Source organism: Desulfofalx alkaliphila DSM 12257 (assembly GCF_000711975.1).
Lineage (GTDB): Bacteria > Bacillota > Desulfotomaculia > Desulfotomaculales > Desulfohalotomaculaceae > Desulfofalx > Desulfofalx alkaliphila.
On the sequence record NZ_JONT01000001.1, the window covers coordinates 1 to 57671 of the forward strand.

The 57671-nt window shown below is 47.2% G+C and carries 51 protein-coding genes, 1 tRNA gene and 3 riboswitches (1 of these 55 running past the window's edge); of the genes, 39 read left to right on the forward strand and 13 right to left on the reverse strand.

The features are described 5' to 3' along the window. From BR02_RS0100005 to BR02_RS0100015, 3 genes are all read left to right on the forward strand, one after another. Window positions 1–262 (forward strand): integrase core domain-containing protein (locus BR02_RS0100005; RefSeq protein WP_031512995.1); only part of this gene is annotated, 262 nt, incomplete at its 5' end. Window positions 263–285: 23 nt separating this feature from the next. Next, window positions 286–1482, forward strand: coding sequence for a vWA domain-containing protein (locus BR02_RS0100010; RefSeq protein WP_157834901.1), 1197 nt, complete (start codon window positions 286–288; stop codon window positions 1480–1482). Continuing rightward, the gene (locus BR02_RS0100015) at window positions 1475–2413 is read left to right on the forward strand and encodes a hypothetical protein (protein ID WP_031512999.1); all 939 of its coding nucleotides are present in this window, start codon (window positions 1475–1477) and stop codon (window positions 2411–2413) included. Before BR02_RS0100010 ends, BR02_RS0100015 begins: the two co-directional genes overlap by 8 nt. A gap of 62 nt (window positions 2414–2475) precedes the next feature. Here the strand turns inward: BR02_RS0100015 and mntR are convergent, their stop codons facing one another. Further along, window positions 2476–2949, reverse strand: a complete 474-nt coding sequence (gene mntR, locus BR02_RS0100020) for a transcriptional regulator MntR (protein ID WP_031513001.1) — start codon at window positions 2947–2949, stop codon at window positions 2476–2478. Window positions 2950–3140: 191 nt separating this feature from the next. Between mntR and BR02_RS0100025 the strand changes: the two genes are divergently transcribed. From BR02_RS0100025 to BR02_RS0100045, 4 genes are all read left to right on the forward strand, one after another. Beyond that, complete coding sequence (locus BR02_RS0100025) at window positions 3141–3881, forward strand: metal ABC transporter ATP-binding protein (protein ID WP_034638582.1); 741 nt, start codon at window positions 3141–3143, stop codon at window positions 3879–3881. After that, window positions 3881–4741 carry a metal ABC transporter permease gene (locus BR02_RS0100030; RefSeq protein ID WP_031513005.1) on the forward strand — a complete coding sequence of 287 codons (861 nt, stop codon included), beginning with the start codon at window positions 3881–3883 and terminating at the stop codon, window positions 4739–4741. Before BR02_RS0100025 ends, BR02_RS0100030 begins: the two co-directional genes overlap by 1 nt. 15 nt (window positions 4742–4756) lie before the next feature. Then, window positions 4757–5665 carry a metal ABC transporter solute-binding protein, Zn/Mn family gene (locus BR02_RS0100035; RefSeq protein ID WP_031513007.1) on the forward strand — a complete coding sequence of 303 codons (909 nt, stop codon included), beginning with the start codon at window positions 4757–4759 and terminating at the stop codon, window positions 5663–5665. A gap of 281 nt (window positions 5666–5946) precedes the next feature. Beyond that, entirely contained in the window at window positions 5947–10371 is a 4425-nt protein-coding gene (locus BR02_RS0100045; protein ID WP_031513011.1) for an NAD(P)-binding protein, read from the forward strand. 133 nt (window positions 10372–10504) lie between these two features. Here BR02_RS0100045 and BR02_RS0100050 read toward each other — a convergent pair whose 3' ends face one another. From BR02_RS0100050 to BR02_RS0100060, 3 genes are read right to left on the reverse strand one after another with little or no spacing between them, the layout of a single operon-like run. Further along, window positions 10505–10966 (reverse strand): transposase, encoded by a 462-nt coding sequence (locus BR02_RS0100050; RefSeq protein ID WP_031513013.1) that lies wholly within the window; start codon window positions 10964–10966, stop codon window positions 10505–10507. Between the two features lie 49 nt (window positions 10967–11015). Further along, window positions 11016–12203, reverse strand: a complete 1188-nt coding sequence (locus BR02_RS0100055; RefSeq protein WP_031513015.1) for an anti-sigma factor — start codon at window positions 12201–12203, stop codon at window positions 11016–11018. Next, window positions 12200–12700, reverse strand: coding sequence for a sigma-70 family RNA polymerase sigma factor (locus BR02_RS0100060; protein ID WP_031513017.1), 501 nt, complete (start codon window positions 12698–12700; stop codon window positions 12200–12202). Before BR02_RS0100060 ends, BR02_RS0100055 begins: the two co-directional genes overlap by 4 nt. A 470-nt stretch (window positions 12701–13170) precedes the next feature. Between BR02_RS0100060 and BR02_RS0100065 the strand changes: the two genes are divergently transcribed. Further along, window positions 13171–17622: an NAD(P)-binding protein gene (locus BR02_RS0100065; RefSeq protein ID WP_031513019.1), complete on the forward strand. Its 4452-nt coding sequence runs from the start codon at window positions 13171–13173 to the stop codon at window positions 17620–17622. A gap of 64 nt (window positions 17623–17686) precedes the next feature. On the opposite strand, the gene BR02_RS0100070 is transcribed toward BR02_RS0100065, so the two are convergent. From BR02_RS0100070 to BR02_RS0100080, 3 genes are all read right to left on the reverse strand, one after another. Further along, window positions 17687–20062, reverse strand: coding sequence for a homocysteine S-methyltransferase family protein (locus BR02_RS0100070; RefSeq protein WP_031513021.1), 2376 nt, complete (start codon window positions 20060–20062; stop codon window positions 17687–17689). After that, a complete protein-coding gene (locus BR02_RS0100075; RefSeq protein WP_031513023.1) occupies window positions 20049–20747 on the reverse strand; it encodes a vitamin B12 dependent-methionine synthase activation domain-containing protein in 699 nt (232 codons plus the stop codon). The genes BR02_RS0100070 and BR02_RS0100075 overlap by 14 nt, the downstream gene beginning before the upstream one ends. 154 nt (window positions 20748–20901) lie before the next feature. Then, window positions 20902–22119 (reverse strand): LysM peptidoglycan-binding domain-containing protein, encoded by a 1218-nt coding sequence (locus BR02_RS0100080; protein WP_031513025.1) that lies wholly within the window; start codon window positions 22117–22119, stop codon window positions 20902–20904. 210 nt (window positions 22120–22329) lie between these two features. On the opposite strand from BR02_RS0100080, the gene BR02_RS0100085 reads away from it, so the two are divergent. The 3 genes from BR02_RS0100085 to BR02_RS0100095 all read left to right on the forward strand — a co-directional run bounded on the left by BR02_RS0100085 (window position 22330) and on the right by BR02_RS0100095 (window position 24015). Then, window positions 22330–22722, forward strand: coding sequence for a hypothetical protein (locus BR02_RS0100085; RefSeq protein WP_031513027.1), 393 nt, complete (start codon window positions 22330–22332; stop codon window positions 22720–22722). Between the two features lie 33 nt (window positions 22723–22755). Continuing rightward, a complete protein-coding gene (locus BR02_RS0100090) occupies window positions 22756–22956 on the forward strand; it encodes a hypothetical protein (protein ID WP_031513029.1) in 201 nt (66 codons plus the stop codon). A 153-nt stretch (window positions 22957–23109) separates the two neighbouring features. Next, window positions 23110–24015, forward strand: coding sequence for a hypothetical protein (locus BR02_RS0100095; RefSeq protein WP_031513031.1), 906 nt, complete (start codon window positions 23110–23112; stop codon window positions 24013–24015). Window positions 24016–24024: 9 nt separating this feature from the next. Here the strand turns inward: BR02_RS0100095 and BR02_RS0100100 are convergent, their stop codons facing one another. Continuing rightward, complete coding sequence (locus BR02_RS0100100) at window positions 24025–24975, reverse strand: L,D-transpeptidase family protein (RefSeq protein ID WP_031513033.1); 951 nt, start codon at window positions 24973–24975, stop codon at window positions 24025–24027. A 130-nt stretch (window positions 24976–25105) separates the two neighbouring features. Between BR02_RS0100100 and BR02_RS0100105 the strand changes: the two genes are divergently transcribed. Next, the gene (locus tag BR02_RS0100105; RefSeq protein ID WP_051688030.1) at window positions 25106–25708 is read left to right on the forward strand and encodes a GerMN domain-containing protein; all 603 of its coding nucleotides are present in this window, start codon (window positions 25106–25108) and stop codon (window positions 25706–25708) included. A 77-nt stretch (window positions 25709–25785) separates the two neighbouring features. Here BR02_RS0100105 and BR02_RS0100110 read toward each other — a convergent pair whose 3' ends face one another. Beyond that, window positions 25786–25983 (reverse strand): cold shock domain-containing protein, encoded by a 198-nt coding sequence (locus tag BR02_RS0100110; protein ID WP_031513037.1) that lies wholly within the window; start codon window positions 25981–25983, stop codon window positions 25786–25788. Between the two features lie 298 nt (window positions 25984–26281). Between BR02_RS0100110 and BR02_RS14605 the strand changes: the two genes are divergently transcribed. The 14 genes from BR02_RS14605 to BR02_RS0100180 all read left to right on the forward strand — a co-directional run bounded on the left by BR02_RS14605 (window position 26282) and on the right by BR02_RS0100180 (window position 39195). Beyond that, window positions 26282–28111, forward strand: a complete 1830-nt coding sequence (locus tag BR02_RS14605; RefSeq protein WP_051688031.1) for an N-acetylmuramoyl-L-alanine amidase — start codon at window positions 26282–26284, stop codon at window positions 28109–28111. A gap of 203 nt (window positions 28112–28314) precedes the next feature. Beyond that, entirely contained in the window at window positions 28315–28734 is a 420-nt protein-coding gene (gene glmS / locus BR02_RS0100120; protein WP_031513041.1) for a methylaspartate mutase subunit S, read from the forward strand. A 13-nt stretch (window positions 28735–28747) separates the two neighbouring features. Continuing rightward, complete coding sequence (gene glmL, locus BR02_RS0100125) at window positions 28748–30142, forward strand: methylaspartate mutase accessory protein GlmL (RefSeq protein ID WP_031513043.1); 1395 nt, start codon at window positions 28748–28750, stop codon at window positions 30140–30142. A gap of 14 nt (window positions 30143–30156) precedes the next feature. Continuing rightward, window positions 30157–31608, forward strand: coding sequence for a methylaspartate mutase subunit E (locus BR02_RS0100130; RefSeq protein WP_031513045.1), 1452 nt, complete (start codon window positions 30157–30159; stop codon window positions 31606–31608). A 75-nt stretch (window positions 31609–31683) separates the two neighbouring features. Continuing rightward, window positions 31684–32928 (forward strand): methylaspartate ammonia-lyase, encoded by a 1245-nt coding sequence (locus BR02_RS0100135; protein ID WP_031513047.1) that lies wholly within the window; start codon window positions 31684–31686, stop codon window positions 32926–32928. 5 nt (window positions 32929–32933) lie between these two features. Next, entirely contained in the window at window positions 32934–33911 is a 978-nt protein-coding gene (locus BR02_RS0100140; protein ID WP_031513049.1) for a 2-hydroxyacyl-CoA dehydratase family protein, read from the forward strand. Between the two features lie 4 nt (window positions 33912–33915). After that, window positions 33916–34683 carry an acyl-CoA dehydratase activase gene (locus BR02_RS0100145; RefSeq protein WP_031513051.1) on the forward strand — a complete coding sequence of 256 codons (768 nt, stop codon included), beginning with the start codon at window positions 33916–33918 and terminating at the stop codon, window positions 34681–34683. 23 nt (window positions 34684–34706) lie between these two features. Continuing rightward, window positions 34707–35480: an MBL fold metallo-hydrolase gene (locus tag BR02_RS0100150; protein ID WP_031513053.1), complete on the forward strand. Its 774-nt coding sequence runs from the start codon at window positions 34707–34709 to the stop codon at window positions 35478–35480. A gap of 75 nt (window positions 35481–35555) precedes the next feature. Continuing rightward, a complete protein-coding gene (locus tag BR02_RS0100155; protein WP_031513055.1) occupies window positions 35556–36527 on the forward strand; it encodes a hypothetical protein in 972 nt (323 codons plus the stop codon). Window positions 36528–36531: 4 nt separating this feature from the next. Then, window positions 36532–37272 carry a ribonuclease PH gene (gene rph, locus BR02_RS0100160; RefSeq protein ID WP_031513057.1) on the forward strand — a complete coding sequence of 247 codons (741 nt, stop codon included), beginning with the start codon at window positions 36532–36534 and terminating at the stop codon, window positions 37270–37272. 13 nt (window positions 37273–37285) lie between these two features. After that, a complete protein-coding gene (locus BR02_RS0100165) occupies window positions 37286–37891 on the forward strand; it encodes an XTP/dITP diphosphatase (protein WP_031513059.1) in 606 nt (201 codons plus the stop codon). After that, window positions 37892–38362, forward strand: coding sequence for a metallophosphoesterase (locus BR02_RS0100170; protein WP_031513061.1), 471 nt, complete (start codon window positions 37892–37894; stop codon window positions 38360–38362). 134 nt (window positions 38363–38496) lie between these two features. Further along, window positions 38497–38570 (forward strand) — tRNA-Gly (locus tag BR02_RS0100175). 184 nt (window positions 38571–38754) lie between these two features. Continuing rightward, on the forward strand, window positions 38755–39195 hold the full coding sequence (locus BR02_RS0100180) for a hypothetical protein (protein WP_031513062.1): 441 nt from the start codon (window positions 38755–38757) through the stop codon (window positions 39193–39195). 123 nt (window positions 39196–39318) lie between these two features. Here BR02_RS0100180 and BR02_RS0100185 read toward each other — a convergent pair whose 3' ends face one another. Beyond that, window positions 39319–40656: an NAD(P)-dependent oxidoreductase gene (locus BR02_RS0100185; protein WP_031513064.1), complete on the reverse strand. Its 1338-nt coding sequence runs from the start codon at window positions 40654–40656 to the stop codon at window positions 39319–39321. Window positions 40657–40901: 245 nt separating this feature from the next. Here BR02_RS0100185 and BR02_RS0100190 point away from each other — a divergent pair, with 245 nt between their 5' ends. Beyond that, on the forward strand, window positions 40902–41111 hold the full coding sequence (locus tag BR02_RS0100190) for a DUF378 domain-containing protein (protein ID WP_031513066.1): 210 nt from the start codon (window positions 40902–40904) through the stop codon (window positions 41109–41111). Between the two features lie 153 nt (window positions 41112–41264). Further along, window positions 41265–42854, forward strand: a complete 1590-nt coding sequence (locus BR02_RS14610; protein WP_051688032.1) for a methyl-accepting chemotaxis protein — start codon at window positions 41265–41267, stop codon at window positions 42852–42854. Window positions 42855–43110: 256 nt separating this feature from the next. On the opposite strand, the gene BR02_RS0100200 is transcribed toward BR02_RS14610, so the two are convergent. Further along, on the reverse strand, window positions 43111–43851 hold the full coding sequence (locus BR02_RS0100200) for an ATP-binding protein (RefSeq protein WP_031513070.1): 741 nt from the start codon (window positions 43849–43851) through the stop codon (window positions 43111–43113). Between the two features lie 147 nt (window positions 43852–43998). Continuing rightward, window positions 43999–45363, reverse strand: coding sequence for a magnesium transporter (gene mgtE, locus BR02_RS0100205; RefSeq protein ID WP_031513072.1), 1365 nt, complete (start codon window positions 45361–45363; stop codon window positions 43999–44001). A 228-nt stretch (window positions 45364–45591) separates the two neighbouring features. After that, a riboswitch (M-box (ykoK) riboswitch) is annotated at window positions 45592–45756 on the reverse strand. Window positions 45757–45938: 182 nt separating this feature from the next. On the opposite strand from mgtE, the gene BR02_RS0100210 reads away from it, so the two are divergent. From BR02_RS0100210 to BR02_RS0100225, 4 genes are all read left to right on the forward strand, one after another. Continuing rightward, complete coding sequence (locus BR02_RS0100210) at window positions 45939–46589, forward strand: Crp/Fnr family transcriptional regulator (RefSeq protein WP_031513074.1); 651 nt, start codon at window positions 45939–45941, stop codon at window positions 46587–46589. A 333-nt stretch (window positions 46590–46922) separates the two neighbouring features. Next, window positions 46923–48413 (forward strand): SLC13 family permease, encoded by a 1491-nt coding sequence (locus BR02_RS0100215; protein ID WP_031513076.1) that lies wholly within the window; start codon window positions 46923–46925, stop codon window positions 48411–48413. Between the two features lie 23 nt (window positions 48414–48436). After that, the gene (locus BR02_RS0100220; protein WP_031513078.1) at window positions 48437–50197 is read left to right on the forward strand and encodes an adenylyl-sulfate reductase subunit alpha; all 1761 of its coding nucleotides are present in this window, start codon (window positions 48437–48439) and stop codon (window positions 50195–50197) included. Between the two features lie 19 nt (window positions 50198–50216). Beyond that, the gene (locus BR02_RS0100225; protein WP_031513080.1) at window positions 50217–50525 is read left to right on the forward strand and encodes a 4Fe-4S binding protein; all 309 of its coding nucleotides are present in this window, start codon (window positions 50217–50219) and stop codon (window positions 50523–50525) included. A gap of 56 nt (window positions 50526–50581) precedes the next feature. Here the strand turns inward: BR02_RS0100225 and thiD are convergent, their stop codons facing one another. Continuing rightward, complete coding sequence (gene thiD, locus BR02_RS0100230; protein ID WP_031513082.1) at window positions 50582–51379, reverse strand: bifunctional hydroxymethylpyrimidine kinase/phosphomethylpyrimidine kinase; 798 nt, start codon at window positions 51377–51379, stop codon at window positions 50582–50584. A 71-nt stretch (window positions 51380–51450) separates the two neighbouring features. Then, window positions 51451–51550: riboswitch (TPP riboswitch) on the reverse strand. Between the two features lie 103 nt (window positions 51551–51653). Next, window positions 51654–51752, forward strand: a riboswitch (TPP riboswitch). 57 nt (window positions 51753–51809) lie between these two features. Between thiD and thiS the strand changes: the two genes are divergently transcribed. The 7 genes from thiS to BR02_RS14225 form a co-directional block, all read left to right on the forward strand. Beyond that, window positions 51810–52010, forward strand: coding sequence for a sulfur carrier protein ThiS (gene thiS / locus BR02_RS0100235; RefSeq protein ID WP_031513084.1), 201 nt, complete (start codon window positions 51810–51812; stop codon window positions 52008–52010). Window positions 52011–52013: 3 nt separating this feature from the next. Then, window positions 52014–52787: a thiazole synthase gene (locus BR02_RS0100240; protein ID WP_031513086.1), complete on the forward strand. Its 774-nt coding sequence runs from the start codon at window positions 52014–52016 to the stop codon at window positions 52785–52787. A gap of 13 nt (window positions 52788–52800) precedes the next feature. Next, entirely contained in the window at window positions 52801–53937 is a 1137-nt protein-coding gene (thiH, locus tag BR02_RS0100245) for a 2-iminoacetate synthase ThiH (RefSeq protein WP_031513088.1), read from the forward strand. After that, window positions 53924–54595 carry a sulfur carrier protein ThiS adenylyltransferase ThiF gene (gene thiF, locus BR02_RS0100250; RefSeq protein WP_051688033.1) on the forward strand — a complete coding sequence of 224 codons (672 nt, stop codon included), beginning with the start codon at window positions 53924–53926 and terminating at the stop codon, window positions 54593–54595. The genes thiH and thiF overlap by 14 nt, the downstream gene beginning before the upstream one ends. Next, window positions 54561–55178, forward strand: a complete 618-nt coding sequence (gene thiE / locus BR02_RS0100255; RefSeq protein WP_031513092.1) for a thiamine phosphate synthase — start codon at window positions 54561–54563, stop codon at window positions 55176–55178. The genes thiF and thiE overlap by 35 nt, the downstream gene beginning before the upstream one ends. A 351-nt stretch (window positions 55179–55529) precedes the next feature. Further along, the gene (locus tag BR02_RS14220) at window positions 55530–55835 is read left to right on the forward strand and encodes a hypothetical protein (protein WP_034638590.1); all 306 of its coding nucleotides are present in this window, start codon (window positions 55530–55532) and stop codon (window positions 55833–55835) included. Beyond that, window positions 55804–57671, forward strand: partial view of an ATP-binding protein gene (locus BR02_RS14225; protein WP_084170864.1) — the 5' portion only. 541 nt of this gene lie beyond the right edge of the window; only the first 1868 of its 2409 coding nucleotides appear in the window; the start codon lies at window positions 55804–55806; its stop codon lies off the right edge, out of view. Before BR02_RS14220 ends, BR02_RS14225 begins: the two co-directional genes overlap by 32 nt.

The following is a 57671-nucleotide window of genomic DNA, read 5'->3' on the forward strand; positions in this document are numbered from 1 at the left end:
ATTTACTTCGAAGGAATTTGTTCGCTCATGCGAAGCCCTGTTCATCCAGCAAAGCATGAGCCGAACAGGCTGTCCCTATGACAATGCACCGATCGAGCGCTACTTTAACACCTTGAAACATGAGCTGATCTATCTTTTCGAGTATAGAACTGAACGTGAATTGGATGCTGCAGTAGCGGAATTTGCCTACGCTTGGTATAACCGAGTACGGCCTCACACGTTCAATGGTGGTCTAACACCGGCTGCTGCCAGAGTGGCTTGATACTATGTGCTGGTGTTACAATTTTGCTTGACCACGTCAATGTAATTGCAGATACAATAGACCTGGTTGTTTGGGGGAGAACGGTTTCAGGTATATTGCAAATGAAAGATCCTGAGAATATAGTTGATAAAATTGATAATTTGACAACAATAGTATTAACGATAGATTCTACAATTAGCGATGTTAATAAACTGACAACTAAACACCCTGAAATAAAAGATATATTAAACTCCAAAATATTTAACCCATTAACTGACCGACAAAAAAATGATATTTTCTTAATGAGTAAACAAAATGTTGTTTATGAATTAAACGAACGCAGTAAGCTTCTAAATTTATTAATCGATTATTTAAACAAAAAGCTTTTGCAAGTTAATATCCGCCAAATTAATAGCGATTATTTCCCTACAGTAGTTGCATATGCAGATATAGTGGATTTTGACGGCATGCCTGTTGAGGTGAAAAAAGAAGATATATATATTCAAGATAACGGCAAAGCAGTAGACAAAGCTTCTGTCACTATAATACCTAGAAGAGAAGAACGGGTTAGAACACCTGTAAATATTCACTTGGTCTTTGATATTAGCAGTAGCATGAAGGGGAGCCCAATGGTTGGGGCAAAGGAAGCAGGTATACACTTTTTAGATTTAATAAATGATGAAAAGGTGGCTGTTAGTGCTTTCAATAATAACTATCAATCACTGGTAAGCATGACAAATGACAAGGAGCTTTTAACAGAGGCAATAAATGGATTACAATCAAGTGGAGGCACAGCTCTTTATGATGCAATATTAACAGCCACAGAAAGCACAGCTGATGCCATCGGAAGAAAAGCTATAATAGTGCTTTCGGACGGTGCAGACACCAATAGTTCTGCAAGTATAGAAGAAGCCATAACAGCGGCTAGAAATTCCGGTGTTACTATTTTTGCTATAGCCCTAGGAAGCTTTGATGCCCTGCCTTTAGAGACCTTAGCACTTGGAACCGGTGGTATGGTCTTATATACTCATGACCCTTCTGAGTTAAAAACGATCTATGAAAGGTTTAACAAGATGGTTCAAGGTGAGTATAAAATAACTTACAATGCTATAAGTGATGGGTTTAATGAAAGAGAACTGTTTTTACAAGTAAACTATGCAGGTATAATCGAAAAAGATAAGTCAAGATACACAGTTGCCCAAATCCCTACGAAAGAAGAGAGGGATATGAATAATGAATAACAATGATTTCTTGAAAGAACTTTTAGACAAAGAAAAATTAAATAAGGAGAATAGTGAAGAGCAGGAAAAGGAAAAAAAACCCACGGAGCAAAAGGTTAAGTCAGAAATTAACTTTAAAGGATTGGCTTTAAAGACTATAAGCCATGTGTTTGCTTGGATTAATCTTGAGGCATTAATACTGGGGGCAGGATTGGGAGTTCTAAACTATTTTTTTACGATATCTCCCTTGTTTCTTTTGCCCTTTATCTTAACTTGCTGGGTGCTCATAAGAATTAATTCTGATAGAAAGTTCAAATGGCTTATAAGCAGCGCTTTTTATAGTCTATTATTTTATATGGGGTGGGGAGCGGTAACCTTTATATTAAACATCAATCTTATTTCGGATGATTTTAAGAATTATACTTATATGCTGTCATATTTGTATGAATCGCTGGTGGTTATTGGAAATATAATAGCCTGTTATTTCTTTTATTTATTAAGAAACAGAAATCTTGGAAGTATTAAATATAAAAGGGTGCTTGACTTTTTACAACCACAAAAACCTTTGTCAATGGTAGTTGTTGCTTTAGCGTTAGGTGTTTTACTGGGAGTGTTGTTAGGTAAGCTAATCCCCGGTTTAATTGCAATACCGATTTTAATTTCATTTGGAGCCATACTATTAAGCCCTATAGTAAAAACCTTTAAATATTGGGTGTTAGGGTTTATGGTTTACTCAATTGTTGTTACTGCTGCCGTGTATCTAGCTCATTTTAATGCCATTGGATTCATACGATACAGTTGGTATGATTTTATAATGGCACATAGAACAGTTTTCTATCAATTAGGACTGCAGTTTTTTGTATTAAGTTATCTAAAAATTTTTGCATTTAATGAAGAGCAGGATGTTGGTGTAGGTGAGATTCCTGAAGATTCAAAAATAGCAGCGCACTAAGCGCATTAAAGGTATATAAAGATCAACAATAAACCCCTTGAAATTTTCAAGGGGTTTATTTATTATACCGATCTTTCCCTAAACTGTTTAAACTGCTTAAGAATTTCGGGGTTTTGCTGTAAAAAACTAACAAAGGCATCGATAACCTGAAAGGTGTCCCAGTTAATGTAGTGCTCCATTTGCTCAACATTTTTTTGCAGGTTCTTTACTATTCCCAGTAAGCTTAAAAACTTTTTTAAAGTATTATGCCTTTGTAAAAAGTAATTACCCAGGGCTTTTCCTTCTTCGGTCAAGTGAATCATGCCGTACCTTTCATAATTTAGCAGCGACCTGTCGTGCAGCCTTTGCATCATTTTTGTTACTGATGGGGGCTGTACATTTAGTTTTTCAGCCAAATCATTGACCCTTGTATATCCCGTTCCTTGACTTAAACGATAAATCATTTCTATATAGTCTTCCATGCTGGGAGTAAGGGCATCTTCACCGGCGGCAATTTCATAACCGCGAGCGGTATAAAACTCTTCACTGTTACCCATAGTCCTCCCCCCATAGTACTTAAATAATACCTGATAACTATAGATATGCAAGAAAAATTTAACCATGACTAATTTTTGAGATAAGACAAACACCAAATGTTGTTTCAAAAAATATAATACAGCGGTTGCAGTTTTAGACGAAGTTAACTTAGTTAATCGCTGCTAGCAGCATGTTAGGGGGTATTTATATTGTGTGTGCAGATGTCATTGTAGAGGTAAGTAATTTATCTGTTTCCTACGAAGGTAACAGGGTTTTTAAAAACATTTCCCTATCTGTAAAGGCAAAGCAGTTGGTGGGAATTATAGGGCCCAACGGCGGGGGAAAATCAACGCTGATGAAAGCAATTATGGGCCTTGTAAATGTGGATACCGGCAAGGTAAGGGTGATGAATCAAAATGTAAATAAAATCCGCAAAAAAATTGCCTACGTGCCCCAAAGAAGTGACATTGATATGAATTTTCCGGTCTTGGTGGAAGATGTGGTGCTGATGGGTCGCTACCCCCATATTAAATGGTGGGGACTGCCTACAAAAAAGGACCGGCAGATTGTAGAAGAGTGTTTGCAACAAGTGGGGATGTGGGATCACCGCAAAAGACAAATTGGCCAACTGTCAGGGGGGCAGCAGCAGCGGGTTTTTCTGGCCCGGGCCCTGGCCCAGCAAGCAGAGTTGTTTTTTTTGGATGAGCCCTTTACCGGCATTGACATTGCTTCGGAAAAGGTGATCATGGAGCTGCTAAAAGAATTAAGGGATGCAGGCAAAACGCTCTTTGTTGTTCACCACGATTTAAGTAAGGCAGAGTCTTATTTTGACACCATCATTCTGTTAAAGAAAAAGTTAATAGCCTATGGTAAAAGGGAAGAGGTCTTTCGGACAGATTGCCTGCGGGAAGCCTATGGTGGGGCCGATGGCCTAATGGTGGTGAATGCCTGATGGCTAATCTGGCCTTCTTTCTTGATTCCCTGTCCAGGTATCAATACCTGCAAAATGCCATGATTGCCGGTGTTTTAGTGGGCATTATCTGCGGTGCCATTGGCTGCTTTATTATTTTAAGGGGTATGGCCCTGATGGGCGATGCCATCTCCCATGCGGTGCTGCCGGGGGTAGCCCTTGCCTACATGTTTGGCTTTAGTTTTTTTATTGGAGCGGTTGTCACCGGGGTAGTCACAGCCTTGGGCATTGGCTATGTAACACAGCACAGCAGAATAAAAGATGACTCGGCCATTGGCATTATGTTTACCGCAGCCTTTGCACTGGGTGTGGTATTAATTAGTATGCGTCGGGGTACCGGGGTAGATTTATGGCACATTTTATTTGGCAATGTACTGGCGGTATCCCGGGCGGATTTGTGGATGACGCTGGCAATTGGTGTGGTGGTACTTGCCTGCCTAATACTTTTTTACAAGCAGCTGGTGCTCAGCACCTTTGACCCGGTGATGGCCCAGGCGGTGGGCCTGCCCATCAAATTAATTCACTACTTACTGATGGTGCTGCTGTCCTTGGTTACCGTTGCTTCACTGAAAACAGTGGGCATTGTACTGGTGGTGGCAATGCTTATTACACCGGGGGCCACCGCTTACTTACTAACTGATCGATTGCCGATAATGATCGGCCTGTCCTCTGTTTTTGGGGTCTTTTCAGCTGTGGTGGGAGTATATTTTTCCTATCTATATGATGTATCAACCGGGGCATCCATTGTTCTGGTGGCCTCAACGCTTTTTGCCCTGTCTTTCTTCTTATCACCAAAGCAGGGCTACATCTTTGGCAGACTGCGGGCGCGGGCAGTCCACTGACTGAGGAGGAGGAAAATGAAAAAAATACTTTTACCGGTATTAGCCCTAATCCTGATAACGGTTTTATCCTTAGCAGGCTGCGGGGGGGCAGACACACCCCGGCAGCAGGCTGAGGATGAGGGTTTAAAGATTGTAACCAGCCTATCTATACTGGCGGATCTTACCGAAAACATAGTGGGGTGGCGGGGTGATGTACATTATATAGTTCCCATCGGTGAAAATCCCGAGGATTACGAATTGCTGCCCAGTGAATTTCAGCGAGCCACCGATGCCGATGTGATCTTTATTAACGGACTTAACTTGGAGGCAATGATTGAGCGAGTGCTGAAAAGCGCCACTGAAACAAAAATAGTGCATTTAACAGAGGGCATTACCCCTATCCCGCTGGTGGGTGAAGAAGCGGCAGACCCACACGCCTGGCTTGATGCCCAACTGGCTGTCACCTATGTGGATAATATCCTGGACACCCTTGTGGAATTGGATCCGGCCGGCGAAGAATATTACCGGGCAAATGCAGCGGCCTATAAAGAGCAGTTATTGGAATTGGATGCCTGGATTAAGGAGCAGGTCGAACAGGTGCCTGAAGAAAACCGGGTGATAGTGGTCAGTGAGAATGCCTTAAAGTATTACGGCCGGGCCTATGGCTTTCAAACCGAAGGCATTTGGGAGCTAAATGCCCATGAAGAAGGTACACCTCAACAAATTTCCAGAATTGTTGACTTGGTGAAAAACAGAGGAATACCGGCCTTGTTTGCCGAGACAACGCTGGATAAAAGATATATAAAAATGATAAGCAAGGAGACCGGGGTACCAATCGCAGGGGAGGTTTACACCGATGCCTTGGGTAAGCCGGGCAGTGGTGCAGAAACGTACATTGGCATGATGAGGCACAACACCCAGGTGTTTATAGAGGGGTTAAGATAAATAGCTTTAAGTTTAAGGGGCCAAGGCCCCCTTTTTTATTTTTGCAAAAACCTATTAAATTTTTAGCAAAAATGTTAATAATAACGCAATTAATAATAATCAAACAAAATAGCCAAAAAACATAAATAATATTACCATAAAGCTTCAAAATGAGGTTTGAAAGTTTGCTATATACGGTGTTAGAATATTTTAAAAATAGCCTAATAAAAGCGAGGGGGGTATTTTTTTCTCGGGGTTTGTGCATTTAGTAACAAGTGTTACCTTGAAGGGGGTAGTTAAGAATGAGTGATAAGATCACCGGTGCTGTAATGGTTGTAGGCGGCGGAATATCAGGTATGCAATCATCGCTGGATTTAGCTGAAGCCGGCTATCGGGTCTACCTGGTAGAGAAAAAGGCCGCCATTGGTGGCACCATGGCTCGTTTAGATAAAACTTTTCCCACCAACGACTGTGCCATGTGTATTATGTCGCCTAAATTGGTAGATACCGGTAGGCATAAGGATATTGACATTATTCCCGGCACAGAGGTAATTGATGTGACCGGTGAACCGGGAAAATTTAAGGTTAAACTCCATAAAAAGGCACGTTATGTTGATTTGGCTAAATGTACCGGCTGTGGTGAATGTGCAACCGTATGTCCTGTTAGCTTAAAGGATCACTTTAACGGTGAGCTGGCTGACCGCAAGGCCATTTATAAACTTTATGCCCAGGCAACTCCAAACGCCTTCGCGGTGGAAAAGAATGGAGTTGCCCCTTGTCAAGGAGCCTGCCCGGCGGGTATTAACGTTCAAGGTTATGTGCAGTTAATTAAATCCGGTAAATTCATTGACGCCTGGAAGATGATTTACCGGGACAACCCGCTGCCCGCCATATGCGGACGCGTGTGTGCCCACCCCTGTGAATCAGCCTGTAACCGCAAAGAAATTGATCAACCGGTACAAATACAAAAATTAAAAAGGCTGGCGGCCGATGTGGCCTATGAAAATATAGAATCACTGCCGCTGCCGGAAAAAGAAGGCCGGCGGGAAGAAAAGGTAGCGGTGATTGGTTCCGGGCCGGCCGGCTTAACTGCTGCCCACTATCTGGCCCTAAAGGGTTATCAAGTAACCATATTTGAGGCACTGCCTGTTAGCGGCGGTATGATGCGGGTTGGTATTCCGGAGTACCGCCTGCCCAAAAAGTGGGTTGATTTAGAGATTGATTTAATTAAAAAACTTGGGGTAGAAATCAAGTTGAACACTGCCTTAGGTAAAGATATTACAATCAAGGGTTTAATGGATGAAGGATATAAATCGGTCTTCTTAGCGGTGGGTGCCCATAAGGGTTTAAGTTTACGGGTGCCCGGCGAAGATCTAAAGGGCGTGGTCAGTGCAGTGCAAATGTTGAAGCAGGTGGGCCTGGGTGAAAAGGTAAAGCTGGGCAAAAAGACCTTGGTTATCGGTGGCGGTAACGTGGCCATGGATGCGGCCCGGGTATCCCGCCGCTTGGGCAGTGAAGTGCACCTGCTATGTTTAGAATCGGAGGGTAGCTTACCCGCCTCTAAAGAAGAAATTGAAGAGGCCATGGAAGAGGGAGTGGTTTTCCACTATCAAACCGGTGTGCAAGAAATTATTGGCAAGGACGGCAGGGTAACCGGATTAAAGGCGGTTAACGTCACTTCATTATTTGATGAAGAAGGGCGTTTTGCCCCCCAATACGGAGACCAGTTAACCAGTTACCAAGATGTGGACAGTGTGGTGGTGGCCATTGGTCAAACCCCGGACCTATCCTTTGTGGGTGATCTGCCGCTGGTTAACGAAAGGGGTAACAGGCTGCAGGCCGATGCTGAAACCTTGGCAACCAATGTACCGGGAGTATTTGCCGGGGGGGACGCACAAAGTGGGCCCCGCTTATTGATTGATGCCATTGGTGCCGGTAAGCGGGCAGCTGAAAGTATTCATCGCTATATCCAGGGAGAGGATTTAAAGGCCAACCGCCGGTTCAGTATCCCCGAAGAGGATCTTGCGCCCCTAAGACAAGAGCTCGGAGAAGTGACCACACAAAAGGCGGTGGCCATGAATTATGCTCCTGCTGAAACCCGGATGAAAAACTTTGATGAGGTGGCGCTGGGTTACACTAAGGAACAGGCCCAACAGGAAGCAGAACGCTGTCTTAATTGCGCAGTGTGTTCTGAATGTTTACAATGCGTGGATGCTTGTGTGGCCAAGGCCATTGACCATACCATGGAGGATGAACAGTTAGAAGTGGATGTGGGGGCATTGATATTAAGCCCCGGCTTTGAGGTTTACGATGCCAAAAACCTGTCTTATTATGGTTTTGGCCGTTTCGCAAACGTCTTGACCAGTATGCAGTTTGAGCGGGTGCTGTCTGCCTCCGGTCCTTATTCGGGCCATATGGTAAGGCCCTCTGATCATAAGGAGCCGAAAAAGATTGCCTGGATTCAATGTGTGGGCTCCCGTAATACCAGAGAAAACAAAGGATACTGCTCTTCGGTATGCTGTATGTACGCCATCAAGCAGTGTGTAATTGCCAAAGAACACAGCCGGCAGCCCTTGGATACCACAATATTCTTTATGGATATGCGGACCCACGGCAAGGATTTTGAGCACTACTATCGGCGGGCGCAAAAAGAACATGGGGTAAATTTTGTCCGTTCCCGCATCTACGAAGTAAAAGAAGCTGATGACGGCAGTGAAGATTTAATTATCCGCTACTCCCACGAAGACGGGACCATCGCCACCGAACGTTACGATATGGTGATATTGTCGGTGGGATTAAGCCCCAACAGCGATGCCGCCAAACTGGCCCAAGCAGCGGGCATAGAGTTAAATGAATATGGTTTCTGCCTATCCGATGAATTTAATCCCGGCTGCACCTCCCGTCCGGGCATTTATGTGAGCGGTGCCTTTTGTGAGCCCAAAGACATTCCCGAAACGGCGGTGGATGCCAGCTCTGCGGCAGCCTATGCCTCCCGTACCCTGGCCCCTGCTAGGGGTTCAATGATTCGTGCCAAGGAATACCCACCGGAGCGGGATGTATCCAATGAAAAGCCCCGGGTGGGGGTATTTGTATGCAATTGCGGCATTAACATCGGTGGTGTGGTAGATGTGCCCCGGGTGGTGGAATTTGCCAAGACCTTGGATAAGGTGGTTTATTCCCAGGAGTTTTTATTTACTTGCTCCCAGGATAACATTATCAAGATCAAAGAAGCCATTATAGAGCACAAATTAAACAGAGTGGTGGTGTCATCCTGTACCCCGCGCACCCACGCGCCCTTGTTCCAGGCCAGTTTAAAAGAAGCGGGCTTAAACCCATATTTATATGAACATGCCAATATTAGAGAACACGTTTCCTGGGTACACCGGGAACAGCCGGAAGAGGCCACCGAGAAGGCAATGGATTTGGTGAAAATGGCGGTGGCCAAGGTGAAAATGCTAAAGCCGGTGCACACCTCGGTAATTGACATCAATCGCCGGGCCCTGGTGGTGGGCGGCGGTGTGGCAGGCATGACCAATGCCCTGTCCCTGGCAGAACAAGGATTTGAGGTTAGCTTAGTGGAAAAAACCGGTGAACTGGGCGGCCATGCAAGACACATTCACTATACTTTAAGGGGTAACAGCCCCATGGCCTTGGTGGAGGAGCTAATATCGAAGGTTAATGCCAACGACAAAATAGAAGTGATACTCAACGGTCAGGTTGCCGAGGTAAGCGGCTATCTGGGCAACTACCGCACAGTGATAAAAAAGGATGACGGTAGCAGGCTGGAAGTGGAGCACGGTGCGGTGATATTGGCCACCGGAGCCGAAGGGGCGGTCCCCGATGAATACCTCTACGGTGAACACCCGGCTGTGCTCACCCAGCAGCAGTTAGAAGAAAAGGTGGTAAATTCCCGGTTAGATGCTAAAACCCTTGTTATGATCCAATGTGTGGGCTCCCGCCAGGATAATCGGCCTTACTGCAGCAGGATATGCTGCACCCAGGCCATAAAAAATGCCTTAAAAATAAAAGAGCAAAACCCAAATACAAATATTTTTGTACTCTACCGGGACATGAGAACCTATGGTTTTAAAGAAGAATACTATACCAAGGCAAGGCAGCAGGGGGTTATCTTTATCCGCTACAGCCTAGATGATAAGCCCCGGGTAACTGCCAAGGGCGATCAGGTGTCTGTGCTGGTAACCGATCCGGTGTTGGGCCAGCCCATAAGCATCGATGCGGATTTACTGGTCTTGTCCAGCGGCATTGAACCCGGAAAAGATAATGAGGTGTTGAGCCAACACTTCAAAGTACCCTTAAATGCAGATGGCTTTTTCTCTGAAGCCCATATGAAACTGCGCCCGGTGGACTTTGCCGCCGACGGATTGTACCTTTGCGGTCTGGCCCATGGGCCTAAGAATATTGAAGAAAGTATAGCCCAGGCCAATGCCGCAGCAGTGCGGGCGGTAACCCTGCTGTCTAAGCCCGGTTTGGAATCCCTGGGCATCACCGCCACGGTGGATGAAGAATTATGTAAAGGCTGCGGCCTGTGCGTTCAGGCTTGCCCATACGGCGCCAGGGTGCTGGATGAGCGTAACAAGGTAGCCTGGGTGCGAGAGGTACTTTGTCAAGGCTGCGGCGCCTGCGCCGCCGTTTGCCCCAGCGGTGCCACCCAACAAAACGGCTACGAGAAAGACCAACTGCTAAATATGATAGACGCGGTACTCTAAAAGCAAAACTGCCACAGGGAGTAGGGGCGGTCTTGGACCGCCCCTTTTTCCTTACAACAATTCAATTTTCCTTATTTTTGATAACCTTATTTTTAAACACTGGCGACCACAGGTCGCCCCTACTTTTATATAGTTATATATAATATTTATCCTCTTCCCATTTTAATGGGTTTGTGTCAATATAATCCCATATTTTTAAGTATTCCTGTTTATTCCTTATGATGTGGTCATAAAATGATTTCTGCCATAATGAAAAGCCGACTTTTTTAGAAATAGAACCTTTGAATTGTTGAATAATGCGAGATATTGTAGGGGCGGTCTTTGACCGCCCGTTACCGGGATACAATATTATAATCATATGTATATGATTTGGCATGATAACGTATTTGTCAACTTTGACATTTTCATAAACAGAATTAATTTTACTTATTTCTAAATCAACAATTTCCCCAATTTTAGATAACTGTGGTATTGAACACTGGCGACCAGAGGTCGCCTTTTTATCCTGGGTACATATGGTAATGAAATAATAACCGGCTTGCGAATAATCATATCCTTTCAATCTGATCTTTTTCCTTCTAGGTAATTTCTCCATGGGCCACCACCCCTAATACTACTAAAATAGACAAATTTACCCCCACCCATTAATTGTAAATGGTGCCGCGGAAGTATCGGGTTTCCCAGTTCCATAGGGCCACTTCGCCCAGTGCAGAGAACTTAACTTCATCAACTTCTTTTAATTTCAACAACTCTTTGGTGGGGCCGGTTACCACTGCGCCGTATACCCTTAGGCCGTTTTCTTGCACATAATCCAGCCGCTTCTTTAATTGCAGATCATAACCCCAGCGGCGGTGTGCCCTGGCGGCCCATTTTTCGTGCTCAATTAAAAACTCCATCGCCTCTATAAAGGCGGCAGTTTTTTTAGCGCTGTCCCCGTCCAGTATTAGCGAATAGTTGCCCGGGCTATCCGGTTCATAGATAAGTGAATTGCTGTGGTTAGGAAAACCCCACAAAATACCGTCCCCTGCACTTACATAACCTCTGCTCTCATTTCTTAATTCAGCCTCCACCCCGGTGTCGACGGCAAACCATAGTAATTGAAGGTCATAACCGGATAAGATTTGATAAAGCTCATCTAAGCTATAGCTGGTATCAAAGGAAACTGCCAGCTCGGCCACTGTTCCCTCGGGTAATATGTCTAAAGTCTTCCATGCCCCGGCATCCGGCTGAAGCGATTTTTTTACAGGGCTTTCCTCATTGTTACCGGTCAATTTATCTTTATCATTCGGGTAAAGAAAGTGCATTTTTACGTCTAAGGCTTCGTCAGTCCAGTTTCTTTGAACACTCAAACGGTTAAAGAACATATTGATTTGCAGGTTTCCAATGGTGATACTGTCCCGGCCAAGGTCCTTATATAGTCTATAGTTGCCTTCCATTCCAAATAAGGGTTTCACCTGTGTACTGCCACCAAGGGTGTAAATATTAGGCATGGTAAACTCGGTGATCAGCTGTGAAGTCCGTGTGGCATTTTCACCCCGGTCACCTAGGGAATAAAACAGCCAAGATAATAAGGTGCCGGCCATGGTCACTGCCAATAGCACAGAAATTACATAGACCACATTGGAAATTCTGTTTTTCCATTTGGCCCTTTTAAGTATTTTAATTTGTTTTTCTTCGTTAACGGTTTGTATATCTTTATTAAGTTCCCTGTTAAGTTTGTTACTGCAGGCTGCACAGGCATTAATGTGGGCTTCCATTTCTTCTTCCTCTGCAGCGGTTAACTCACCTTTTAAATACTGCTGCCACTTTTTTTCTGCCTCTGAACAGTTCACTTTTTTACCCCCTTAAGTAACTCTTTGGTTTTGTTGCGCCCTCTGTACAAACTGACCTTTAAGTTGGCCGGTGTTATATTTAGCAGCTCTGCCGCTTCTTGATATGAAAATCCGTAGTAATCACAGAGTATTACAGCCTGTTTTTGCTTGGTAGGCAGTGTTGCCAGGGCCTGTGCCCACCGGTTTATTTCTTCAATCAGCAGATATCTTTCCTCCGGGCCCTTCTGCCCCATATCGGGGCAGTTTGCCACCAAGGGCTCAAGGGCTATCTGGCCTTTTTCTTTGCGATACCAGTCGATAAAGGCGTTTCTGGCTACCCGCAAGAGCCATGGTTTAACCTTTTCGCCTTGGTAGCTATCAAGATATAAATAGGCCCGGTAAAAGGTTTCCTGGGTGAGGTCCTCGGCGGTTTGAGGATGTTTACACAGTTGAAGCAGGTAGCGATAGACATCGTTTAGGTAGTACTTATAAATGGATTCTAAGTTGCCCTGCTCCATATTTCACCCTCCTTACCATATACACGAATTAATTAAAGAAAAGTTACAGCAATTATACAATAAAATAGAAATAGAACCCTATCGGCTGCGGTGCGAAAATACCAGCGTAAAAAACGCTTGACCACATTCAACAAAAAACGACAAATAACATGGGATTGTTAAAAATATCATTTGCAAGTAAAATAGGTTATAAAATTGAGCATCCAGATAAAAAGCAAGTATTTCTTGATAATTGCTTGATATATATCTAACTAATTAAATTTTATCTTTTCGACAAAATACACCATTTATCGCTTTTGATTTTCGCTGATACATATGGTAAACTAAATTTATATATAAAATAGTTGAAATGTCACTTGTGAAAGGCGGGTGGTGCATATATCAATTGCACGGCATGTGCAATTAATAACAATCCGTGGCGTATATCTGGCTGAACTACTTATACGGAAGGGAAGGAGGTCAGTTAGCTGATGAATGAACAGCAAACGACCGATAAAAAAATGACCGGTGCTGTAATGGTTGTAGGCGGCGGAATATCCGGTATGCAATCTTCGTTGGATTTAGCTGAAGCTGGTTACAGTGTGTACTTGGTGGAGAAAAAACCGGCCATTGGGGGCACAATGGCCCGTTTAGATAAAACTTTCCCCACCAACGACTGTGCCATGTGTATTATGTCTCCCAAGTTGGTGGATACCGGCAGGCATAAAGATATAAATATTATTGCTGGGGCAGAAGTGCTGGATGTGACCGGTGAACCGGGCAATTTTAAAGTTAAACTACATAAAAAGGCCCGCTATGTAGAACTGGCCAAGTGTACCGGATGCGGTGAGTGTGCCACCGTTTGTCCGGTGGAGTTAAAAGACCAATTTAACGGTGAACTGGCCAGCCGCAAAGCAATTTATAAACTGTATGCCCAAGCTACCCCCAATGCTTTTGCAGTGGAAAAGCGTGGGGTTGCCCCATGTACTGCTGCGTGTCCGGCGGGTATTAACGTTCAGGGTTATGTACAGTTAATAAAGTCAGGCAAGTTTATAGAAGCCTGGAAAATGATTTACCGTGACAACCCCCTGCCGGCAATATGTGGACGGGTTTGTGCCCACCCCTGTGAGTCTGCATGTAACCGTAAAGATATAGACCAAACGGTGCAGATACAAAAATTAAAGCGCCTGGCTTCTGACATAGCCTATGAAAACATGGACTCACTGCCCTTGCCGGAAAAAGAGGGTGAACGGGAAGAAAGAGTAGCCGTTATCGGCTCCGGCCCTGCCGGTTTAACAGCGGCCCACTACCTGGCCCTAAAGGGCTATAAGGTAACCATATTTGAAGCGCTACCGGTGTCGGGCGGTATGATGAGAGTGGGTATTCCGGAATACCGCCTGCCTAAAAAATGGGTAGACTTAGAAGTGCAGTTAATAGAAAGATTAGGGGTAGAAATTAAGTACAACACTGCCCTCGGTAAAGATATTACCATAGATCAACTGTTTAGTGACGGTTATAAGGCAATCTTCTTGGCCGTCGGTGCCCATAAAGGTATTAAAATGCGCACCCCCGGCGATGATTTAGACGGCGTTGTGGAAGCGGTTTCCATGCTGCGCAAGTTTAATTTAGGCGAAAAGGTAAATCTGGGTCGCAAGGTGCTGGTGGTGGGCGGCGGTAACGTGGCCATGGACGCAGCCCGTTCAGCTGTGCGACTGGGAGCGGAAGAGGTACATGTTCTCTACCGCCGTACCCGGGAAGAAATGCCGGCAGCCGATGAAGAAGTGGAAGAAGCCATGGAAGAGGGCGTAAAGTTTCACTTCAGAACGGTTATTAAGGAGATTAAGGGCAAAAACGGCAAGGTAAATGAAGTGGTTACCCAAAGTGTAGTGGCCATGGTGAAAAATGAGCAGGGTAGATGGGTGCCTCAATTCGGCGATGAAGTTACTAAGTGGGATAATGTTGATACAGTAATTGCAGCCATCGGCCAGTCCCCTGACTTATCCTTTGTGGGTGACAAACCCCTGGCCAACCAGTGGGGCAACCGCATTGAAGCGGATCCGGATACACTGGCCACCAACGTGCCCGGCATCTTTGCCGGCGGTGACGTGCAAACCGGTCCGGCTTTGCTGATAGATGCCATTGGTGCCGGTAAGCGGGCGGCTGAAAGTATTCACCGCTACATCCAGGGTGAAGATCTGCGCGCCAATCGCCAGTTTAAAGTTCCTGAAGAAAAGATTTCCCCGCTGCGCCAAAAGGCAGACGAGGTAGAGGTGCAAGCTGCCGTGCCCATGAACTATGCTGACCCGGCAGAACGGGCTAAAGACCTGCGCGAGGTGGCCCTGGGATATACTGCAGAACAGGCCCAGCAGGAGGCAGAACGCTGCCTTAACTGTGCTGTCTGTTCCGACTGCTTACAGTGTGTTGACGTGTGTGTGGCCAAAGCCATCGACCACAGCATGGTGGATGAAGAGGTTGAAATTGATGTGGGCGCCGTGATTTTAAGTCCCGGATTTGAAACCTTTGATGCTGCTAATTTGGAATACTATCGCTATAATGAATACCCCAACGTGATCACCAGTATACAATTTGAGCGGATACTTTCGGCCTCCGGGCCCTATGAGGGCCATATGGTGCGCCCCTCTGACAGTAAAGAACCAAAGAAAATTGCCTGGATTCAATGTGTGGGCTCCCGGAATGAAAAACAGTGTAAGGGATACTGTTCTTCGGTTTGTTGCATGTATGCCATAAAGCAGTGTGTGATAGCCAAAGAGCACAGCCGTGACCCACTGGAAACAGATATTTTCTTTATGGATATGCGTACCCATGGTAAAGATTTTGAGCGCTACTATGATCGGGCCCGCAACGAACACGGTGTTAACTTTATCCGTTCCAGAATTTATGAGATACAGGAGGCAAATGACGGCAGCAACGACTTGATCATTCGTTACTCCAACGAAGACGGCTCCATCACTACCCAGCGCTATGACCTGGTGGTGCTGTCGGTGGGTCTCAGCCCCAACAGCGATGCCGTTAAACTGGCAGAAGCGGCAGGTATTGAGTTAAACGATTATGGTTTTTGTTTAACCGATGAGTTTACACCGGGCTGCACATCCCGACCCGGAATCTATGTGGGCGGAGCTTTTTGTGAGCCTAAGGATATTCCTGAAACAGCGGTGGATGCCAGCTCTGCGGCAGCCCATGCATCACGCCTGCTGGCTCCGGTAAGGGGCACCATGATTAAAACTCAGGAGTACCCGCCTGAGCGGGATGTAACCGGTGAAGAACCGCGGGTAGGCGTGTTTGTTTGCAACTGTGGTATTAACATTGGCAGCGTTGTCAAGGTGCCCGAGGTGGTAGAGTATGCCCGGGGACTGGATAACGTTGTATACGCTGAAGAATTTTTGTTCTCTTGCTCAGCGGACAACATTGCAAAAATTAAAGAGGCCATTGTGGAGCAAAACTTAAATAGAGTGGTGGTATCATCTTGTACGCCGCGTACCCACGCGCCCTTGTTCCAAGCAAGCCTGAGGGAAGCCGGCATTAACCCCTATTTATACGAGCATGCCAATATTAGGGAACACGTGTCCTGGGTACACCGGGATCAACCGGAGCGAGCCACCGAGAAGGCCAAGGACTTGGTGAAAATGGCTGTGGCCAAGGTGAAGCTGCTTAAGCCTGTTCAAACATCGGTTATTGACATTAATCGTCGGGCCCTGGTGGTGGGCGGCGGCGTGGCGGGCATGTCCAATGCCCTCTCGCTTGCCGAGCAAGGTTTTGCTGTCACCCTGGTGGAAAAAACCGGAGAACTGGGCGGCCATGCAAGACACATTCACTACACCATAAACGGCAACAATCCGGTGGCTTTGGTGGAAGATTTAGTGGCAAAGGTGACCGGTAACGATAAAATAGACCTGGTGCTCAACGCCCAGGTGTCTGAGGTGAGCGGTTACTTAGGCAACTATCGTACCCTGCTAAAGCTGGATGACGGCAGCACGGTGGAAGTAGAGCACGGTGCTGTGGTTATAGCCACCGGCGCCGAAGCGGTGGTACCCAATGAGTACCTCTACGGTGAACACCCGGCTGTGCTCACCCAGCAGCAGTTAGAAGAAAAAATAGTAAACTCCCAGTTAAATGCAAAAACATATGTAATGATCCAGTGTGTTGGTTCTCGCCAAGACGACAGGCCCTATTGCAGCCGTATTTGCTGCACCCAGGCTGTTAAAAACGCCCTTAAAATTAAGGAGCAGCAGCCGGATGCCAGGATATTTGTACTGTATCGTGATATCAGAACCTATGGTTTTAAAGAAAAATATTATACCAAGGCAAGGCAGCAGGGGGTTATCTTCATTCGCTACAGCTTAGATGATAAACCCCAGGTAACTGCCAAGGGTGATCAGGTTTCTGTGCTGGTAACCGATCCGGTGCTGGGCCAGCCCATAAGCATTGATGCGGATTTACTGGTCTTGTCCAGCGGCATTGAACCGAAGAAGGACAACGAGGTGTTAAGCCAGCACTTTAAGGTGCCGTTAACCACAGACGGATTCTTCTCTGAAGCCCACATGAAATTGCGTCCGGTGGACTTTGCTGCCGACGGGCTGTACCTTTGCGGTCTGGCCCATGGGCCTAAGACCATTGATGAAAGTATTGCCCAGGCCAATGCTGCGGCAGTACGGGCAGTGACCCTCTTGTCTAAACCGGGCCTAGAATCACTGGGTATTACCGCCACAGTGGACGAAGAACTGTGTAGAGGCTGCGGCCTGTGCGTAGAAGTCTGCCCATACAGTGCCAGGGTGCTGGATGAGCGCACCAAGGTGGCTTGGGTACGGGAAGTGCTTTGCCAGGGCTGCGGTGCCTGCGTGGCAGTTTGCCCCAGTGGCGCTTGCCAACAAAAAGGCTTTGAAAAGGATCAAATGCTCAGCATGATGGATGCAGTATTAGGTTAATAATGAAAAGCCCCTCGTTTCGCACGGGGGGCTTTATAAATTTATGCCTGCTTAAGGGTGTTTTCTACTGTTTATAAACCTGCTGGGCTATTTGTACCCCTTCTCTGGCATCCCGGGCATAATAGTGGGCGTTAATTAAGTCGGCATAGCGCTGGTTTAGTACTGCGCCGCCCACCATTACTTTACAGTCCAAATTGGCTTCCTTTAACTGCACGATGGTTTCCTTCATGCTGGGGATGGTGGTGGTCATCAAGGCGCTTAAACCTACCAACTTGGCATCACTTTCTTTGGTGGCTTTTACAACGGCCTCCGGGGCTACGTCTTTGCCTAGATCGATTACATTATAGCCGTAGTTCTCCATCAATACTTTAACAATATTTTTACCGATGTCGTGGATGTCACCTTTGACGGTGGCCAGCACCACAGTGCCTTTATTTACTCCGCCCGACGGCAGCTCTTGGCGTAGGCGGTTAAAGGCTATTTGCACCACCTCGGCAGACTGCATCAATTGGGGCAGGAAAAATTCACCGCTTTCATATCTTTTGCCCACCTCATCCAGTGCAGCCACCAGCACCTTATCCACCACATCCATCACCTGCCTGCCGTCGGCCAGGTTTTGCTCCACCAGTTCAGTTACCCCGTCTTTAATGCCGTTAACCACCGCGTGATAAAGCATTTCATGGCTGCCCTTGGGCTCCTGGGCTGTGTTTTGGGTGGAGGGCTTATAGTCAGTGTACACCGGGATATATTGTTTAGCATCCACATCACGGTAAGTTAACACCTGGGCAGCCCTGACGGTGTCAACCATATGGCTGTGATGGGGGTTTAATATCGGTGCATCTAACCCTGCTGCCAGTGCCATGGCTAAAAAGGTACTGTTTAAAAGGCCTCTGTTGGGTAGCCCGAAGGATACATTACTCACCCCCAGCACAGTGGCCACACCCAGGTGCTCTTTTACCAACTGCACCGCCTTTATGGTTTCAATCACTTCCTCTTGTTGGGCGCTGGCTGTTAATACCAAACAGTCTATCAGCACATCTTCTTTGGGTATGCCGTACTCTGCGGCCCGCTCCACAATGCGGCGGGCCACCTCTAAACGCTCCTCGGCCTTGGGGGGTATGCCTTTTTCGTTTAGGCATAGGCCCAGCACACAGGCCCCATAGCGTTTAACCAGCGGAAGTATGGCAGACAGACTTTCTTCTTTGCCGTTGACCGAATTAAGCAGTGCTTTTCCGTGATAGGCCTGCAGGGCTGCCTCCACCGCCTGTACGTTGGTGCTGTCTATTTGTAGAGGTACGTTAACTACCTTTTGTACTGCATTCACTGCCCGCACCAACATTTCAGCCTCGTCAATGTCAGGCAGGCCGACGTTCACATCCAGTAAATCGGCACCGTTTTCCACCTGCTGCACCGCCTCTTGCACCACCTTGGCCAGTGTACCCCGGCGCAGTTCCTCGGACAGTGCCTTTTTGCCGGTGGGGTTGATGCGTTCACCGATGATTCTCACCGGCTGCCCGCTGCCCAAAACAAGGGTGCGGGTGCTGGAGGTGACGTAGGTTTTTGGTTGGTACCGGGGAGTAGGGGGGGTTAGGCCGGCCACTGCATTTTTAATGGCGCCGGTAAAGTCCGGCGTGGAACCGCAACAGCTGCCCACCAAAGAAGCTCCGGCCTCAACTAATTTTGGTGCATAGGCCCCCATTTCTTCGGCACTGAGGGGAAAGATTGTTTTGTCTCCATCCAGTACCGGAAGCCCGGCGTTGGGCTGTACCAGTAAGGGTACCTTGCTCACCGGGTACATATCTGCAATTACCTGCCGCAATTCTTCCGGGCCGCCGGAGCAGTTGGCTCCCACAACATCTGTCCCCAAGGATTGCAGCACAATAACCGCAGTGACCGGGTCGGTGCCCATTAGGGTGCGGCCTTCAGGTTGAAAGGTCATGCAGCAAATTACCGGCACATGGGGGGCGGCATCTTTTGCAGCCAGCACCGCTGCCCGGGCCTCTCCCAGATCAGACATTGTTTCTATACATATTACATCTGCGCCGGCTGAAATGCCGGCGGTAATTTGTTCTTTAAAAACTTGGTAAGCCTCATTAAAGGTTAAGGGGCCGCTGGGCTGCATCAATTTACCGGTGGGTCCCACCGAAAGGGCCACCAAGGTATTATGGTCACAGGCTGCCTTGGCTGCCTTAACACCGGCGGCGTTTAACTCTGCGGTTCTGTCTTCCAATCCGAATTCCGCCAGCTTAATGCGGTTGCCCCCAAAGGTGTTGGTCTCAATGACATTGGCTCCGGCTGCAACATATTTACGGTGGATGTCGGTAATTGCTTGCTGCTCTTCTACGTTTAACAGTTCCGGGCATCCGTCTTCCAGCAAGCCGTGTTTTTGTAGCATGGTGCCCATGGCTCCGTCAAATACTAAAATTTTATTGGCTATCATTTCTTGTAGTTTTGGCACATTTATCACCTCTGTTTCGATAGGCGCAGTTTTCGGCCTGACAATGACTGCATTTATCCATCACCGGGGTATCCATATCTCCGGGGGTAAAACCGACAACGCCAATGATACTTTTTTGTGGCAGCAGCATGCAGCTGTCGGTAACGGTGATACCGATGCTTTGTGCATTGACTGCTTTCAGTAATTGTGGCTGCACAGTGACCGGAAAATCCCCATAGCCGCTGCAAAAGCGCCAGGTAAGCTTGTAGCCTTGTTTCATGGCCGAGGCCTTTAGACTTTCCTGCAGGCGGTCAGCCACCTTTTCCACAGCGTCGGTGCCCACCGCATCTAAAATGGTGCCGGCGGCATATTCACCCTGTTTAAACAGTTTAGATACTTCAGCCTCTAACTGCGGCCCTATGGTGGCGGCCACAATACATACTTTTTTAGCATACCTCAAATGGTCAGAGATATCCTTCCCCGGCAGCAGCAAATCCGCTTCCTGCAGCAATACTCCCCTGTGGTCCAGGTGCACCCTGTTAAAAATGCGGTGTGTGGTGTTGGGTTCCAGCAAGGTGGTGCCCAATAATATGTAGTAATCAATTTTTTCTAACATTTGCTGACTATACCGGGTGCTTTCAGGCTTGTATCCTAAATAACGCAGTACTTGGTCTTTGTCTATATACATCTAACTGCTCCTTTGTTTTTCCGGTAAAGATACATTTTCCTCAAAACAAATAAAAAATCCTCCCATAAAAGATAATAATAGCAGAAAAGGAAAAGACGCGGCAAAAATACCGCGTCTTTAATTCAATATTCAAAATTTAAATTAACTTTTTGCCCTACTGCCCCGCAGCCCTTAATACCGATTGCCGGTGGGACGGGTCCACCTGATTGGTGTTGTGGGTGCGGCTGTTTAAGAAGTGCAGGCAAAACATGCCGTTAAAATTGTTATTGGGTACGGTGTCAAAACCGTGGGGCATACCGTTCATTGAGGCTGCAATTTCCCGCCCTTCAAACATCAGAATAACCGGTCTGGTGGCCCAGCTCCACTGGCCGCCGTATATTTCTTTCATTATGGCGGTATCCTGGGCGGTGAGCGGCTCTAAGTCGGCATGGTTGCCGCCGCCGATGCGAGTTACCTTAAAGGTGCGTCCGCTTTGTAAGTCATTAAGGGTACCGGTGCTGTCATGGTTAAATAACCAGTTGGCGTATTCCCAATCCAACAACTCTCCGTACCCGGCTTTTTTAGGCCCCTTGGGAGCCGCAATGCCGTATACCGGTTCACTTGAGTTAATGGGCACAAATAAGGGCTGGCCCGGTGTAATAAAATCTTTTTTCATCTTATTGGTTTTTAATACCGCATCCACGGTGGAACCGTATTTACGGGCAATGGAATAAAGGTTATCGCCGGACTGTACCCGGTAGAGGGCCACCCCTGCAGGAATATCCCAACCTTCAGATTGTGGCGGTGGATTTGAAGAGCCCCGGGACGGGACTTTCAATTGCTGACCCACGTATATTGTTGTATCGGATAGCCCGTTAATATTTATCAACAGGTCCACCGTGGTATTGAAACGCTGGGCAATGAAAAACAAACTGTCTCCGGCAACGACGGTATAATTTTGTAACTGGCTTTCATCGGGTTTGGGCTGCACCGGCCCTTTACTTGGGATAAGCAACTCTTGCCCCACCCAAATTTCGTCCCCGGTGAGATTGTTGGCAGTCTTTAGCTCATTAATGGTGGTGCCAAAATCCCTGGCAATGAAGAACAAACTGTCCCCCGGCTTAACGGTGTACACCTGGCCCTTGGGCTCTGTTTCCCCTGATCCGGGGATAAGCAATTGTTGGCCTACCCAAATTTCATCGCCCATTAAATTGTTTTCTTTCTTTAATTGGTTGACAGAGGTATGATGTCTTTGGGCAATTAACCAAAGGCTGTCCCCCGCTTGTACGGTATAATACTGGGAACCGGCCTCTGCCCTTGGCCCGGCAAAAAACAATAAACCCACAAAAAGTAACGAAAAGAGAGAAATTTTAATAAACCCACCTTGTTGCAAAATACCTAACCTCCTCAACTTTATCTCAGATGTAATGAAGGGCTTTTAGCTACTAATCACCTCACTTTACTTGTTATGCCAATTATACTATGTCAATGTCGAAAAAGGTAGAATTAAACAATGCTTGGAAAAAATTACATAACAAAATGTATATTATTTGTCATATGATGGGTAATACTAAGTATTAATATTTTCGGGAGGTAAAAAGCAATGCAAATGCAGCCCGGTGAACGTTCCATATTAGCTTATTTTTCATCCACAGATGATGCCCGGCAGGCGGTGGATGCCTTAAAGGATATGGGCATTACAGAGGTGCAAATTGACAGGATTTCCCGCTACGGGGCAGCCCTAGACACAGACTCGGTAAATCCGCTGTCCGGGGAATTAAGCCAAACGGATTTAACCCTGTTTGCCGGTGATTCAGACGCCTATCACAGTGATAGTTCCAGAGTAATGATGGCTGCCGACCCTTCGGTAAGCGGTTTTGGTGACACCGATTACGGTGTGGCCGGCGGTAGAAGTTTTTTGGTGACAGCGGTCACCGATGAAGAGCACTTGGACCGGGCCATAGAGATAATTAAGCAAAAGGGAGGCCTGGTATAAATAAAATGAGGGGGGATAGCTGCGGCAAGCAAAATGGCAAACAAGAATTTAAATAACTTCGCTGAATTTGCCAAGGAGATAGGTCAACGGGAAGAGGGGACCATAATACAGCCTGAGCTGGGCAAGGTGTTAAAGTCCGACTATGTAAACGGTTTCGATGAAGCACTGGACTTAATGGAAAAGGCTGAACGGTCCTTTTATAGAAAAGGCAAGTACAAGTGGAAGAAACGTTAGAGACGCTTTGGCGTCTTTTTTTTACATCTGTCAAAACTACCCTTATAACAAAATTTTCTACATACCAAAGGAGGGTTTATCCCTTCATGTTGTGTTTTCGGCAATAGATGGTTAAAATAGTATCAATTAGTAAAAATGTTGGGGGCTTTGGTGTTGAAAAAAGTGGTCAGCGTAAGTTTAGGTTCATCTAAACGCAATCACACCGCCACGGTGGAATTAATGGGTGAAAAATTTGAATTAAGCCGTGTGGGAACAGACGGCGATTTTAAAAAAGCCGTACAAATATTGCAGCGGCTGGACGGCAATGTTGATGCCATAGGTTTGGGCGGTATTGATATCTATCTCTTTGCCGGGAAAAGGCGTTATGCCATCCCCGACGGCCTAAAGTTAATGCAAACAGTAAAGAAAACTCCGGTGGTGGACGGCAGTGGTTTAAAAAACACCCTGGAAAGGGAAACCACCAACTATCTAATTAAAGAGGGCCACCTAAAACCCGGTACCAAGGTGCTAATGGTCAGCGCCGTGGATCGCTTTGGCATGGCAGAGGCATTGGTGGAAAACGGCTGCCAGACCACCTTTGGCGACCTTATTTTTTCTATTGGCATACCCTGTGCTATTGGCTCGCTAAAAAAATTAGAAAGGGTGGCAAATCTTCTTTTACCGCTGGTTATAAAATTGCCCTTTGATTTTCTGTATCCAACGGGGAAAAAGCAGGATGAAAAAACCAAAGGGGTGTCTAAATATGCAAAATATTACCACCGGGCGGAGGTAATTGCCGGAGACTTTCACTTTATAAAGAAATACCTTCCTCCAAAACTTAGCGGGCAAATGATTATTACCAACACCACCACCAAGGAAGACTTAGACTTATTGGCTGAACGCGGTGCATCAATGCTGGTTACCACCACCCCTGAGTTTAACGGCAGAAGTTTTGGCACCAACGTTGTGGAAGCAATGCTGGTAGCTATGCTCGGTAAAAAATGGGAAGATATTACCCCGGAGGAGTATACCCAGCTGTTAAGGAAGCTTGATTTTAAACCGCGCATCGTTAAATTTTAATTCCTTGTTTTACAATTTCATTGCCTTGTACATCTCATAATCCACCTGATTGTCCCTGGGCAGGTTGTGGTCGGCACGAAAGTCCAGCACTGCCTGCTCCATACCCCCGCCAAAAATTCCGTCCACCTCTTGCTGATAATAGCCATGCCTTTTTAAATAATCCTGAACCACAACCACATCAGATCCCCGTTCTCCTCTGCATAGGGTGCGGTGGGTATGGCCGGGTACGCCAAAGGGGTTGCCCACGATATAAACCGGTGTATTTGGCTCCACCCAGGGATATAATTGTTCCACCTTGTGGTTGTGCATTCTGATGCAGCCATGGCTTGCGTAGCTGCCGATGGAGCCGGGCTTGTTGGTGCCGTGAATGCCGTATACCCCCCAGTTTACGTTCAACCCTATCCAGCGGGTACCAAATCCTGTCCCCCAGTTCTTGGCCTTCCGGGTTACATGCCAGGTACCCACCGGACTGGGGGTTTTTGGCTTACCTGCGGCCACATGAAATTGATGGTATGGTTCACCGTCTTCCATCACTGTGAGGGTACGGTTGACCACATCCACAACAATGGCAAGGTCTCCTTTAGGGGGAGGAATATTTTCGGTTGAAACCGGCCGCTCCAGGTGTTCGGCTAATTTATTCCAGGTGTCTGCATCTACGACACCGGTGGGTTCTAAGTTTTTAGCCCGTTGAAAATCTTCCACAACCTGGGCTGTTTTGGGCCCATATACCCCGTCAATTATCCCTTGGTAATAACCCAACTCAAACAATTCCAGCTGCAGTATTGAGACCTCCGGGCCCGTCATATATGGCTGCTGCAGCATCAATGCCTGGTTTTGCTGGCAGTCTAACCAGCAGTGGTGGTAGTTTTCCGCCTGTGACGCCTTTGGGCTGCACAGGGCTGTGGCAGAAACTGTTATCACAAAGGTGATTATTGCAAATATATTTAGTAGCGGTCTCATTGTTAAACATCCCTCCAATATCATAAATTATTGCTTACTGTGCCCCGGATTATTCATTAACAATAAATGGTAATAATTAAAGAATTGGGTGCATAGAATATATTGGTAATCTTATTTAGGGGGGATGATTATGAAGAAAAAAATACTTTGGCGGTGTTTAACAATCTTGGCACTGCTGATGTTAGCGGTTTGCTTGACAGCCTGCGGAAGCAAAGGTGGGGAGGAGGGGGAAACAGCAATAACAATCACTCCCACCGATGAACCGCTTATGGAGGAGCCCACAGCTGACAGCGTAACGGTGCTTTCAGACATGGTAGACAAGGTTAATGTGGTGCTCTTCTTTGCCAACGATCAAGGGTATTTGGTGCCTCAAAACAGAGACGTGCCAAAGGTTGATGGACTGGCCCGGGTGACAATGCAGGAACTGGCCAAGGGGCCCGAGGCAAATTCCGGTTTGCTGCCCACCCTGCCTCCCGGTACCCAGCTAAGGGACATAAATATCAGGGACGGCTTATGTACGGTGGACTTCACCGGAGAGCTCAAGGAAAACCACCCCGGCGGTTCCAGCAGTGAAATGCTTACCGTTTACTCAATAGTAAACACCTTAACCCAGTTTGCCTCGGTGGACAGGGTGGAGATTTTGGTTAACGGTCAGCGCATAGAGTCATTGGGGGGTCACCTGAATTTAATGGAGACCCTGGAGCGGGATGAGTATATTATTAGCAGCCAGTAAACTTAAGTGCCTTGCCTCCCGCCTTTTTTGGCACAAAAAAAGTGCAACTCGCCTTTAGGAGTTGCACTTTTTGTTTTTTACAAAGGTACTACGTTAGCAGCCTGTGGGCCACGGGTGCCTTCCACCACGTCAAAGGTTACCTCTTGTCCTTCTTCTAAGGTTTTAAAGCCCTCGGTTTGAATGGCAGAGAAGTGCACAAAAACATCTTCACCTTCTCCGGTTTCAATAAAACCAAAACCCTTTTCAGCATTAAACCATTTTACTTTACCTTGCATCTTTTATCGGCCTCCTAAAATATTATTTGTACAAAAAGCGGAATAACATATAAACCTTCGTGTACCTATTTTAAAGAGGCCTAACGAATTGTTTCAGTTGTTCACACCTTTTCTGCTCCTGTAGAGTACCATAAATTTAATCTAATAGCAAGTATTTAAGGATAATAGATAAAAATAAGATTTTTTTACCTTATCCCCGGGGGCAATATTTGCTGTTATTGCTTAATAATGGAACGAATTGTAGAATTTTCTCGTCTATATATATGGTATCTTATAAATTATAACGGGGTTGGTGGTTATGTATAAAAAACTATTGACAAAACTGTTTAAGTCTTCGATCATTGCGGCCTTAGGAGCCCTTTGTGTTTTGGGGCCTGCCGATATTTCCCCGGTGCAGCTTACAAATGCGGTGGCCTTGGCCAATACAGGCCAAACGGCGGTGATTACCGGAACGTCTGTAAACCTGAGATCGGGGCCGGGCACCGGCCATTCTACCCTGGGCCAGGTGACCCAGGGAGACCGGCTGCCGGTGTTGGGCAAGGAAGGAGATTGGCTGCAGGTACAGAGCAAGGGTCAGTCGGCATGGATAGCCGGTTGGTTGGTGCGGCTGGAAGGCACGGCCACACCGGCAAACGGCACAGGTGCCACCGGTCAAGTGGCTGTGGTTACGGATGCCCTGGTTAATTTAAGGTCAGGCCCGGGGACAAGCCATGACATAGCGGGCCAGGTGGCACAGGGAGACCGGCTGCCGGTTTTGGGAAAAGAGGGCCATTGGCTGCAGGTGCAGGACAGCAAGGGTCAGCCGGCATGGATAGCAGGTTGGCTGGTACGGGTGGAAGGAAGATCCCAACCGGAGCAGGCACCGGCCCAGCAAGCCCCCTCCTCCGGCAAATATGTGGTCTTAACCGGTGACGGTGTAAATGTGCGCAGCGGCCCGGGCACCGGTCACAGTATAGTGGAGACGGTTAACAGGGGAGAAAGACTGAACCGGTTGGCAGAAGAAGGTCAATGGTACAAGGTGCAGTTGCCAAACGGCAAAGAGGGCTGGGTAGCTAACTGGTTGGCTAAAATAGATGATGCGGCACCCCCTGCCAATGGGCCCTCCGGCCCTATGGGTGAAAGCCTTGACTTGGCTTGGTTGCCAATCCCCGAAGATGATAAAGGGCCCGGCAAAGAAGAGGGCAGGAAAGATGACGGCCAAGCAAAGGACGGCGGTGGTGCCGGCTTAAAGGACATTGGAATAGAAAACAAAGGTGACACCACAACCGTTTCGCTCCAAGCCGATGCTAAGTTTGACTACAATGCCTTTTTGTTAACCAACCCCAGCCGATTGGTAATTAACCTTGAGGGTGTGGCCCTGGGGGATGTGCCGGAGTCAAAAAACATTCAGTCTTCAACGGTAAGCGGCTACCGAACGGGCCAATTTAGCACCGAGCCAATGGTTACCAGGGTGGTGCTTGAGCTTAAAGGCCCAACCCATTACCGCACCCGCTTATCCGATGACGGTAAAACTTTATTTGTAGACGCATACTTGGCTGCCCAGGGCGATTATGTGCAGGACAAGGTGATTTTTATTGACCCCGGCCATGGCGGAAATGACCCTGGGGCACCGGCCTATAGCCGTGCCCTTTGGGAGTCTGAAATTGTACTGGATATTTCTCAACGGCTGGCGGCACTGTTGAAAGAGCAGGGTGCAAGGGTGGAGATGAGTCGAAATTCTGATGTTACGGTGGACTTGCATGAGCGCCCCCGGATGGCCAACAGGGCCAATGCAGATATTTTTGTGAGCGTTCATACCAATGCTAACCTTAATTCTGCCGTTAGGGGTACAAGTACTTACTACTATGCCCCCGACAATGTGCCGGAGCTGAGGGAGCAGTTGAACGACCGGCTGCGGCTGGCCCGCAGTATTCAAACGGAAATGGTGCATGGGCTGAAACTGGATGACAAGGGGGTTATTCAAGCTAACTTTGCCGTTCTGCGGGGGTCCCATATGCCTTCGGTGTTGGTGGAAACGGCTTTCATCAGCAACCCCGAGGAAGAACGGCTGTTAAGGGACAGCAACTTCCGTCAGGAGGTTGCAGAGGCCATTGCCCGCGGTATTAATGCTTATTTTCAAGGTAAATAGCGGCCATTGGTTGCATTGTAAAATGTGAACTTGAAGATCTACTGTGAGGGCTCAATTTATTTGAGCCCTTTTAACATACTAATAGGTATAAATGTTAGGATAAAAAGAAGGAACATTTTGCAAGCTAGAGAAAAGTTATAGTATGCTTAATCCATTTAAAGTATCACACTAATCTTTTAGTTACTGCATAGAGGAGGGGTTTAATGGGTGACAAAAAAATTACCCTTGTGCTAGGTGTTATCGGTGCAGATGTGCATGCGGTTGGCAACCGAATACTGCACTATGCCCTCACGGAAGCCGGATTTAATGTGATAAATATTGGGGTAATGGCTTCCCAGGAAGAATTTATCAATGCGGCCATAGAAACCAATGCCGATTGCATTATGGTATCATCACTGTACGGCCACGGTGAAATTGACTGCCGGGGTTTGAGGGAGAAGACCATAGAGGCCGGTTTAACCAATATTAAATTGTATGTTGGCGGTAACTTGGTGGTAGGCAAACAGAACTGGGAGGAAGTGGAGAAAAAGTTTTTGGACATGGGTTTTGATAGGGTATATCCTCCGGGTACCATGCCCCAGGAAGCCATTGATGACCTAAAGGAAGACTTTGGGCTGAAATAGGGGTGTGGTCACTATGAAATCAAATTTAGCTTTGCTCATAGACTTTGGCAGTACTTACACTAAAGTAAGTGCAGTGGATTTAGCCAAAGAAACTGTGGCTGCCTGTGCCGAAGCCCCCACAACGGTTGATACTGACATCATGCATGGGTTAAATGCTGCACTGGAAGAAATATACTCACAATTGGGTACCAAAGAGGCGGAGTTTACATATAAACTGGCCTGCAGCAGTGCAGCAGGGGGTTTGCGCATTGTGGCCATAGGTTTAATTAGGGACCTGACGGTGGAAGCGGCAAAGCAGGCGGCCCTGGGGGCCGGTGCCCGGGTGCTGGGTGTTTATGCCCATGAATTAACAATTCAAGAAATAAATGAAATAGAAGGGGCCAAGCCGGAAATTGTGCTGCTGGCGGGCGGCACCGACGGGGGCAATAAGGAAGTTATCCTGCACAACGCCCGCATGCTGGCCGAAAGTTTGATATCGGCCACCATTATTGTGGCCGGTAACAAGGTGGTGGCCGACGACGCCAGGCAAATACTGGTTAAAGCCGGCAAGGAAGTTTTGGTGACAGAAAACGTGCTGCCTGAGCTGGACAAGCTTAACGTTATACCGGCCCGGAGGCTGATTCGCCAGGTCTTTTTAGATAAAATAGTGGTGGCAAAGGGTTTAAACCGGGCAGAAAGCTTTGTTGAAAGGATACTGATGCCCACGCCTGCGGCAGTTTTAAACGCCGCTCACCTATTGGCCAAGGGTACAAAAGGTGAGCAGGGTTTAGGTGATATTTTGCTGCTGGATATAGGTGGGGCCACCACCGATGTGCATTCCCTGGCCCAGGGCTTGCCCACCAAGTCGGGGATAAGTTTGCGAGGATTACCTCAGCCCTATGCCAAGCGCACGGTGGAAGGCGATTTAGGCATGCGGGTGAGTGCCGCTGCCCTTTATGAGACTGTACCGCCGGGTACATTGGAAGGGTACAGCGGTGCTTCCGCAGAGCGGGTACAAAGGTACATTGAAGATATAAGCAAAGACTACAGAAAAATACCTCAGGATGAAGAAGAGATGCGCATTGAAACGGCAATGGCGGTACAATGTGCACAAGTTGCGGCATCTCGCCATGCCGGGACTTTGGAAGTGGTTTGGACTCCCTTTGGTGCCAGTTACGTGCAGCACGGAAAGGACCTAACAGAGACCCCTTATCTCATTGGTACCGGCGGGGTAATAGTTAACCACCCGCAGCCAAAGGAAATTTTACAGGGGGCCATATTTAAGGATGACGATGTAACGGTGCTAAAGCCTAAGGATCCCACACTGTTACTGGATGAGAAATATATACTTGCTGCCATGGGGCTGTTGGCAGAGGTAGAACCGGAGTTGGCCCTGCGCATAATGAAAAACCACTTAATAACGCTTTAAGGGAGAGGATTATGGTGAAACTGGCCAATAAAAAGATGGAATGGGATGAGTTTCTGCAAATCCGCCGGCAGGTGTTGGAGACCTGGTCCACCGGGCAGCAGGTGGACCTTGAAGAGGGGGTTCAATACCAACAGCAAATTCCCCATAATCGGCGCTTTGCTGAGTTGATGAAAACAGCGGAGGCAGAGGGGCAAACCTTGGCCCAACCCCGGGCAGGGGTAGCCTTGGTGCAAGAACATATTGAATTATTACAGTACTTGGAAAAAGAGGGGGAGGCCGATTGTCTACCCACCACCATAGATAGTTACACCCGGCAGAATCGTTACAATGAAGCCCAGGCGGGCATCGATGAAAGCCGCATTCAAGGTCGTTCAATGCTCAATGGTTTTCCGGCAGTAAACCATGGGGTGGCCCAATGCCGGCGGGTGGTTGAATCACTGAAGGTGCCGGTACAGGTGCGCCATGGTACCCCTGACGCCCGGCTTTTGGCGGAGATTACGCTGGCCGGAGGATTCACCAGTTTTGAAGGGGGCGGTATCTCCTATAATATTCCTTATGCTAAGGATGTTACCCTGGAACGTTCCATCACCCATTGGCAGTACGTGGACCGCTTGATAGGTTATTACCAGGAACAGGGTGTAACAATAAATAGAGAACCCTTTGGGCCGCTCACCGGCACACTGGTTCCCCCCAGTATATCCCACAGCATTGGAATTATTGAGGCCCTATTGGCCGCTGAGCAGGGGGTAAAAAGCATAACCCTGGGTTACGGGCAGTGCGGTAACCTGGTGCAGGACGTGGCCGCCATTAGCACTTTGAAGGAATTGGCCCAAGAATACTTAGAAAAGTTTGGTTATCACGATGTTCACATATCCACCGTTTTCCACCAATGGATGGGGGGCTTCCCCCAGGATGAGAGCAGTGCCTTTGGGGTAATTGGCTGGGGTGCCGCCACTGCAGCACTTGCCAAGGCTACCAAGGTAATAGTAAAGACCCCCCACGAGGCCATGGGTGTTCCCACCAAGGAAGCTAACGCCGCCGGCATTAAAGCCACTAAACAAATACTAAACATGCTGCGGGATCAAAGTTTGCCCCAGTGCGAAGAACTGAAAGCGGAAAAGGATATTATTGTTAAAGAAGTGCGCTGCATAATGGATAAGGTGATAGAGTTCGGGGAAGATGATGTGGCTTTAGGTGCAGTGCGGTGTTTTCAGGCCGGTATTTTAGATGTACCCTTTGCCCCCAGCAGGCAAAATCTGGGCAGGTTATTACCGGCCCGGGACAGCAACGGGGCCGTTCGCTTGCTGGACTTTGGCAACCTGCCTTTTACCAGGGAAATTGCGGATTTTCACCGGCAAAAGATTGAGGAACGGGGCCGGATAGAGGGCAGGCAGCCCAGTTTCCAAATGGTGATAGACGACATCTACGCCATCGGTAAGGGCATGCTGGTGGGAAAACCGAAGTAGGAAAGTTTAGTTTTAAACCGGATGGGTGGACGGTGGAGTCCACCCATACATTACATAGAAACCAGGTGAATATAGATGAAAATTGTACAGGTGTTGGCTTCTCCGGGATTGACCGGATTTTACTTTGACGATCAAAGGGCAATAAAAAGAGGAGTTACCACAGATGGATTTGCCCTTGTTGGGGAGCCTCAAACGGCGGGCTTCAGTGCGGTGCGCCAGCGGGGAGAATCCATTTCCATTATGCTGCTCTTGGAAGACGGCAGTGTTGCCTACGGTGACTGTGCTGCGGTGCAGTACTCCGGTGCAGCCGGAAGAGACCCGCTGTTTTTGGCGAGGGACTTTATACCGGTGATAGAAGAGCAATTGGCGCCCCGGCTGGTGGGCAGGGATGTAAGAGAATTTAAAAGTCTGGCCGAAGAATTTGATCAGATGCGGCAGCCAGACGGAAGAAAATTTCACACTGCCATTCGCTACGGGTTAACCCAGGCCCTGCTGGATGCGGTGGCCAAAAACAAAAAAATTACCATGGCAGAGGTGGTGGCCCAGGAGTATAAGGCCCCCCTGTCTTCACAACCGATACCTATCTTTACCCAGACGGGGGACGATAGATATGATAATGCAGACAAGGCAATTATTAAAAGGGCAGACGTATTGCCCCACGGGCTTATTAATAATTTAGAAACAAAACTGGGCCGTGACGGCGGTAAACTGTTGGAATACGTAAGCTGGCTGAAGGGCCGGGTGCAAAGGCTGGGGGACGGCAATTATCGCCCGGTTATTCACATCGATGTTTACGGAACCATCGGTCAACTCTTTAATGACCGCATCGAGCCCATGGCCGATTATTTAGGGAAATTAGAGCAGGCAGCTGCCCCCTTTGAACTGCGCATTGAAGGCCCCATTGACGTCGGCAGTAAGGAAGGACAGATAGATGCGCTGGCCCGGCTGTGCCGAAGCTTAAAGGCCAAGGGCATTAAGGTGGCAGTGGTGGCAGACGAGTGGTGCAACACCCTGGATGACATCCGCCGGTTTGTGGATGCCGGAAGCGGAGACATGGTACAGATTAAAACACCTGACTTAGGGGGTATAAATAATACCATTGAGGCGGTACTCTATGCAAAGGAAAAGGGAGTGGGCGCCTACCAGGGAGGTACCTGCAACGAGACCGAGCGTTCAGCCCAGGTGTGTGTGCATGTGGCCATGGCCACCCGCCCCGAACAGATTTTAGCAAAACCGGGCATGTCGGTGGACGATGCAATGATGGTAGTTTATAACGAAATGAGCCGCCTGCAAGTACTGTTGCAGGCCAAAGGTGTGTAGCAGCCATGGAAAAAATCGGTTTAACAACCACCATACCGGTGGAGGTTATTTACGCCGCCGGCATGGTGCCGGTGGATTTAAACAATGTTTTTATCAATCACCACAACCCCCAGGGCTTGGTGGAAGAGGCAGAATTGGCCGGCTATCCCCGCAACATTTGCAGTTGGATCAAGGGGATGTATTCCACTGTGATGCAAAATGACGATATTGGCACCGTTATCGCGGTGACCCAGGGGGACTGCAGTAACACCCACGCCCTTATGGAAACGCTCTTGCTGGCCGGGGTACGGGTGATTCCTTTTGCCTTTCCCTTTGACAGGGACTATGATTTATTAAAATTACAGATAGAAAAACTGATGGAGGCCCTGGGGGTAAGCTGGCAGCAAGTAAAGGATGCTCAAAAGAGGCTGAATAAGGTGCGGCAGAGGGTATGGGAACTAGACCGGCTGACTTGGCAGCAGAATAAAATCAGCGGCTGGGATAACCATCTTTATCAGGTGAGCTGCAGTGACTTTAATGGGGATCCGGAGCTTTTTGGGCAGCAGTTGGATGAGTATTTGGCTAAGGTGCCGGATATGCCCGAAATTGAAACCCAAATAAGGATAGGCTACATGGGGGTGCCTCCAATTATGGATGACCTTTACCATTACTTAGAGGAGCGGGGTGCCCGGGTTGTTTATAATGAAACCCAGCGCCAGTTTACCATGCCCTTTAACACTGATGACTTGGTGGAGCAGTATCGCCTATATTCATACCCTTACGGTATATTTTACCGCTTAGAGGATGTGCAGCAGCAAATTAAACTGCGCCGGCTGGATGGCATAATTCATTACGCCCAGAGCTTTTGCTACCGGCAAATTGAGGATATGATAGTGCGCCAGCGCTTGGATGTGCCAATACTTACACTGGAAGGGGACAAACCCAACAAGTTAGATGCCCGTACCCGGATGAGATTAGATGCTTTTATAGAAATGTTGAGGTGACACCATGTTTGCAGGCATAGACCTGGGCAGCAGAAATGTGAAGGTTGCGCTGATGGATGAAAAGGAAAGGTTAAGTTTACATAAATTTGATACCGTGGCCTTTTACCGCCAACACGGCCGCCTGGAAGATGGGCAGTTGGTGGTGGATCTTGCAGGATTAGGCTTGGGCGCCATTGAACTGAAGTCGTTGGTGAGTACCGGCTACGGCAGGCAAACCATTAACCTGAAGGATGCCAAAAACATACCCGAGATAAAGGCACACGTGACCGGGGCGGTATATCTTACCGGGTTAAAGGATTTTACCCTGCTTGATTTGGGCGGCCAGGACAGCAAGGTGGTTAAAATAAGCAAGGGTAGGATGATGGACTTTGAAACCAACGACCGCTGTGCCGCCAGCACGGGGCGGTATCTGGAAAACATGGCCGCAGTGTTAGATATTGACATGGAGGAGTTAAGCCGACACTATGAAGACCCGGTGGATTTAACTTCAACCTGCGCCATCTTTGGTGAAACCGAATTAATCGGCAAGGTGGTGGAAGGCTACTCCACCGCCCAACTGGCTGCCGGGGTAAACTACACCATATTTAAGCGGGTAAAGCCCATGCTAATAAAGTTGGCCAGCCCCACCATAGTGTTCACCGGCGGAGTGGCCCAAAACCGGGCGCTGTTGGAAATAATAAGGCAGGAACTTGATGTGGAGGTTATAGTACCGGAAAATCCCCAGTATGTGGGCAGTATTGGCTGTGCAGTTACAGCCCTTAAAGAAGTCTAAAAGGGGAAGGGGGGCATTATAATATGTACTTAACCGTCTTGGGTTGCTGGGCGCCCTACCCTGCGCCGGGCGGTGCATGTTCAGGGTATCTGCTGCAAAAGGGTGAAACGGCGGTGATGCTGGAGGCCGGCAACGGCAGCTTTAGTAAACTATGCCGTCATACAGATTTTTGCAACCTTGCGGCAGTAATTATCACCCACCTGCACCCCGATCACTATATGGATTTGTTTTGCCTTCGCCATGCCATTGCCGGGGCCATTGACAGGGGTGAACGCACCGGGCCGCTGGCCTTGTTTTTGCCCAAGGGCCCGCAGGAGGAATATGAGCGATTGGCGGGGTTAACCGATGCTTTTTTAGTAAATGCCATTGAAGATTTGCCCCTGGTGCATCTATCCAAGGACCTTCAGGTGCGCCGCTCGCGGGTGGGAATGATGCAGTTGGAGTTTGCCCTTAATCTTCACCCTTTACCGGCCTACGCAGTGAGTGTAGAATGTAACCAGAGCAAAATGGTTTTTTCCGGGGATACGGCCCGCACCGCCGCTTTAGAGGAACTGGCCCGGGGAGCGGATTTGTTTCTGTGTGAGGCCAGTGGATTGGATAAGGATATTGAATTTGTTAAAAAGGGCCACCTCACCGCCCGGCAGGCCGGTGAACTGGCCAGGGACGCCGGCGTACGGCGCCTGGTAATTACCCATTTTTATCCGCCTTACGACTTAAATAAATTGAGCACCCAGGCAGCGGAGGGGTTTGGCCGGCCTGTGGCCTTGGCCAAGGAAGATGTTAGGTATGAGGTTTAAAGACATAGAAAATATAAGCAGGCAATGGCCTTAACTGTCCGGAGGACAGAATTTGTAGGTGGGAGAGTGTTGTTAATGCCTTACATTGTACATGAATATTTGATGCATGCGGTGTATTTTGCTCCCCGGGGGCGGCACAGGCTGACGGACCTGGGTTCCGACCTGGCCCAGAGATACCTCACCCCCCATGATAAATTGATCGGTTTTATCGGCGATGCCGGGGCGGGTAAGTCCCTGCTTATACGGGGGATGTTTCCGGGTTTGGAGCTTACCAACGATGATGAAGGCATCAATTTACGGCCCTTGCCCCTTTTGGAAGATGCCAGGCGGGGCCACTTCCGCTACCATACCTACCACTTAGATGTACGCTTTGAAACAGCCTTTGCCCAACCCTATGAGTTAGCGGAAGCGGTAGATAAAGCAATGGAAAATGACCGGCGGGTGGTTGTGGAGCACTTTGATTTATTGTATCCTCACCTTACTTACAATGCCAATATACTGGTGGGTATTGGTGAAGAGGTTATTGTCACCAGCCCGGGCATTTTTGGCCCTGAACCCCAAGAAATAGCAGATATAGTTTTTGAATCGCTTATTTACCGGAAAATGGCCCACAGTGCAGAGGATATCACCAGCTGTGTGTTGCGGGAGATGGGCCTGTCGGAACCTTCGGAACACGACGATATGAAACACGGCTTTGTATTGGAGTTCAGGGAAAAACCAAATATAGATCTTGATGAGGTGCAGAGACGGGTTTTGGAAATTATAAACAAAAATGCTGCCCTGCAGTACCTTGATGAAAGACATATTAAAGTGGGAGACAGAATTATTAAGTGCACCGGGCCCCGTTTGCACGTGAGCTGCACCGGGAAGATAGAAAATTTTAGGCTGCTTAAGGAGTTTAAATGGGATCCCATCAATAAAATGTATGCCATTGCGGGTTTGGTGGGGCCGGTTAGGGAAGACGAAAGCCCCGATCACCCAAACCGTTTTCGCCTTATTACCAAGGCAAAGAAGAGGTCGGAGTCATTAAAATTTAAGGAGGACTAAAACATTGCAAAGGGTTGACGGCAGAAAACCGAAACAATTGAGGCGGGTAAAATTTACCAGGAATTATATCAAACATGCCGAGGGCTCAGTGCTGATTGAAATGGGAGACACTAAGGTTATTTGTACCGCATCGGTGGAAGATAAGGTACCACCCTTCCTTAAGGGATTAGAACAGGGCTGGGTAACTGCCGAGTATTCCATGCTGCCCAGGGCCACCGGAAATCGCACCGTGCGCGAGGCGGCCAGGGGCAAGTTGGGTGGGCGCACCATGGAAATCCAGCGGCTAATTGGGCGGGCCATGCGCTCGGTGGTAGATTTGAAAGCCCTGGGTGAGCGCACCATAACCTTAGACTGTGATGTTATTCAGGCCGATGGGGGCACCAGGACGGCTTCAATTACCGGAGCCTTTGTGGCGCTGATAGACGCCCTTAACCATCTGCTGGAAAAGGGATTAATTAAAACAATTCCGGTTAAAGAGTTTGTGGCTGCCGTCAGTGTGGGGCGGGTAAAGGGGCAGGTGCTGCTCGATCTCTGCTACTCTGAGGACTCAATTGCCCAGGTGGATATGAATGTGGTGATGACCGGTGCCGGGGACTTTGTGGAAATACAGGGTACCGGTGAAGAAGACACTTTTTCCCGCAGGGACCTGGATACCATGTTGGATTATGCAGAGTTTGGCATAAGGGAACTCATCCAAGTGCAAAAAGAGGTATTGGGGGAAGTGGCCGAGCGGGTTGGAAGGTGAGGTAAATAAGATGTTGAAAATGGTGCTGGCCAGTGGCAATCAAGGCAAACTAACAGAACTAAAAACAATGCTTGCCCATTTAAATATTGAAGTACTGTCCCTGGCAGATTATCCGGAAATGCCGGAAACAGTGGAAGATGGCCATAGCTTTGAAAGCAATGCCCAAAAAAAGGCGCGGGAGGCAGCGGAGTATACCGGTCTGCTGGCCCTTGCCGATGACTCCGGCCTTGAGGTGGACTTTTTAAACGGTCAACCGGGGGTGCATTCCGCCCGCTTTGCCGGGGAACCAAAGGATGACGCCGCCAACAATGAAAAACTGCTGCAACTGTTAAAAGGCCTGCCGTGGGAAAAGCGCACGGCCAGATTTCGCTGTGTAATAGCAATATGTACTCCCGCAGGTGAAATGTATACCGCTGATGGCAGCTGTGCAGGGTTTATCCTTGAACAGTCCAGGGGGGACGGTGGATTTGGTTACGATCCCTTGTTTTATGTGCCCCAATATGATAAAACCTTTGCTGAATTGACAATGGAAGAGAAGAACAAGATCAGCCACCGGGGAATTGCCTTAAAAAAGGCGGTGCAAATACTAGAACGGATAAAAGAAGGGTTGATTAGGTAGGTGCGTATTGGGGTGCTAAGTGATACCCACGGTGATGTGGCAATGGCAAAACTGGCCTTAACCAAAATGGGCAACATTGATATTCTTTTACATGCCGGGGATCACTTTCAAGATGCTAACGAACTGGCTAAAACTAAAAAAGTTCCGGTATATGCTGTGGTGGGTAATTGTGATTGGGACAATGAGAAGGAAGATCTTCTCATCACGGCCGGTGGCAAAAAAATCTGGCTTACCCATGGCCACAGGTACGGAGTAAAGGCCTCTCACCGGCAATTAATTACCCATGCCCTGGAAGAAAAGGTGGACATAGTGGTTTATGGCCACACCCATGTGCCGGTATCTGTATTTGAACAGGGCGTGTTGCTGTTTAACCCCGGCAGTCTTACCAGACCCAGAGGGATCAAAGGCTCAACCTATGGTATTATAGAAATTGACGGTGATGACATTGTGCCCTTTATACATGAATTGTAAAAAGCTCCCACTTGCATTAATCGCCGGGCCATGTTAAACTATAGAAGTCGGCCCGATGAGGGAACGAAAAAGTATTGACAATGGAAGTTTTTTAGAGTAAAATAAATGACGTTGCAAAGCTAATAAAATGTTGTGCGGGTGTAGCTCAATGGTAGAGCACCGGCCTTCCAAGCCGGGTACGTGGGTTCGATTCCCATCACCCGCTCCATTTATTTGATATTTAAAGCAATCATCTGTAGGGATGGTTGCTTTTTTTATTGTTTATTTGGAAAACCATTTTTAAAGATTAGCCATAAGGATACCATACATGGTAATATTTGCTTATGGATAATAACAGGAGATATTGAGCAATCCTGCCGGTCAACCATTTATTATAAAGGGGGCGAAGGTGATTGGGAATACGGCCAAAAGAATGCCTCTTATTGTTTTCAATTATTATGATTTTGCTCTTTCTAGCAGTGGGCAATTACATAAAGGCAAATTATTATAAATCAATACAAGATGCCTTGGTGACTGATCTTGAATTTATTAAAGAAAATTCACATACCAGGGAAATAAAATTAATCACAGAAAAAGGAACCTTTATCATTCCCGATTACGTGACCAACTTTGCTTATTCTGATTCTGAATCGCATAGGATGATCAGAATACTGAAAACAGATTCCAAGTATACACCTGGCAACTTCAACGATACCATCGAAAGGTTTTTGTCTACGGAAATCTCTGTAAATCAAACTGAGGTAGATATTGAGTACCTAATTAAAAAAGATAGAAAAATAATTAAATATCTAAACTATCCAATTTACCATTCAAGGAACACAGCAAGTGATTAATTATAAAAACAGGTGCTTTTTGTAGCACCCGCCAACTTGGTAACCCAGTGGATGGCAGCAGCTGGGAAAGGTTAAGGTCACCCTGCAGCCGGCACCTACCGCTGCCACCCCAAAAATTTTAATTTAGCAGACTTCCAACAACTTCTTAGCCTCCACATAAGCCGCCATGCCCTTAGCTACCTTTTTAGCCTCCTTCATTGCCAATACCACTGTGGCGGGCTGATGGACAACATCACCTCCGGCAAAGACTCCTTTACGGGAAGTCATGCCGTATGGGACTTTCTTAGTGATCACATATCCTGCCTCATTTACATCGATTCCCTTAGTGGTTGAAATAATACGTGCCGCCGGGCGGGAACCAATGGCAAGGAGAACTTTGTGGGCAGGCAGCACAGTTCTGCCTGTCGGAGTTTCAACTTCTAAGCCCGTGAGCCTGCCCTCTGTACCCACAAAGGACACGGGGGTGCACTGCCAGTGAAATTTTACCCCCTCGGCCACTGCATCTTCATACTCAGACTGCAAGGCTGTGAGCTCATTTACTGTTTTGCGAAAGGTCACAGACACCTTGCCGGCCCCAAGACGCAGCAATGTGCGAGCTGCATCCATGGAAACATTGCCGCCACCTATTATGAGCACCTCATCACCGGGGCAGATGGGAACTTCTTTACGGTCAATTTTTCCCTGGTTATACAAGGTGATGGTGCGCAAAATATAGGTTGCCTGTATGATGCCCATCAGATCTCTGCCCGGCAAATTTAAATCCTTAGGGAGCGCAGTTCCGCTACCGATAAATATTGCGTCAAAACCCTCTTCAAACAACCGGTCAATGGTAACATCGGCCCCCACAAGACAGTTGGTGATAAACTTTACTCCCAGTTGTGCAATGCGCTCGGTTTCTTGCCGCACCACTTCCTTAGGCAATCTAAATTGTGGGATGCCGTAAAGCAGCACACCGCCGGGTTCGTTTTCAGCTTCGTATACCACAACGGTAAAGCCCTGCTTAGCAAGATCCCCTGCGACGGTCAGTCCTGCCGGTCCTGATCCGATAACTGCCACCCTGCCCTTAGATTTAGTGAACACCTTAGGCTTAAGGAGGTTCATTTCAGCATCAAAGTCAGCAATAAACCGTTCCAGTTTGCCAATTTTAATTCCCTGCTGTTTTTTTGTTAAGACACAGTGTCCTTCACACTGTTTTTCATGGGGACAAACCCGCCCGCATACAGCGGGCAAGTTGCTTCGCTCAGCTATAATCTCCCTTGCTTCTCCCATGTTACCCTTAGCCAAAGCTTGAATAAATGCGGGGATATCGTTGTCAATGGGACAGCCCGTACGACAAAGGGGCTTAGAACAGTTAAGGCAGCGGCCGGCCTCTGTGATTGCTTCTTTAGTGGTAAATCCCTGATCTGTTTCTACAAAGGTTAGTCCTAGCTTATTTAAGTTGCTATCCCTATTAATAATCATACGCTGTCACCCCATTACTTAAACTTGTCTCTTTGCCGGTGTGTATGGTTGTCCCCGGTGGCTGGTTAAAGTGAAATCTTTCTTAAATTATATCAAATTGTTTGTTAAACAATTTATAGTCTGGACTACGTCAAAATTATTCTTTTTTGACTATAAACACTTACAAGAGATAAAAGCCCTAAAAGTATATTATTTAAATCATAGGTCAAGACTAAATTATAAATAAATGGGGAGGTGAACAAATAATGGATACCTTAAGACAAATTGCCCTGGCGCTAATTATTATTGGGGCCCTTAACTGGTTGTTGGTGGGACTTTTCACCTATGACCTGGTGGCGGCAATTTTTGGTGGGCAAACAGCAATTATTAGTCGTATTATTTATACCTTGGTTGGTGTCGCCGGTATCTATGCCCTTACGTTCTTCTTTAGAACTGATGTGGCAGAAAAAAGCTAAGAAAAGAACCATTCCCCTTATGGACGGGGAATGGTTCTTTTCATGTCCATAAAAGTTTAGACAATTTTCTGAATAAGGTTGCCCTTTTAGAAGGAATATGTCCTATTATAAAAGAACAAGTCTAATAAACAAAGAGAAAAGGGGGAATAAAGTATGAAGCTAAAAATTGGGGCTAAAATAAGCGGCGGCTATATTGTAATGCTGATATTGCTCTCGGCTCTAGGAGCATATAGCTTTATATCCACCGGTAAAATGTCCAAGGATATTGATCAGGTGGATATACTAAATCAGCACCTGGCCCTGCAAGGCGAAATAGAAGCAGAGTTTTTAAACTCTACGGCGGGTATCAGGGGATATATTGCCTATGGTACCGAAAACCACAGGGATAATTTTATTCACCACATGACTAATACCATAGACCTGGCAAGGCAACTTGCTGATTTTACCGACAACGAAAAAAGAGAGCAGGTGCAAGAACTCATTGATATAAGCACTGAATACTTCCAGGGCATTAGTGCAGAATTACTTCCCGCAGTGGAAAGACAATATGCCTCCCAAACCCTGGAAGAGATGGAAGAACGCAGGGCAGAGGTGGTGGCCATAGCCGGCCAATATATACCCCTTACCGAACGGATAAATGAAATTAACCATGCCATGGTAGTTGAAGATACCGCCAACCGTGACAATTACCTGGGGGCCACTACCAGGCTGATGGCGGGGATACAAACACAGTCTGTTGCTGTCACCGCTATCGCTATGGTTATCGGTGGGCTGTTGAGCATATTCATTACACGGGCTGTAAAAAACCCCATGGTGGAAATGGCAGCCGGTGCCAATAGGTTAGCCCAGGGTGATTTTACCCAAAAGATCAATGTAGGCAGCGACGATGAAATCGGTGATCTGGCCCGTTCTTTAAATGAAATGTCTGACCAATTGGCCAATCTTATTAGCGAAGTGTCTAACAATGCCCAGGTTGTGGCTGCCCAGAGTGAAGAAATGGCAGCGGCCAGTGAAGAGGTTAATTCATCGGTTGAGGAAGTTGCCAACACGGCCAGCCAGGTTGCTGCCACTGCCGAAAAGAGTTTTGAAAAAGCTACCCTGGCAGTGAAAGAATCTGAGGATGTTGAATTACTTGCCCAGGAGGGCAATGAAACGGTGCAGGATACCATTGAGAAAATAAATGCCATCGCCAAGGCCACCACCGAAGTGGAACTGGCAATTAAAGCCCTGGGTCGGCTATCCGGTGAAATTGGCAATATTACCGATTTAATATCAGATATTGCCGAGCAAACAAACCTGCTGGCATTAAACGCTGCCATTGAAGCGGCCCGGGCAGGGGAAGCCGGAAGAGGGTTTGCGGTGGTGGCTGAAGAGGTGAGGAAGCTTGCCGAGCAGTCTGCCGATGCCACCAGGGATATTAACGAGCTGGTAAAACAGGTGCAAATCGGGGTGGACACTGCATCAACAGCCATGGAAAACGGCACTGTTCAAGTACAGGAAGGGGTGCAGTTGGCATCTGAGGCCGGTAAAGCTTTAAACAGCATATATACTGCGGTTAAGGAAAGTATTCAGTTAGTTAAGGATATGGCTGAGGGGGCAAAACAAAGTAGCATGGGCATGGAACAGGTGGCAGCCAGCAATGAACAGATAACCTCAACGGTTCAACAGGTAACCGGGGCATCTCAAGAATTGGCCGGCATTGCCAACCAGTTACAGCTTTCGGTAGAGAGATTTAAAATTTAATCCTCTTATTTTAGCAAAAAAGAAATCACCCTTTTGGCTTAAAAAGGGTGATTTCTTCATAAACAAATTTTTGGTTATTGACCTGCCCCGTAGTAGCGAGGAGTCGGACTCAACAATAACAAAATGAGAATTAAGAAAATTATAAAGGAGTTGTCACCGCAGCCACCACCGTAGTATCCCATTATAACGCCCCCCCTTCCTTCTTCGAACTACTGCATAATATGGTCGGGGGGCCTTATTTGTTACATTGTTTTCATCATTTTACATTACCGTCAATGCTGATGACCACTTCCCTAAGCGGTATCTCTTTGCCGGAATTTTGCAGTGCCTGTTTAATCAGGGTTGAAATGCCGCCGCAGCAGGGTACTTCCATGCGGGCCACCACTATTGTTTTAATATCGTTGTTCACCAGTATTTGAGTCAGTTTTTCCACATAACCCTCAATGTTATCCAGCTTGGGGCAGGCAATGGCGATAGCTCGGTCTTTTAACAGTTTTTCCTGAAAATCCCCATAGGCTGCCATGACACAGTCTGCGCTTAGCAGCAGGTTGGCGTTTTTGAAGTAGGGTGCCGCCGGATTTACCAGGTGCAACTGGACAGGCCATTGACGCAAGCGGGACGGCTGACTGCCATGGGCAACAGGCCCCTTATCTTTCCTTTCAATTATCTTGCTCAGGGTAGATGGACATCCGCAGGCTAGGCTTTGGCTTTCAGCCTGTTTAGATGAACAGCCACAGGCAGAGACAGAGCTCTGGTTTTCGCTTTTAAGTTTAATGTTAGCCCTGTCGCTGTTAAAAGCTTCGGCGTCCTTTTCGACCAATTGAATGGCACCCACCGGGCATTGGGGTAAACACATTCCCAAACCGTCACAGTAAGACTCTGAAACCAACTTCGCCTTACCGTCAACCAACTGGATAGCGCCTTGCATGCAGGCGTTTGTGCAAAGACCGCAACCGATACATTTATCTCTATCGATTTCAATTATTTTGCGTTTCATTATAATTACCTCCTTGGGCTATTTGTTTTTATGTGTTCATTATAGGGCAATTTAAGGGGGTGAGCTGTAATCTAGATCACACCTGTTAAAATCATTTAGAATAAATTAGTTTTTTTATAATGAACCCTTTATAGCCCCAAGGTGAGGTTATAAATACTGCAACAAAGCCGTTGCAATGGAAAAATAAATCATCAATCCTAAAATATCATTGATGGTGGTGATGAAGGGGCCCGAGGCCACCGCCGGGTCAATCTTTAAACGGTTAATGATTAGCGGTATTATGGCGCCGGCCAGCGTGGCCACAATTAAGGTGCAAAATAGCGAAACCCCGATAATAAAACCAATCACCAAGTTACCATGGGTAATTATCTGTGAAATAAGGGCGACAATTGCCCCGCATACCAGGCCCATAATTAAGCCCGTTAATGTTTCCCGCTTAATAAGGTGGATTACTCCGTCCTTATCAAACTTACCCAGTGTCAAACCCCTTACCACCACAGCCAATGACTGAATTCCGGTATTCCCTGCCATACCGGCAATTAGCGGGATAAAAAAGGCCAACATGGCCGCTTCCTCTAAGGTGGCTTCGAAACTGCCAATAATTCTGGCGGTAAACATACCGATGAACAAGAGCAAAACCAGCCAGGGCAAACGTTTTCTTGATGCTTCCAAGGCGCCGATTTCCAAATCCACAGCACCCTTTACGGCAGAAATCTCTCCAAAGTCCTCGGTGGCTTCATCTTCCAGCACGTCAATGACGTCGTCCACTGTAACAATCCCCACCAGCCTGCCCTGGTCATCGGTAACGGGTACGGCCAGTAAGTCATAATTTTTAATGGTGTTGGCCACTTCTTCCTGGTCGGTTAATACCGTTACAGACACCACCTGAGAACTCATTATATCTTCTACCTGTTGTTCAAGTTGGGCAATAATTAAATCCCGCAGTGAAAGTACGCCCACCAGCTTTTCATTTTTATCAATCACATACAAATAATAGATGGTTTCAGCGTTTGGCCCTTCCCGGCGCAGGCGCTGCATTACCGAATCTACCTTTTCCGATACGGAGGTGACCACATATTCTGTGGTCATAATGGCACCGGCTGTTTCTTCGGGGTAAGCCAATAGTTCTTTTACTTCCTGGGCTTCTTCCTTATCCATTTTGCCCAGAAAATCTTTGACAGTGGAATCATCTAACTTACCTAAAAAATCTGCAGCCTCGTCAGAGGGCAAGATATTTAATATTTCCACCGCGTAAGCCCGATCCATTTCCAGGATGTATGCCTTTTGATTTTCAAACTCCAGCCCCTGGAAAACATCCCCCATTTCATCGGGTGTTAGATAGCTGTAAACCAGCTGTCTTGTTTCCTCTTCCAGCAGTTCAAATATTTCTACCTGGTCAGTGGGGTGCAGTTCCAAAAAATATTCTCTGAACTTGCTGCGATTCTTATCTGTTAATAACTGAAGAATATAATCGGTATATTCTTGACGATTTTCGTGATTTAACTTCACCATTTTTGATTCCCCCTTCTTGAGGGAACCCATTAAGAATTCCTTGAGGTGATCCAAAACGGATTCCCAACTAGATGTATATGTATTATGTTACAAATGGCAGTGAACTTTCCCGTGTCAGGCACATCTTCCATTTTGAATCACCTCCTGTAGAACATTATATTAAGTAATAAATAAAAAAGCGCCTTCAACGACTGAAGGCGCACGAGTACGAATGATGACCGCAAAATGGGCATCCCTCAATCGTTGAGCTTTAGCACTGTGGGGCATAGGAAAATTCCAGCTGCGTTAAAAACTACCTTAATTCGATAGCTTCTGTTAACCCGTTGGCGTCTTTAGACGTTTCTGGGCAGCAGCGTATCTCCAACACAGGAGCCTCACCTAACGAAGGTTATTGATTTTTAGGCCTTATTAGACGATACATGAAATCAAGGGCTGTGTCAAGGACAATATCGATAAAATTTGTTAAATGGATGTTAGCCGGGCGCAACTGTATATCTCACCATTGTCACTTAATTTGCGAAATAGTATAATTATATTAGTGTTAATTATAACAATTGTCTGGGGAGGGAGGCTGCATGTTGTCTGTTGAGTTATCAGAGGAAGAAAGGGACTACTTGGCATCAAAGGGCACAAATGTAAAATTCCCCAAAGGGCAAATAATATTTACATCGGGTCAGCGAACCAATGAGGTTTACTTTATCCAGAGGGGATGGGTGAAAATTTACCGCACCGTAAGTGACGGTCGCCAGGTATCTGTTGGTTTGCGTTTTGCCGGAGATGTCATTGGATTAGCCGAACTTTTTAGCGGCCATGAGCGGAAATGCAGTGCAGAAGCCATGGATGACGTTTCGCTGGTGATAATTTGGGGTGATGAATTTAAAAAAATGCTGGCCGAAAACTATGATTTTAACGTCAAAATCATGCAGCTTTTGGGTAATAGGCTGCGGGAGGCGCAAAACACCGTCCATGACTTTATTAGCAACCAGGTGCAGGGTCGGTTGGCGCTGATAATTAAAGAGATGGCTTTGCGTTCCGGTATCCCCAGTGAAGATATTGTACACGTGCGCCTAAAGGTTACCCAGAATGAGCTGGCCTGTATGATAGGGGCTGCCAGACAAACAGTGTCAACACTGCTTAATCTATTTAAAGAAGATGGCTGTATTAAGTACAAAGGAAGAGATATTGTGGCTGTCAATATTAAAAAACTGGATAGTTGGATAGAGTGAGAACCGGGTTTAGCCCGGTTAGTTTTTTTATAGCTGTTCCTCTGTTTCAAGGCTTTTGGGGAGGCTTGCGCTCCGGGGCTTATTCTCATATTGCATGATAAATCACAAGCGCAGCCGGCTCCCATTGCCCTTACCGCCCCCTAAGTGTCGGCCTCAAGACATAAAACCCTCGCAAAGTTGACAAAGCAGTGTCTTAACCGCGGTTTTTTAAGAATTTAGGGATTGATAAAATTATAACTAACACAAGGGCGAATGTTTTATAAGGAGGGGGTATTGGCTAAAGAGTAAATACAGAGTGCTTTAACCCACTATAATTTGGGAGGAATGGGAATTATGGCCGAAATGAAAACATCAGACAAAACAAGTATTTTTGCTGCCAACTTGAAAGAATCAGGGGCGAATAAGTACGCATTTCCTGGCTTTCTTGCTTCATGGGCGGTGTTCTTTGCCATTTTAACACTGGTGCCTACTTCTGAAACTCTCACCGCCGAGGGCAGGGCGGCAATGGCGGTGATGGCTTGGGCCACCACAGTATGGCTTACAGCGGCATTGCCCCTGGGTATTTCCGGTTTAGGTATTCCCCTTTTGTTGATGCTCACTGGGGCAATGCCAGCCATACCGGATGCTTTTCGTGGTTTTACCCAAAATGTTACTTTCCTTATATTGGGATGTTTTATCTTTGCAGCTATCATGCAGACCACCGGCCTAGACCGGCGTATCGCATTAGGAATTGTATCTAAGGTTAAGCCCAAAGTGGGCAGTGTAATGCGCGGGTTAATTGGAGCTCACCTTGTAACCGCGGTGCTAGTTCCAGCCACCAACGCCCGTGGGGCAGTGTTTTTACCTATTGTTACAGGTTTGAACAAACTCTTTAGTAAGGATGATGCTGACGGTGCCAGGGCCAGAAAGGCGCTCACCATGGTCGGTGTTGGTTTTGCATCCCTGGCTTCAGGTATCATTTTAATGCACAGCCACATGTCAAACGTAATTGTGGCCCAAACCATTAACCAAGCCCTGGATGAAACTGTTATCAGTTGGGGAACCTGGGCCTGGATGAACTGGCCCATGTTAGGGATACTGGTCATTATGTACTTCTGGGTAAACTGGGCCTTAAAGACTCATAATATCGAAGTGCCCGGTGGCATCGGCGAGGTTAAACGCCAAAGAGATGCAATGGGTAAAATGACTTTTACCGAGTATGTTGTATTAATTGGTTTTACTGTGGCTATCTTACTGTGGGCCACTGAGCAAATTCACGGAATCAGCATGGCTGCGGTAACGCTGGCTGTGTTACTGATAATATTTATTCCCGGTTTAACCAACCTTACCTGGAAGAAGGTACAGGGCAACACCATTTGGGGGACCTGGTTACTCTTATGTGGTTCGCTCTCGCTGGTAAATGCCTTTGGACAAACCGGTGTTAACAACTGGTTAGCCTCTTACCTAGTGGGTATTGCCCCTGCCTGGGGTTGGGTTGGAGTAACACTGTTTGTCTGTATTGTAGTACAAATTCTGCGTCTCGGTATTGTCAGTAACGTAGCTGCTGTTACACTGATGGCTCCCATTGTGGTGGCATTGGCTCCGATGTTAGACTTGAACACTGTAGCCTTTACCATGGTGGTACTAAACGTAGACAGCTACGCCTTTATTCTACCCATATCGGTTACCGCTTGTCTTATTGCATATGGAACAGAAGAATTCACCTTTATGGAGTTTGTAAAAGTGGGGGCTCCCCTTACTTTAATGGTTATCCTGTACATGGTGATTGTTATGGTACCCTGGTACGCATTCTGTGGATTCCCCATTTGGGTACCGATGAACTAAGAGCTAGAAGGAGGTTACATTTAATGCCTAGAGCCAAATTGCCAAACAGTGTAGACAAAATTGAAGAGGTCCGTATAGAAACCGACCTGCTAATTATCGGTGCCGGCAACGCCGGATGTTTTGCGGCAATTGAAGCAAAACGAGTAAACCCTGACTTGAAAGTAACGTTAATGGAAAAGGCCCATATTGACCGCAGTGGTTGCCTGGCCGGTGGGATGGACGCCATAAACACCTATATTAAAAAGGGACGTACCATTGAAGACTTTGTGCGCTGGAGCCGTTCCCAGGCCGGCGGACTGCTGCGTGAGGATCTCACCATTACAATGGCCGAAGAATTAAACAGGCCCATTGAAGAATGGGAAGAGTGGGGTATGCCCATTAAGTACGAAGAAGACGGTGAAGAGTATAAAACCCGCGGCAAGTGGGATATCACCATCAGCGGCTCAGAGATGAAAGTTATTTTAGCCGAAAAAACCAGAGAATACGGCTGTGAAATCTTAAACCGGGTGGTGGCCACCAATTATATCAAAGCCGGTGAAAAAGTAGTCGGTGCCATTGGTTTCGGAGTAAGGGACGGTAAGGTTTACGTTATCAAAGCCAAAGCCACCATCATTGCCACCGGCGGTGCAGCGGGCTTGTATAAACCCTACCAAAACGACGGCAACGACAGCCACCACCAACTGTGGTACTGCCCCTTTAATGTGGGTACCGGTTATGCCATGGGTATTAGGGCCGGCGCCGAGATGACTACCTTTGAAATGCGCTGGTGTGCCACACGCACTAAAGACTTTAACGGCCCCATTGATACCATTTCGGTGGGTTACAAAACCCCGATGATAAACTGCAAGGGGGAAGAAATTTTAAAAACCCACTATGCTCATCTAGGTGGGGACGCAGCGCCACGTTTCATCAGGGCAAACGCACCGATGGATGAATGGCGAGAAGGCCGTGGGCCTTGCTTTGTGGACACCCGCCATATGACTGATGAACAAATATACGATATGAAGTATGACTACTTGAATGAGCGCCCCAGCTACGTGCTCTTTTTGGCCAGTAGGGCCCAAGATCTTAAGAAAGATCCCATTGAAATATACGGCTCTGACCCCTACATCGTGGGCGGCCACACTGCCAGCGGCTATTGGGTAGACGTAAAAAGAAGCACCACACTGCCGGGCTTATACGCCTGCGGTGATGTGGCCGGTGGTACCCCCAACAAATTTGTGGGTGGTTGTGCCGCCGAAGGTTTACTGGCAGCCCGGGCTGCGGCAGAATACGCTGCCGGTGTAGATAAAGTAGAAGTGGATGAAGAACAAATTGCTAAGGAAAAGGAAAGGATTTTTGCCCCCGGTTTCCGCCAGCAAGAAGTGGGTGACGGTGTAAAGCCCCGGGAGATGGAAGAACGCCTGCAGCGGTTGATGGATGAGTATGCCGGCGGTGTACACCAGTTTTTCCGCATGAATAGAGAAGGTTTAGAGTATGCCCTGCGCCACTTGAACTTGATGAAAGAACAAGTTAAATATTTGGTGGCCGAGGACTTGCACGAATTAATGGCAGCCCATGAGGTAATTGACCGTTTGGTGGTGGCCGAAACCCTGGTGCATCACCTGCTGTACCGCGAAGAAACCCGCTGGCCGGGCTGGCAGACAAGGGCAGACTTCCCCGAGAAGAACGATGAGAAGTTTGATTGCTTTGTAAACTCCCGGTACAATCCGGAAACCGGTGAGATTGAAATGTTTACGCGCCCCTACGAGCAGATAATACCCGGCGACAGATTAAAGCCTTAAGGAAGAGGAGGTTGATATTATGCCACCGGTAATTAATAAAGAGAAATGTACTGGTTGTGGAAAGTGTGAAGAGATTTGTCCTGGCGACTTGATGGAAGTGGATGAATCCACCAAGGTAGCCTTCTGCCGGGACACCAGAGACTGCTGGGACTGCATGGCCTGCACAAAGGAGTGCTCCTCAGGAGCCATTGAAACCCGCATTCCCTATCAGTTGGGTTACTACCCGGCTAAACTGATACCTAAAAAGCGGGCAAAGGAAATTGAATGGACCTGCATAGACATCTATGGTAAGGAAGAAAAGTTTATTGTAAAGACCCATAACAAGTAAATTTTTACCCCCCGCGATAAACCGTTACCCGGCAATTAGGGTAACGGTTTATTACCTTACTGATATATTTTATAAAAATGATGGGTGGGGCCGATGCCCTTGCCCAGCGGGAAGGCGTGCTCTATGGCGCCGGTGATGTATTCCTTGGCTTGGGCCACCGCATCCTTGACGGCCAAGCCCTTGGCCAGGTTGGCGGCAATTGCGGAGGAATATGTGCAACCGGTGCCGTGGGTGTTATTGTTGGTTAGCCGCTTTGCGGTAAAGGGGGTAAATTTATGTCCGTCATAAAGCAAATCGATGGCGTCGCCGGGTAAATGCCCGCCTTTAACCAGCACATGTTTTGCACCCATTGCTCTTATGGTTTGGGCGGCCTTTTTCATTTCCTCTACAGTACCCACCTCAAAGTCCACAATGGCAGCAGCTTCAGGCAGGTTGGGGGTAACCACATCGGATAAAGGCAGTAAGTGGTCAATTAGTGCCTGGCGGGCTTGGGGCTGCAATAAATGGTCTCCGCTTTTAGCCACCATAACCGGGTCCAGCACCACCGGTATATGGGGGTAAGCTGTTAGCACCTTGGCCACGGATTTAATGATTTCGGCATTGGAGAGCATGCCAATTTTTATTGCGTCTATTTTAATGTCTTCAAGCACTGCCTCCATTTGCAGCACAACAAATTCAGGTTGCAACTCCGCAATTCCTCTTACTCCTTGGGTGTTTTGGGCGGTTACTGCAGTGATTACAGAGGCGCCGTATACTCCGTTGGCGGCAAAGGCTTTTAAGTCTGCCTGAATTCCTGCACCTCCGCCGGAGTCTGAACCGGCTATGGTGAGGGCGGTGTAAATGGTGTTTTTCATTTTTCACAGTCTCCTTATCAATTAATAAAGGCCCTTATTTAACAAGACAAGCTAAACAAGGGCCGAAATAAATCGTTCTGGTTTAGCTTCCCTACGCAGGTGTTAACCTGATCAGGTTCAAAGGGTCAGGAAAAATCCTTCTCAGCTTATAAAGCTCCCCTAGCCATTGGTTTATTTAATTATACTTATATTTATTCGTTAATGTATTGTTAATTCCTGCTGTTACTTTACATTTTACCGCCAGAGGGTTTATACTTTAATAAATAGCATAAAAAACATGCGCTGGGGGTGCCGATAGGCTGAGAAGGGCCCTGCCCTAACCCTTTGAACCTGTTTGGATAATTCCAACGTAGGGAAGCAATAAAACACTTACCCTATTTTGTTGGGGTAGGTGTTTTTAATTTTAGCAAACTTGAAAGGGGGGTAAAGCTTGCAGATAACCGTTAACGGACAAAAGGAAAGTTTGGCCGGTAAAGTAACGCTGCTAAGTTTTTTAGAAGCTAAAGATATAGACCTAAATACAGTGGTGGTGGAATATAACTTTAACATTATCCCTAAGGAACAGTGGGGCGATATTACACTGCAAGAGGGAGACAACTTAGAAGTGCTTCACTTTGTGGGAGGGGGTTAATAGATGCCTAACAATGATAAATTAATTATCGGTGGCCAGGAGATTGGCAACCGCTTTTTTACCGGCACCGGTAAACACGCCAGCAATGCAATTATTCCGCAAATAGTTGAACATTCGGGTATTGAGGTAATTACTGTGGCACTGCGCAGGGTGGACCTAAGCTCACCGCAGGAAAATATATTGAATTATATACCAAAGCAGGTAAAACTGCTGCCCAACACCTCCGGGGCCAGAAATGCCCAAGAGGCGGTGCGCATAGCCAGGCTGGCCCGGGCCACCGGCTGCGGCAATTGGATAAAGATAGAAGTAATTTCAGACAACAAATACCTGCTGCCCGATAACTACGAAACGGTAAAAGCCACCGAAATACTGGCCAAGGAAGGCTTTGTGGTCCTGCCCTATGTAAGCCCTGACTTGATGGTGGCCAAAGCCTTGGTCGATGCAGGTGCTGCGGCAGTGATGCCCTTGGGGGCGCCCATAGGCACCAACAAAGGATTACAAACCAAAGAATTAATCAGAATTTTAATAGATGAGATTAAACTCCCTATTATAGTGGATGCCGGCATTGGCCGGCCCTCCGAGGCCGCAGAGGCAATGGAAATGGGAGCCGCTGCGGTGCTGGCCAACACAGCGGTGGCAACGGCCAAAGACCCGGTCTTGATGGCCCGGGCCTTCTGCCAGGCGGTGGAGGCCGGTCGCAAGGCCTACCTGGCAGGTTTAGGGCCCACAAGGGATGTGGCCGATGCCAGTTCGCCGCTTACAGGTTTTTTAGACTGACGAGGTGATTAGGATTAGTTTTTATGATATCTATCAAGAGGCAAAGAATATAGATTTTGAGCAGCACTGGCAAAGTGTTACCGACAATGATATACTGCGCATCTTGACAAAGGAGAGGCTGGATGCGGCCGATTACTTGACTCTGCTGTCGCCCAGGGCCGCTGATTTTTTAGAACCCATGGCCCAGCGGGCTCACCGTTTGACGGTGCAGCACTTTGGTCATACCATGCTGCTGTACACCCCAATGTACTTGGCCAACCACTGTGCTAATCACTGCCTGTACTGCAGTTTTAGTGCACTGAATAAATTAAAGCGAAAAAAACTTTCGCTGGCCCAGGTGGAAGAGGAGGCCAAGGCCATTGCCGCCACCGGGCTGAAACATATATTAATACTTACCGGTGAATCTCCGGCCCACAGCCCGGTATCTTATATTGCCGACTGTGTAGGGGTACTAAAAAAATACTTCGATTCCATTTCGATAGAAGTGTATCCCTTAAGCACTGAAGAGTATGCCCAACTGGTTGCAGTGGGGGTAGACGGCCTGACCATATACCAAGAGGTATATGACGAAGAGATGTATAAACACCTGCACCCCCGGGGGCCCAAAAGGGATTACCGCTACCGTTTAGATGCACCGGAACGGGGCTGCAAGGCTAAAATGCGCACCGTAAATGTGGGCGCCCTGCTGGGATTAGAAGACTGGCGCAAGGAAGCCTTTTTTACCGGTCTGCATGCAGACTACCTGCAAAACAAATATTTAGATACGGAAATTGGCATTTCTGTACCCAGAATACGCCCCAATGTTGGCGGTTTTTCCCCTAAGGTGGACGTTACCGACCGCCATTTAGTGCAAATTATACTGGCCTACCGCTTATTTATGCCCCGGGCCGGCATTGCCGTTTCCACCAGAGAGCGGGCGGAGCTGCGCAACCACCTAATAAAGTTAGGGGTGACCAAAATGTCTGCCGGTGTGACCACCGAAGTGGGCGGCCATTCAGAAAAGGATTCCGCTGAGGGTACCGGCCAGTTTGAGATATCAGATAACCGGGGAGTGGACGAAATAAAACAAATGCTGCTAAGTCAAGGCTACCAGCCGGTCTTTAAGGATTGGCAGTGTATAGACGGGGAGATGCCTGGTGAATCAGTTTGAACAAGCACTTGAGCATTATATGGGAAAGGAAAACCTACAAAAAATTCAACAGGTGACGGTGGGCATTGCCGGAGCCGGGGGCCTGGGCTCTAACTGTGCCCAGTATTTAGTGCGCAGCGGCTTTAAAAACCTGGTATTGGTGGACTATGATCGGGTAGAGGATACTAACCTAAACAGGCAGTTTTTCTTTTTGCACCAGGTTGGCCGGCCTAAGGTGAAGGCGCTGGAAGAAAACCTGTTAAAGATTAATCCCCACCTGAATATTGTTGCCATGGTGGAACGACTGACCCCCGACAACATGGGGCAAATATTTCAACCCTGTCAGGTGGTGGTTGAGGCCTTTGACGACCCCGTTTGTAAGCGCCAAATGGTGGAAATCTTTATGCACTCTGACAAACTGCTGGTGGCAGCCTCGGGTCTGGCCGGTTGGGGAAACTCTGACGATATTAAGGTGCGCCGGGTAAAGGCAAACTTTTACCTGGTGGGTGACCAGGTGTCGGCAGTATCAGAAACCAAGCCACCGGTGGCCCCCAGGGTAAACATAGTGGCGGCCAAACAGGCAGATGTGGTACTTGATTACGTGCTAATGGGCAGGTGTGAAAATACTGAGGGAGGTGGGCCCAATGCTAAACACAGACCTATACGCCATCACCGCTGAAGAATATTCATTGGGACGTTCTAACATTGAAGTGGTGGAACAAATGGTGGAGGCAGGTATAAAGATAATCCAATATCGGGAAAAGGAAAAAAAGAAACTTTATAAATACCAAGAGTGCTTGAAAATACGGGAAATCACCCGTAAGGCAGGGGTTACTTTTATTGTCAACGATGATATTGACCTGGCCCTGGCCGTTAAGGCAGACGGGGTACATATAGGCCAAGAGGATCTGCCCATAGAGCAGGTGCGCAAACTGGTGGGCAAAGAAATGATTATAGGCCTTTCTACCCATTCACCGGAGCAGGCACAGGATGCTGTTCGCCGGGGCGCAGACTATATTGGTGTAGGGCCGATATTTGCCACTAAAACAAAAAAAGATGTGTGCGATCCGGTGGGCTTAGAATACCTTGATTACGTAGTAAAGAATATTAAACTGCCCTTTGTGGCCATTGGGGGCATTAAAGAACACAATATAGCGGAAGTTAAAAAAAGAGGCGCCAAATGTATCTGCCTGGTGACAGAAATAGTGGGCGCCAAAGATATAGGTGCGAAAATAGCAGCTCTAAGGGAAAACATAAAGTAAAGCTGTGAAAAAAATGTGGACAAATCTGTTGATAATGTGGATAAGTTGTTGACAACAGAGCAAAAGATGTGCAAAAAATTGCTTAGGGGTGAACAAAGAAGTCACCCCTAAATACCCTCAAGGGCAATTGCCAGTATCACCTGACTATTATCCCTGTGTTTGCTGACGGTCGGTAACCCTTCCCCAAAATCTTTCCTTCATTAATCCAATTGTTATTCCTACCCCTGGGGCTAATGCCCTTTTGATATTTTAACATGCTTAAATTTTAAATAATATTAAGAAAACCAAGAAGGTATTACTTGGTTTATGTTGAAAAACTTTACTAATTAGTAATTTAGGAAGGTTTTAGGCATGAATATAAAAACAAAGATGCTCTTGGGTTTGGGTAGTCTTTGTATAATACTTGTAATCCTTATGTTTACTGCAAATACCCTAATGAATAGGCAGGTCTACACCATCGAGAAAACTGTCCTTGAGTGTTACGAAGAGATAAATCTGGTCAGGTCAATAAAGTTTGAACTGGAAAACATAGGTATTCAATTTAGGGAACTGGCCTTGGGTCAAGTGGCCGACCCCGAAGAAAAAATTGCTTTAATTGAACAATCCACTGCCAATATACAGCAGCATGTCTTCTTTAGAGCAGATGCCCTTGGATGATTTAACCCCTTCCCTTGTGATGTTGCGCAGCATTATTGACGATTATGTAGGATATACAGAAAACGTAAAAAAATTAATTAGAGAGGGGCAAAATATTCAGATTTATCAGTTAATAGATGAAGACGGAATACTGCTGCTACAGGCCATGGATTTATTAAATGAGATAATTGACTTTGAAATAAAAATCATAGATGAAACAATAGCCTGGGCTAAGGACGATAACCATAGGGCAAATGCAATTTTTGTGTTGGTTTTGGCGGTGGGCTTATTGACGGGGGGAGGTATTTCACTATGGATGCTTCAAGATATCACCAGCCGGATGAACCAATTAACCGTTGCCATGCAGCAGGTAACATCCCACAGCGATAAAACTTCACTACCCCGGCTGCCGGTCATCGCCCGGGATGAAATTGGGGAAATTGCAGTGGCCTTTAATGCCATGGCAGACGACTTAGAACAATATACCAAGCGTGAAAAAGTATATTACCGGGTTATGGAAGAACAGAACTGGTTGAAAACAAATTTGGGCCACATTACTGCCCTGTTTCAAGGAGTGGAGGATATAAAAATATTAAGTAAAATAGCTATTTCACAACTAACCCCAATGGTGGAAGCGAGCTTTGGCGTGTTTTATTTACTAGAAGGCGAAGGGGAAGAAAGAAGGCCGGTAAGAATGGCCGATTATGCCGCCGGAGACGGGAATAGGGGTTGGGAATGCTTTTCCGCCGGGGGTGACTTAGCATTACAGTGTGCATTGGAGAAGAAAACAATACTGCTGACAGATGTACCCAAGCAACATATTACCGTTAACTCCGGTTTAGGTGCAGCAGTACCCCAAAGTATTATACTGGTGCCTATTGAATTTGAGGGACAGGTGCTGGCGGTGGTGGAAATGGCTACTTTTAAGGAGTTCAGCCCCTTGCAGCAAATGTTAATTAGCCAGGTAGGTAGAAACATTGGTATCGCTTTAAACCGCATTGGCGGTTACATGCAGGTGCAAAAACTGCTGGCCGAAAGCCAGGCATTAACCGAGAAATTGCAGGCCCAGTCCCATCAGTTACGGAAGCATCAGGAGGAGTTGATGCTGGCCAATGAAAAGCTAGACAAACAATACCATGAGGCTGAAAAAAGGGCCGCTGAATTGGAGGCAGCACAGCTGGAATTAAAAGAAAAGGCGCGGCAGCTGGCATTAAGCTCACGGTACAAGAGTGAATTTTTATCTAATATGTCCCATGAACTGAGAACGCCCTTAAATAGCTTAATGATTCTGGCACGCCTGTTAGCAGATAATAAAGAGGGCAATTTAACTGCCAAACAGATGGAATATGCAGAAACCATATATTCCTCCGGCAATGATCTGCTGGATTTAATAAATGATATTTTAGACCTCTCCAGGTTAGAGGCCGGTAAAATGCAAATTAAGCCTGAATATGTTTCATTGGCTGAGGTAAAAAAGGATTTAGAACGCTACTTTATGCCGGTGGCCCGTAAAAAGAAGGTTGATTTCTTAGTTGAACTGGAAAGCGGCTTACCGAAAACAATTTACACAGACCGGCACCGATTAATGCAAATATTGAAGAACTTAATATCTAACGCCTTGAAATTTACTGAACGGGGCCATGTGCACCTTGTCATTTGCGGGGCAAACAATAAAGATTTTAAAGGGCAGCTGGCCTTTTCGGTCAGCGATACAGGTATTGGTATAGCCGGTGATAGACAGCATTACATATTTGAGGCATTTCGGCAGTTGGACGGTACAACCAGCAGAAAGTACGGCGGCACCGGCCTGGGCTTGTCTATCTGCCGCCAGTTGGCCGACCTTTTGGGTGGTCATGT

Coding starts and splice junctions, on each gene's coding strand:
- BR02_RS14610 (WP_051688032.1), top strand. CDS start 41,265: ATGAAGCTAAAAATTGGGGCTAAAATAAGCGGCGGCTATATTGTAATG.
- BR02_RS14605 (WP_051688031.1), top strand. CDS start 26,282: ATGTATAAAAAACTATTGACAAAACTGTTTAAGTCTTCGATCATTGCG.
- BR02_RS0100190 (WP_031513066.1), top strand. CDS start 40,902: ATGGATACCTTAAGACAAATTGCCCTGGCGCTAATTATTATTGGGGCC.
- glmS (WP_031513041.1), top strand. CDS start 28,315: ATGGGTGACAAAAAAATTACCCTTGTGCTAGGTGTTATCGGTGCAGAT.
- BR02_RS0100045 (WP_031513011.1), top strand. CDS start 5,947: ATGAGTGATAAGATCACCGGTGCTGTAATGGTTGTAGGCGGCGGAATA.
- BR02_RS0100140 (WP_031513049.1), top strand. CDS start 32,934: ATGGAAAAAATCGGTTTAACAACCACCATACCGGTGGAGGTTATTTAC.
- BR02_RS0100155 (WP_031513055.1), top strand. CDS start 35,556: ATGCCTTACATTGTACATGAATATTTGATGCATGCGGTGTATTTTGCT.
- BR02_RS0100220 (WP_031513078.1), top strand. CDS start 48,437: ATGCCTAGAGCCAAATTGCCAAACAGTGTAGACAAAATTGAAGAGGTC.
- mntR (WP_031513001.1), bottom strand. CDS start 2,949: ATGGGTAACAGTGAAGAGTTTTATACCGCTCGCGGTTATGAAATTGCC.
- mgtE (WP_031513072.1), bottom strand. CDS start 45,363: ATGGTGAAGTTAAATCACGAAAATCGTCAAGAATATACCGATTATATT.
- BR02_RS0100060 (WP_031513017.1), bottom strand. CDS start 12,700: ATGGAGCAGGGCAACTTAGAATCCATTTATAAGTACTACCTAAACGAT.
- BR02_RS0100135 (WP_031513047.1), top strand. CDS start 31,684: ATGAAAATTGTACAGGTGTTGGCTTCTCCGGGATTGACCGGATTTTAC.
- BR02_RS0100035 (WP_031513007.1), top strand. CDS start 4,757: ATGAAAAAAATACTTTTACCGGTATTAGCCCTAATCCTGATAACGGTT.
- BR02_RS0100075 (WP_031513023.1), bottom strand. CDS start 20,747: ATGTATATAGACAAAGACCAAGTACTGCGTTATTTAGGATACAAGCCT.
- BR02_RS0100200 (WP_031513070.1), bottom strand. CDS start 43,851: ATGAAACGCAAAATAATTGAAATCGATAGAGATAAATGTATCGGTTGC.
- BR02_RS0100185 (WP_031513064.1), bottom strand. CDS start 40,656: ATGATTATTAATAGGGATAGCAACTTAAATAAGCTAGGACTAACCTTT.
- BR02_RS0100240 (WP_031513086.1), top strand. CDS start 52,014: ATGCCTAACAATGATAAATTAATTATCGGTGGCCAGGAGATTGGCAAC.
- BR02_RS0100085 (WP_031513027.1), top strand. CDS start 22,330: ATGCAAATGCAGCCCGGTGAACGTTCCATATTAGCTTATTTTTCATCC.
- BR02_RS0100105 (WP_051688030.1), top strand. CDS start 25,106: ATGAAGAAAAAAATACTTTGGCGGTGTTTAACAATCTTGGCACTGCTG.
- BR02_RS0100015 (WP_031512999.1), top strand. CDS start 1,475: ATGAATAACAATGATTTCTTGAAAGAACTTTTAGACAAAGAAAAATTA.
- BR02_RS0100065 (WP_031513019.1), top strand. CDS start 13,171: ATGAATGAACAGCAAACGACCGATAAAAAAATGACCGGTGCTGTAATG.
- thiE (WP_031513092.1), top strand. CDS start 54,561: ATGCTAAACACAGACCTATACGCCATCACCGCTGAAGAATATTCATTG.
- BR02_RS0100070 (WP_031513021.1), bottom strand. CDS start 20,062: ATGATAGCCAATAAAATTTTAGTATTTGACGGAGCCATGGGCACCATG.
- BR02_RS0100210 (WP_031513074.1), top strand. CDS start 45,939: ATGTTGTCTGTTGAGTTATCAGAGGAAGAAAGGGACTACTTGGCATCA.
- BR02_RS14220 (WP_034638590.1), top strand. CDS start 55,530: ATGAATATAAAAACAAAGATGCTCTTGGGTTTGGGTAGTCTTTGTATA.
- BR02_RS0100100 (WP_031513033.1), bottom strand. CDS start 24,975: ATGAGACCGCTACTAAATATATTTGCAATAATCACCTTTGTGATAACA.
- BR02_RS0100225 (WP_031513080.1), top strand. CDS start 50,217: ATGCCACCGGTAATTAATAAAGAGAAATGTACTGGTTGTGGAAAGTGT.
- BR02_RS0100090 (WP_031513029.1), top strand. CDS start 22,756: ATGGCAAACAAGAATTTAAATAACTTCGCTGAATTTGCCAAGGAGATA.
- BR02_RS0100150 (WP_031513053.1), top strand. CDS start 34,707: ATGTACTTAACCGTCTTGGGTTGCTGGGCGCCCTACCCTGCGCCGGGC.
- BR02_RS0100110 (WP_031513037.1), bottom strand. CDS start 25,983: ATGCAAGGTAAAGTAAAATGGTTTAATGCTGAAAAGGGTTTTGGTTTT.
- BR02_RS0100145 (WP_031513051.1), top strand. CDS start 33,916: ATGTTTGCAGGCATAGACCTGGGCAGCAGAAATGTGAAGGTTGCGCTG.
- BR02_RS0100215 (WP_031513076.1), top strand. CDS start 46,923: ATGGCCGAAATGAAAACATCAGACAAAACAAGTATTTTTGCTGCCAAC.
- BR02_RS0100030 (WP_031513005.1), top strand. CDS start 3,881: ATGGCTAATCTGGCCTTCTTTCTTGATTCCCTGTCCAGGTATCAATAC.
- thiD (WP_031513082.1), bottom strand. CDS start 51,379: ATGAAAAACACCATTTACACCGCCCTCACCATAGCCGGTTCAGACTCC.
- BR02_RS0100050 (WP_031513013.1), bottom strand. CDS start 10,966: ATGGAGAAATTACCTAGAAGGAAAAAGATCAGATTGAAAGGATATGAT.
- glmL (WP_031513043.1), top strand. CDS start 28,748: ATGAAATCAAATTTAGCTTTGCTCATAGACTTTGGCAGTACTTACACT.